Origin of the sequence: Pseudomonas sp. AM4(2022) (genome assembly GCF_036346515.1) — a bacterium.
Lineage (GTDB): Bacteria > Pseudomonadota > Gammaproteobacteria > Pseudomonadales > Pseudomonadaceae > Aquipseudomonas > Aquipseudomonas paracarnis.
This window is the reverse complement of record NZ_JAOTNW010000006.1, coordinates 1-56,397: the sequence shown is the minus strand read 5'-3', so window position 1 is coordinate 56,397 and position 56,397 is coordinate 1. Positions and strand designations below refer to the sequence as shown.

General features: G+C 61.1%; 51 protein-coding genes and 2 pseudogenes (1 of these 53 only partly in view). 25 read left to right on the top strand and 28 right to left on the bottom strand.

Annotated elements, in window-relative coordinates; all coding sequences use genetic code 11:
- The 19 genes and pseudogenes from ODQ19_RS10045 to ODQ19_RS09950 all read left to right on the top strand — a co-directional run.
- On the top strand, positions 1 to 1,394 hold the 3' portion of the coding sequence (locus ODQ19_RS10045) for a purine-cytosine permease family protein (RefSeq protein WP_330209941.1). The gene continues 52 nt to the left of window position 1, outside the view; only the last 1,394 of its 1,446 coding nucleotides appear in the window; its start codon lies beyond the left edge, outside the window; it ends in the stop codon at positions 1,392 to 1,394.
- A gap of 69 nt (positions 1,395 to 1,463) precedes the next feature.
- Entirely contained in the window at positions 1,464 to 2,429 is a 966-nt protein-coding gene (locus tag ODQ19_RS10040) for an ABC transporter substrate-binding protein (RefSeq protein WP_330209940.1), read from the top strand.
- A gap of 71 nt (positions 2,430 to 2,500) precedes the next feature.
- Positions 2,501 to 3,352, top strand: coding sequence for an ABC transporter permease (locus ODQ19_RS10035; protein ID WP_003187838.1), 852 nt, complete (start codon positions 2,501 to 2,503; stop codon positions 3,350 to 3,352).
- Positions 3,349 to 4,173, top strand: coding sequence for a quaternary amine ABC transporter ATP-binding protein (locus tag ODQ19_RS10030; RefSeq protein WP_014716537.1), 825 nt, complete (start codon positions 3,349 to 3,351; stop codon positions 4,171 to 4,173). The genes ODQ19_RS10035 and ODQ19_RS10030 overlap by 4 nt, the downstream gene beginning before the upstream one ends.
- Before the next feature lie 137 nt (positions 4,174 to 4,310).
- Complete coding sequence (hutH, locus tag ODQ19_RS10025; RefSeq protein ID WP_330209939.1) at positions 4,311 to 5,819, top strand: histidine ammonia-lyase; 1,509 nt, start codon at positions 4,311 to 4,313, stop codon at positions 5,817 to 5,819.
- 26 nt (positions 5,820 to 5,845) lie between these two features.
- Positions 5,846 to 7,384: a histidine ammonia-lyase gene (gene hutH / locus ODQ19_RS10020; protein ID WP_330209938.1), complete on the top strand. Its 1,539-nt coding sequence runs from the start codon at positions 5,846 to 5,848 to the stop codon at positions 7,382 to 7,384.
- 162 nt (positions 7,385 to 7,546) lie between these two features.
- On the top strand, positions 7,547 to 8,956 hold the full coding sequence (locus ODQ19_RS10010) for an amino acid permease (protein ID WP_330209937.1): 1,410 nt from the start codon (positions 7,547 to 7,549) through the stop codon (positions 8,954 to 8,956).
- A gap of 15 nt (positions 8,957 to 8,971) precedes the next feature.
- Positions 8,972 to 10,177 carry an imidazolonepropionase gene (gene hutI / locus ODQ19_RS10005; protein ID WP_330209936.1) on the top strand — a complete coding sequence of 402 codons (1,206 nt, stop codon included), beginning with the start codon at positions 8,972 to 8,974 and terminating at the stop codon, positions 10,175 to 10,177.
- A gap of 12 nt (positions 10,178 to 10,189) precedes the next feature.
- Positions 10,190 to 10,990: an N-formylglutamate deformylase gene (gene hutG / locus ODQ19_RS10000; protein WP_330209935.1), complete on the top strand. Its 801-nt coding sequence runs from the start codon at positions 10,190 to 10,192 to the stop codon at positions 10,988 to 10,990.
- Positions 10,991 to 11,206: 216 nt separating this feature from the next.
- Positions 11,207 to 12,142 (top strand): choline ABC transporter substrate-binding protein, encoded by a 936-nt coding sequence (choX, locus tag ODQ19_RS09995; RefSeq protein WP_330209934.1) that lies wholly within the window; start codon positions 11,207 to 11,209, stop codon positions 12,140 to 12,142.
- Between the two features lie 35 nt (positions 12,143 to 12,177).
- Entirely contained in the window at positions 12,178 to 13,107 is a 930-nt protein-coding gene (locus ODQ19_RS09990) for an alpha/beta hydrolase (RefSeq protein ID WP_005783968.1), read from the top strand.
- A gap of 103 nt (positions 13,108 to 13,210) precedes the next feature.
- A complete protein-coding gene (gene pip, locus ODQ19_RS09985) occupies positions 13,211 to 14,182 on the top strand; it encodes a prolyl aminopeptidase (RefSeq protein ID WP_034125552.1) in 972 nt (323 codons plus the stop codon).
- Positions 14,179 to 14,616: a D-aminoacyl-tRNA deacylase gene (dtd, locus tag ODQ19_RS09980; RefSeq protein ID WP_060764872.1), complete on the top strand. Its 438-nt coding sequence runs from the start codon at positions 14,179 to 14,181 to the stop codon at positions 14,614 to 14,616. The genes pip and dtd overlap by 4 nt, the downstream gene beginning before the upstream one ends.
- A 267-nt stretch (positions 14,617 to 14,883) precedes the next feature.
- On the top strand, positions 14,884 to 16,620 hold the full coding sequence (locus tag ODQ19_RS09975; protein WP_003187856.1) for a glucan biosynthesis protein G: 1,737 nt from the start codon (positions 14,884 to 14,886) through the stop codon (positions 16,618 to 16,620).
- Positions 16,613 to 19,191, top strand: a pseudogene (gene mdoH, locus ODQ19_RS09970) (glucans biosynthesis glucosyltransferase MdoH); the annotation flags it as partial. The gene ODQ19_RS09975 and the pseudogene mdoH, both read left to right, overlap by 8 nt.
- A 178-nt stretch (positions 19,192 to 19,369) precedes the next feature.
- Positions 19,370 to 20,170, top strand: a complete 801-nt coding sequence (locus ODQ19_RS09965) for a transporter substrate-binding domain-containing protein (RefSeq protein ID WP_330209933.1) — start codon at positions 19,370 to 19,372, stop codon at positions 20,168 to 20,170.
- Positions 20,171 to 20,389: 219 nt separating this feature from the next.
- Positions 20,390 to 21,187 carry a transporter substrate-binding domain-containing protein gene (locus ODQ19_RS09960; protein ID WP_116666254.1) on the top strand — a complete coding sequence of 266 codons (798 nt, stop codon included), beginning with the start codon at positions 20,390 to 20,392 and terminating at the stop codon, positions 21,185 to 21,187.
- Positions 21,188 to 21,333: 146 nt separating this feature from the next.
- A complete protein-coding gene (locus tag ODQ19_RS09955; RefSeq protein ID WP_032893984.1) occupies positions 21,334 to 22,293 on the top strand; it encodes an amino acid ABC transporter permease in 960 nt (319 codons plus the stop codon).
- Complete coding sequence (locus ODQ19_RS09950; protein WP_330209932.1) at positions 22,286 to 23,020, top strand: amino acid ABC transporter ATP-binding protein; 735 nt, start codon at positions 22,286 to 22,288, stop codon at positions 23,018 to 23,020. Before ODQ19_RS09955 ends, ODQ19_RS09950 begins: the two co-directional genes overlap by 8 nt.
- 113 nt (positions 23,021 to 23,133) lie before the next feature.
- On the opposite strand, the gene ODQ19_RS09945 is transcribed toward ODQ19_RS09950, so the two are convergent.
- The 12 genes and pseudogenes from ODQ19_RS09945 to ubiE form a co-directional block, all read right to left on the bottom strand.
- Positions 23,134 to 25,041: a HAMP domain-containing methyl-accepting chemotaxis protein gene (locus ODQ19_RS09945; RefSeq protein WP_330209931.1), complete on the bottom strand. Its 1,908-nt coding sequence runs from the start codon at positions 25,039 to 25,041 to the stop codon at positions 23,134 to 23,136.
- Between the two features lie 135 nt (positions 25,042 to 25,176).
- A complete protein-coding gene (locus ODQ19_RS28170) occupies positions 25,177 to 25,890 on the bottom strand; it encodes a methyl-accepting chemotaxis protein (RefSeq protein WP_370712509.1) in 714 nt (237 codons plus the stop codon).
- Between the two features lie 144 nt (positions 25,891 to 26,034).
- Positions 26,035 to 27,093 (bottom strand): annotated as a pseudogene (locus ODQ19_RS28165) (methyl-accepting chemotaxis protein); the annotation flags it as partial.
- Positions 27,094 to 27,319: 226 nt separating this feature from the next.
- The gene (locus tag ODQ19_RS09935; RefSeq protein ID WP_330209929.1) at positions 27,320 to 28,027 is read right to left on the bottom strand and encodes a 16S rRNA (uracil(1498)-N(3))-methyltransferase; all 708 of its coding nucleotides are present in this window, start codon (positions 28,025 to 28,027) and stop codon (positions 27,320 to 27,322) included.
- Positions 28,024 to 28,815 carry a twin-arginine translocase subunit TatC gene (gene tatC, locus ODQ19_RS09930; RefSeq protein ID WP_116666173.1) on the bottom strand — a complete coding sequence of 264 codons (792 nt, stop codon included), beginning with the start codon at positions 28,813 to 28,815 and terminating at the stop codon, positions 28,024 to 28,026. The genes ODQ19_RS09935 and tatC overlap by 4 nt, the downstream gene beginning before the upstream one ends.
- A complete protein-coding gene (tatB, locus tag ODQ19_RS09925) occupies positions 28,812 to 29,219 on the bottom strand; it encodes a Sec-independent protein translocase protein TatB (RefSeq protein ID WP_003187876.1) in 408 nt (135 codons plus the stop codon). The genes tatC and tatB overlap by 4 nt, the downstream gene beginning before the upstream one ends.
- Before the next feature lie 10 nt (positions 29,220 to 29,229).
- A complete protein-coding gene (locus ODQ19_RS09920; RefSeq protein ID WP_003187877.1) occupies positions 29,230 to 29,508 on the bottom strand; it encodes a twin-arginine translocase TatA/TatE family subunit in 279 nt (92 codons plus the stop codon).
- A gap of 26 nt (positions 29,509 to 29,534) precedes the next feature.
- Positions 29,535 to 29,867 carry a phosphoribosyl-ATP diphosphatase gene (locus ODQ19_RS09915; RefSeq protein WP_003187881.1) on the bottom strand — a complete coding sequence of 111 codons (333 nt, stop codon included), beginning with the start codon at positions 29,865 to 29,867 and terminating at the stop codon, positions 29,535 to 29,537.
- 2 nt (positions 29,868 to 29,869) lie between these two features.
- Positions 29,870 to 30,262, bottom strand: coding sequence for a phosphoribosyl-AMP cyclohydrolase (gene hisI, locus ODQ19_RS09910; RefSeq protein ID WP_330209928.1), 393 nt, complete (start codon positions 30,260 to 30,262; stop codon positions 29,870 to 29,872).
- A 41-nt stretch (positions 30,263 to 30,303) separates the two neighbouring features.
- Positions 30,304 to 31,908 carry a ubiquinone biosynthesis regulatory protein kinase UbiB gene (gene ubiB / locus ODQ19_RS09905; RefSeq protein WP_019820016.1) on the bottom strand — a complete coding sequence of 535 codons (1,605 nt, stop codon included), beginning with the start codon at positions 31,906 to 31,908 and terminating at the stop codon, positions 30,304 to 30,306.
- Positions 31,905 to 32,528, bottom strand: coding sequence for a ubiquinone biosynthesis accessory factor UbiJ (locus tag ODQ19_RS09900; protein ID WP_034125561.1), 624 nt, complete (start codon positions 32,526 to 32,528; stop codon positions 31,905 to 31,907). Before ODQ19_RS09900 ends, ubiB begins: the two co-directional genes overlap by 4 nt.
- Complete coding sequence (ubiE, locus tag ODQ19_RS09895; protein ID WP_003171186.1) at positions 32,528 to 33,298, bottom strand: bifunctional demethylmenaquinone methyltransferase/2-methoxy-6-polyprenyl-1,4-benzoquinol methylase UbiE; 771 nt, start codon at positions 33,296 to 33,298, stop codon at positions 32,528 to 32,530. Before ubiE ends, ODQ19_RS09900 begins: the two co-directional genes overlap by 1 nt.
- 145 nt (positions 33,299 to 33,443) lie before the next feature.
- Between ubiE and ODQ19_RS09890 the strand changes: the two genes are divergently transcribed.
- The 3 genes from ODQ19_RS09890 (at position 33,444) to ODQ19_RS09880 (ending at position 35,184) form a co-directional block, all read left to right on the top strand.
- Positions 33,444 to 33,719 (top strand): polyhydroxyalkanoic acid system family protein, encoded by a 276-nt coding sequence (locus tag ODQ19_RS09890; protein WP_034125562.1) that lies wholly within the window; start codon positions 33,444 to 33,446, stop codon positions 33,717 to 33,719.
- A 103-nt stretch (positions 33,720 to 33,822) separates the two neighbouring features.
- A complete protein-coding gene (locus tag ODQ19_RS09885) occupies positions 33,823 to 34,245 on the top strand; it encodes a phasin family protein (protein WP_073524680.1) in 423 nt (140 codons plus the stop codon).
- A 12-nt stretch (positions 34,246 to 34,257) separates the two neighbouring features.
- On the top strand, positions 34,258 to 35,184 hold the full coding sequence (locus ODQ19_RS09880) for a phasin family protein (protein WP_330209927.1): 927 nt from the start codon (positions 34,258 to 34,260) through the stop codon (positions 35,182 to 35,184).
- A gap of 94 nt (positions 35,185 to 35,278) precedes the next feature.
- On the opposite strand, the gene ODQ19_RS09875 is transcribed toward ODQ19_RS09880, so the two are convergent.
- From ODQ19_RS09875 to ODQ19_RS09850, 6 genes are all read right to left on the bottom strand, one after another.
- Complete coding sequence (locus ODQ19_RS09875; RefSeq protein WP_330209926.1) at positions 35,279 to 35,794, bottom strand: fimbrial protein; 516 nt, start codon at positions 35,792 to 35,794, stop codon at positions 35,279 to 35,281.
- A 17-nt stretch (positions 35,795 to 35,811) separates the two neighbouring features.
- Positions 35,812 to 36,765, bottom strand: coding sequence for a fimbrial protein (locus ODQ19_RS09870; protein WP_330210053.1), 954 nt, complete (start codon positions 36,763 to 36,765; stop codon positions 35,812 to 35,814).
- Positions 36,765 to 39,347, bottom strand: coding sequence for a fimbria/pilus outer membrane usher protein (locus tag ODQ19_RS09865; RefSeq protein ID WP_330209925.1), 2,583 nt, complete (start codon positions 39,345 to 39,347; stop codon positions 36,765 to 36,767). Before ODQ19_RS09865 ends, ODQ19_RS09870 begins: the two co-directional genes overlap by 1 nt.
- Positions 39,348 to 39,492: 145 nt before the next feature.
- Complete coding sequence (locus tag ODQ19_RS09860) at positions 39,493 to 40,251, bottom strand: fimbrial biogenesis chaperone (RefSeq protein WP_330209924.1); 759 nt, start codon at positions 40,249 to 40,251, stop codon at positions 39,493 to 39,495.
- A 6-nt stretch (positions 40,252 to 40,257) separates the two neighbouring features.
- Positions 40,258 to 41,031: a fimbrial biogenesis chaperone gene (locus ODQ19_RS09855; RefSeq protein ID WP_330209923.1), complete on the bottom strand. Its 774-nt coding sequence runs from the start codon at positions 41,029 to 41,031 to the stop codon at positions 40,258 to 40,260.
- 54 nt (positions 41,032 to 41,085) lie between these two features.
- The gene (locus ODQ19_RS09850; RefSeq protein ID WP_330209922.1) at positions 41,086 to 41,664 is read right to left on the bottom strand and encodes a fimbrial protein; all 579 of its coding nucleotides are present in this window, start codon (positions 41,662 to 41,664) and stop codon (positions 41,086 to 41,088) included.
- Positions 41,665 to 42,003: 339 nt separating this feature from the next.
- Between ODQ19_RS09850 and ODQ19_RS09845 the strand changes: the two genes are divergently transcribed.
- A complete protein-coding gene (locus tag ODQ19_RS09845) occupies positions 42,004 to 42,699 on the top strand; it encodes a response regulator (protein ID WP_442962734.1) in 696 nt (231 codons plus the stop codon).
- Between the two features lie 7 nt (positions 42,700 to 42,706).
- On the opposite strand, the gene ODQ19_RS09840 is transcribed toward ODQ19_RS09845, so the two are convergent.
- The 9 genes from ODQ19_RS09840 to argS form a co-directional block, all read right to left on the bottom strand.
- A complete protein-coding gene (locus ODQ19_RS09840; protein ID WP_330209921.1) occupies positions 42,707 to 43,327 on the bottom strand; it encodes a TetR/AcrR family transcriptional regulator in 621 nt (206 codons plus the stop codon).
- Between the two features lie 27 nt (positions 43,328 to 43,354).
- Positions 43,355 to 45,037, bottom strand: coding sequence for a class II poly(R)-hydroxyalkanoic acid synthase (gene phaC / locus ODQ19_RS09835; RefSeq protein WP_116666185.1), 1,683 nt, complete (start codon positions 45,035 to 45,037; stop codon positions 43,355 to 43,357).
- 90 nt (positions 45,038 to 45,127) lie between these two features.
- The gene (gene phaZ, locus ODQ19_RS09830; RefSeq protein ID WP_330209920.1) at positions 45,128 to 45,973 is read right to left on the bottom strand and encodes a poly(3-hydroxyalkanoate) depolymerase; all 846 of its coding nucleotides are present in this window, start codon (positions 45,971 to 45,973) and stop codon (positions 45,128 to 45,130) included.
- Positions 45,974 to 46,134: 161 nt separating this feature from the next.
- Entirely contained in the window at positions 46,135 to 47,814 is a 1,680-nt protein-coding gene (gene phaC / locus ODQ19_RS09825) for a class II poly(R)-hydroxyalkanoic acid synthase (protein ID WP_330209919.1), read from the bottom strand.
- A gap of 249 nt (positions 47,815 to 48,063) precedes the next feature.
- Positions 48,064 to 48,441 (bottom strand): DUF971 domain-containing protein, encoded by a 378-nt coding sequence (locus tag ODQ19_RS09820; protein ID WP_330209918.1) that lies wholly within the window; start codon positions 48,439 to 48,441, stop codon positions 48,064 to 48,066.
- 160 nt (positions 48,442 to 48,601) lie between these two features.
- Positions 48,602 to 49,939, bottom strand: coding sequence for an ATP-dependent protease ATPase subunit HslU (gene hslU / locus ODQ19_RS09815; protein ID WP_330209917.1), 1,338 nt, complete (start codon positions 49,937 to 49,939; stop codon positions 48,602 to 48,604).
- Positions 49,940 to 49,976: 37 nt separating this feature from the next.
- Complete coding sequence (gene hslV / locus ODQ19_RS09810; RefSeq protein WP_003171209.1) at positions 49,977 to 50,507, bottom strand: ATP-dependent protease subunit HslV; 531 nt, start codon at positions 50,505 to 50,507, stop codon at positions 49,977 to 49,979.
- A gap of 255 nt (positions 50,508 to 50,762) precedes the next feature.
- Complete coding sequence (locus ODQ19_RS09805) at positions 50,763 to 51,464, bottom strand: SPOR domain-containing protein (protein WP_003187899.1); 702 nt, start codon at positions 51,462 to 51,464, stop codon at positions 50,763 to 50,765.
- A 1-nt stretch (position 51,465) separates the two neighbouring features.
- Positions 51,466 to 53,202, bottom strand: coding sequence for an arginine--tRNA ligase (argS, locus tag ODQ19_RS09800; RefSeq protein ID WP_330209916.1), 1,737 nt, complete (start codon positions 53,200 to 53,202; stop codon positions 51,466 to 51,468).
- On the opposite strand from argS, the gene ODQ19_RS09795 reads away from it, so the two are divergent.
- Positions 53,170 to 53,370 (top strand): hypothetical protein, encoded by a 201-nt coding sequence (locus ODQ19_RS09795; protein ID WP_133298323.1) that lies wholly within the window; start codon positions 53,170 to 53,172, stop codon positions 53,368 to 53,370. The genes argS and ODQ19_RS09795 overlap by 33 nt on opposite strands.
- A gap of 54 nt (positions 53,371 to 53,424) precedes the next feature.
- On the opposite strand, the gene ODQ19_RS09790 is transcribed toward ODQ19_RS09795, so the two are convergent.
- Positions 53,425 to 55,644, bottom strand: a complete 2,220-nt coding sequence (locus ODQ19_RS09790; RefSeq protein ID WP_330209915.1) for a primosomal protein N' — start codon at positions 55,642 to 55,644, stop codon at positions 53,425 to 53,427.
- 449 nt (positions 55,645 to 56,093) lie between these two features.
- Between ODQ19_RS09790 and rpmE the strand changes: the two genes are divergently transcribed.
- Positions 56,094 to 56,324, top strand: coding sequence for a 50S ribosomal protein L31 (gene rpmE, locus ODQ19_RS09785; RefSeq protein WP_014716575.1), 231 nt, complete (start codon positions 56,094 to 56,096; stop codon positions 56,322 to 56,324).
- The last annotated feature ends 73 nt before the right edge of the window (positions 56,325 to 56,397 follow it).

The following is a 56,397-nucleotide window of genomic DNA, read 5'->3' as shown; positions in this document are numbered from 1 at the left end:
TCCCGGAAGCGGAAAGACATGGTCGTCTATTCAGTCAATTCACCCTGTGGATGGGTGCCAACCTGCAGATCACTGCGATTGTCACCGGGGCGTTGGCCGTGGTGCTGGGCGGTGATGTGTTCTGGTCGTTGATCGGTTTGCTGGTCGGTCAACTGATCGGCGGTGGCGTCATGGCGCTGCATGCGGCGCAAGGGCCCAAGCTTGGCCTGCCGCAGATGATTTCCAGCCGGGTGCAGTTCGGCGTGTATGGCGCGGCCATTCCGATTGTGCTGGTGTGCTTGATGTACCTGGGTTTCACCGCCACCGGTACCGTGTTGTCGGGCCAGGCGCTGGGCCAGTTGTTCGGGGTCAGCGACAGCGTCGGCATCCTGATCTTCGCCAGTGTCATCGTGCTGGTCACGGTGCTGGGTTACCGGGTGATCCACTTCATCGGCCGGGTTGCCAGCCTGATTGGTGTGGTTGCCTTTGTGTATCTGTTCAGCCGTCTGATGAGCCAGACCGACGTCGGTGCGCTCTTGCAGATCCGCCACTTCAGCTGGAGCAGCTTCCTGCTGGCCGTGTCGCTGGCGGCCTCCTGGCAGATTGCGTTCGGCCCTTACGTGGCGGATTACTCGCGTTACCTGCCGAGCAAGACCTCATCGGTAAAAACCTTCCTCGCTGCTGGCGCAGGTTCGGTCATCGGTGCCCAGGTAGCGATGGTCCTCGGCGTGTTTGCTGCGGCCATGTCCAACGGGCAGTTTGCCGGCCACGAGGTGGCGTACATCGTTGGCTTGAGCGGCACGGGCGCCACCGCTGCGTTGCTGTATTTCAGCATCGCGTTCGGCAAGGTCACCATCTCGACGCTCAATTCCTACGGCAGCTTTATGTGCATCGCCACTATCGTCAGCGGCTTTCGTGGGCGTCTGGAGGTCACGCGCCTGCAGCGTCTGGTGTTCGTGCTGATGATCGTCGGCACGGCCACGCTGATCGCGTTGCTCGGCCAGCATTCGTTCCTCGGTGCATTTAAGTCGTTCATCTTGTTCCTGCTGGCGTTCTTTACGCCCTGGAGTGCGATCAACCTGGTGGATTACTACTGCATCACCCGCGAGCGTTATGACGTGCCAGCGCTGGCCGATCCGAACGGTCGCTACGGCCGCTGGAACCTGCTGGGCATCAGCGTCTATGTGTTTGGCGTGCTGGTGCAGTTGCCGTTCATCTCCACCAAGTTCTACACCGGCCCCCTGGTGGCCGCGCTGGGGGATGTGGATATCTCCTGGATCATCGGCCTGGTACTGCCGGCGGCCCTGTATTACGTGTGTGCGAAAAAATGGCACGGCACGGTACCCGATCACCTGATCCTGCCGACAGAGCAGGGCGCTTTACCCACAACAAACGGGCTGGCTGCACAAGCCTGATGGGACGTGGACAGGGCAGGACGCCTACTGACTGCCGTAATCCATTTCATGATTGGGAGCGTCACAACAATGACTATGAATAAGACCTTGCTGGCTACCTTGTTCTCAGCGGGCTTGCTGGCAAGCGCCGGCGCCCAGGCGGCCGGTTGGTGCGAATCCGGCAAACCGGTGAAATTCGCCGGACTGAATTGGGAAAGCGGCATGTTGCTCACCGACATCCTGCAAACCGTCTTGGAAAAAGGCTACGACTGCAAAACCGACAGCTTGCCGGGTAACTCCATCACCATGGAAAACGCCCTGGGCAGTAACGACATCCAAGTGTTCGCCGAGGAGTGGGTAGGTCGCAGCGAGGTCTGGAACAAGGCCGAGAAGGCCGGCAAAGTCGTGGGCGTCGGGGCTCCGGTAGTCGGCGCGGTTGAAGGCTGGTACGTGCCGCGCTATGTGATCGAAGGCGACGCCAAGCGCAAACTCGAACCCAAGGCGCCGGACCTGAAAAGCATCGCCGACCTGGCCAAATACGCCTCGGTGTTCAAGGACCAGGAAGAGCCCTCCAAGGGCCGTTTCTACAACTGCCCGGCCGGCTGGACCTGCGAGCTGGACAACAGCGAAATGCTCAAGAGCTACGGCCTGGAAAGCACCTACACCAACTTCCGTCCGGGCACCGGCCCGGCGCTGGATGCGGCGGTGCTGTCGAGCTACAAGCGTGGCGAGCCGATTCTGTTCTACTACTGGTCACCGACGCCGCTGATGGGCCAGGTCGACCTGGTCAAGCTGGAAGAAAAGCCCGGCGTGGATAAAAGCGTGAGCATCAAGGTCGGCCTGTCCAAAACCTTCCACGAGCAAGCCCCGGAACTGGTGGCCGTGCTGGAAAAGGTCAACCTGCCCATCGACCTGCTGAACCAGAACCTGGGCCGCATGGCCAAGGAGCGGATCGAGTCGCCGAAACTGGCGAAAATTTTCCTCAAGGAACATCCTGAAGTCTGGCACGCCTGGGTGAGCGACGACGCAGCCAAGAAAATCGACGCGGCCTTGTAGGTCAAGTGTGCACGGCTACCCTCAAGGGTGGCCGGGCGGCTGGCCACAACCCACTGGATCGAGAGCACGATATGTTCCCTGAGAGTTTTACCTTTTCCATCGCCGACTGGGTCAACGGTTGGGTGGACGCACTGGTCACCAACTACGGCGATGTGTTCCGGCACATCTCCGATACGCTGCTGTGGGCCATCGTCAACCTGGAAGGCCTGCTGCGCGCAGCGCCCTGGTGGCTGATGCTGGCCATCGTTGGCGGTATTGCCTGGCACGCCACCCGCAAGGTGGTGACCACCGCGGTGATTGTCGGTCTGCTGTTCCTGGTGGGCGCGGTTGGCCTGTGGGACAAGCTGATGCAAACCCTGGCATTGATGATGGTGGCCACGGTGATCTCGGTGTTGATCGGCATCCCCCTAGGCATCCTGTCGGCGCGCAGTAATCGCCTGCGTTCGGTGCTGATGCCGCTGCTGGACATCATGCAAACCATGCCTAGCTTCGTGTACCTGATCCCGGTGCTGATGCTGTTCGGCCTGGGCAAGGTCCCGGCGATTTTCGCCACGGTGATCTACGCCGCGCCGCCACTGATTCGCCTGACAGACCTGGGCATTCGCCAGGTCGATGGCGAAGTCATGGAAGCCATCAACGCCTTCGGCGCCAACCGCTGGCAGCAACTGTTCGGCGTGCAATTGCCGCTGGCGCTGCCGAGCATCATGGCCGGGATCAATCAGACCACCATGATGGCGCTGTCGATGGTGGTGATCGCTTCGATGATCGGTGCCCGTGGCTTGGGTGAAGACGTGCTCGTCGGCATCCAGACCCTCAACGTTGGCCGTGGCCTTGAAGCCGGGCTGGCGATTGTGATTCTTGCAGTGGTCATCGACCGCATTACCCAGGCTTATGGCCGCCCACGGCATGAGGCGAGCAAATGACGACTGTCAGCAAAATCGAAGTCAAAAACGTCTTCAAGATTTTCGGCGCACGCGCCAAGGATGCGCTGGCCATGGTCGGCCAGGGCAAGACCAAGGACCAGGTTCTGGCCGAGACCGGTTGCGTGGTCGGCGTCAATGACCTGTCCCTGAGCATCGGCACCGGTGAGATCTTTGTGATCATGGGCTTGTCGGGTTCGGGCAAATCTACCCTGGTGCGCCACTTCAACCGCCTGATCGACCCCACCAGCGGCGCGATCCTGGTGGACGGTGAAGACATCCTGCAACTGGACATGGAAGCCCTGCGCCAATTCCGTCGGCACAAGATCAGCATGGTGTTCCAGAGCTTCGGCCTGCTGCCGCACAAGAGCGTGCTCGACAACGTTGCCTACGGCCTGAAAGTGCGTGGCGAAACCAAGCAGGTCTGCGCCGAACGTGCGTTGCACTGGATCGAAACCGTGGGTCTCAAAGGCTACGAAAACAAATACCCGCACCAGCTTTCTGGCGGCATGCGCCAGCGCGTGGGCCTGGCCCGCGCCTTGGCGGCCGACACCGACATCATCCTGATGGACGAAGCCTTCAGCGCCCTCGACCCGTTGATCCGCGCCGAGATGCAAGACCAATTGCTCGAGCTGCAAAAGACCCTGCACAAGACCATCGTGTTCATCACCCACGACCTCGACGAGGCCGTGCGCATCGGTAACCGCATTGCGATCCTCAAGGACGGCAAGCTGATCCAGGTCGGCACGCCCAGGGAGATTTTGCATTCACCGGCGGACGAGTATGTGGACCGGTTTGTTCAGCGGCGAGCGGCGGTGGTCTGATCCGGGCTGTGTGGTGAGGCTGCTGGCGCTTTCGCGAGCAAGCCCGCTCCCACATTTGGAATACTTTCCCCCTGTGGGAGCGGGCTTGCTCGCGAAGAGGCCGGCAATGCTGCCTAAGAATTGAAGAAGGTATAAAGATGTCCCAGGCAACCAAAATCATCATCGCCGACACCCCACTGCGTTGGCAGGACGTCACCGCCGTCGCCCGCCACGGCGCCATGCTCGAACTGTCGGGCCACGCCTGGGCGCGCATCGACAATGCCCAGGCCATCGTGCAGCGCATCGTCACCAGCGGCGAGCGCGCCTATGGCGTCAACACCGGCCTGGGCGCGCTGTGCAACGTCTCGCTCAAGACCGAGCAACTGAGCCAACTGTCGCGCAACACACTGCTGAGCCACGCCTGTGGTGTCGGCCCGGTGCTCAGCGATGAGCAAACCCGCGCGATTATCTGCGCGGCGATCATCAACTACAGCCATGGCAAGTCCGGCCTGCATCCGCAGGTGGTACACGCGCTGCTGGCGCTGCTCAACCACGGCATCACTCCGCAGGTGCCGTCCCAAGGCTCGGTGGGGTACCTGACTCACATGGCCCATATCGGCGTGGCCCTGCTGGGTGTTGGCAATGTGAGCTACCGTGGCCGTATCGTCCCGGCGCAACAAGCCTTCAGCGAAGAAGGCTTGCAGCCGGTGGTGCTCGGCGCCAAGGACGGCCTGTGCCTGGTCAATGGCACGCCGTGCATGACCGGCCTGAGCTGCCTGGCCCTGGCCGATGCGCATCACTTGCTGCAATGGGCCGACGTGATCGGTGCCATGAGCTTTGAAGCCCAGCGCGGCCAGATCGACGCCTTTGACGAAGAAATCATTGCTCTCAAGCCGCATCCTGGCATGCAGCAAGTGGGTATCAACCTGCGTGCCTTGCTCGACGGCAGCGAGGTGATTGCCAGCAGCAAAGGTATTCGCACCCAGGACGCCTTGAGCATTCGCTCGATCCCGCAGATTCACGGCGCGGCCCGCGATCAGGTGGAACACGCCACGCGCCAGATCGAGACCGAACTCAACAGCGCCACCGACAACCCGCTGGTGCTGGGCACCCCAGACAGCTACCGCGTGGTGTCCCAGGCCAACCCCCACGGGCAGTCCGTCGCGATGGCGGCCGACATGCTCGCCATCGCCATGGCCGAGATCGGTTCGGTGGCCGAGCGTCGCCTGGACCGTCTGGTCAACCCGCATGTCAGCGGCCTGCCAGCCTTCCTGGTGAGCAACCCGGGTGTCAACTCCGGGATGATGATCGTGCAGTACGTCGCCGCGTCCTTGTGCGGGCAGAACCGCCAGTTGGCGCAACCCGCGGTGCTCGACAATTTCGTCACCTCGGGCCTGCAGGAAGACCACTTGAGCATGGGCACCAACGCCGCGCTCAAGCTGCACCAGGTGCTCGCCAACGTTACCCAGATTCTTGCTATCGAGTACCTGCTGGCGGCCCAGGCTTTCGAGTTTCTGAAGGACCAGCGTTTCGGCGCCGGTACCGACCGCGCCTGGCGTTTGCTGCGCGAAGTGGTCCCCGCCTATGAGCAGGACCGTTGGCTGGCGCCGGATATTGCCACCGCTGCCCAGCTGCTTAAAGACACTGCATTACCGAATTTGCACTGAACACCTAAGAACAATTCACAAGGAGTATGAATGTGACTGCGCTAAACCTGATTCCAGGCCAACTGAGCCTCGCCCAACTGCGTGCCATCTACCAGCAGCCAGTAACCCTCAGCCTGGATGACAGCGCCTCGGCCCAGATCGAAGCCAGCGTTGCCTGCGTGGAGCAGATTCTCGCCGAGAACCGCACCGCCTATGGCATCAACACCGGTTTTGGCCTGTTGGCCTCGACTCGCATCGCCAGCGAAGACCTGGAAAACCTCCAGCGCTCCCTGGTGCTGTCCCATGCTGCCGGCGTCGGTGAGCCGATCAGCGATGCGCTGGTGCGACTGGTCATGGTGCTCAAGGTCAACAGCCTGAGCCGTGGTTTCTCCGGGATTCGTCGCCAGGTGATCGACGCGCTGATCGCGCTGATCAACGCCCAGGTGTATCCACACATTCCGCTCAAGGGCTCGGTGGGTGCATCCGGTGACTTGGCGCCGTTGGCGCATATGTCCCTGGTACTGCTTGGCGAAGGCAAGGCGCGCTATAAAGGCGAATGGCTGGACGCGACCGCGGCGCTGAAAGTCGCCGGCCTCACGCCGCTGACCCTGGCTGCCAAAGAAGGCTTGGCGCTGCTCAACGGCACCCAGGTATCCACCGCTTACGCATTGCGCGGCCTGTTCGAAGGTGAAGATCTGTTCGCTGGCGCGCTCACGTGCGGCGGCCTCACCGTAGAAGCCGTACTGGGTTCGCGCTCGCCGTTCGATGCGCGTATTCATGCCGCGCGTGGCCAGCGCGGGCAGATCGATGCGGCTGCGGCCTATCGTGACCTGCTGGGCGAAAGCAGCCAGGTCTCGCAGTCGCACCAGAACTGCGACAAGGTGCAAGACCCATACTCCCTGCGTTGCCAACCACAAGTCATGGGCGCCTGCCTGACCCAGTTCCGCCAGGCCGCCGAGGTGCTGGTGGTCGAAGCCAACGCGGTGTCGGATAACCCATTGGTATTTGCCGCCGAAGGCGACGTGATTTCCGGTGGCAACTTTCACGCCGAGCCAGTGGCCATGGCCGCCGACAACATGGCGCTGGCCATTGCCGAAATCGGCTCCCTGAGCGAGCGCCGGATTTCGTTGATGATGGACAAGCACATGTCGCAACTGCCGCCGTTTTTGGTGGGCAATGGCGGGGTGAACTCCGGCTTCATGATCGCCCAGGTGACCGCTGCCGCGCTCGCCAGCGAGAACAAGGCGCTGGCCCATCCCCATAGCGTCGACAGCTTGCCAACCTCGGCCAACCAGGAAGACCACGTGTCCATGGCCCCGGCTGCGGGCAAGCGTTTGTGGGAAATGGCCGAGAACACCCGGGGCATCCTCGCGGTGGAATGGCTCGCGGCGTGCCAAGGCCTGGACTTGCGCGACGGCCTGAAGACCTCGCCCAAGCTGGAAAAAGCCCGTGGCATCCTGCGTGACAAGGTTGCGTTCTATGACAAGGACCGCTTCTTCGCACCGGACATCAACGCCGCCAGCGAACTGCTCGCCAGCCGCTGCCTGAATGAGCTGGTGCCGGCCAAGTTGCTGCCAAGTCTCTAACATACCGCCGCCTTCACTGTAGGAGCGAGCTTGCTCGCGAAAATCGCCAACGATTACGCGGTAAACCTGACATTCATCAGCGCTCTCAGGTTTTTCGCGAGCAAGCTCGCTCCTACAGGTGAGGTCGCGTTTTTCTCAGGATAAGAATAATAGGGAAGAGAAATGCACCAGCAAGAGAAGGGTTTGAAACGCGGGCTCAACGCCCGACATATTCGCTTCATGGCACTCGGTTCCGCGATAGGCACCGGGCTGTTTTATGGCTCTGCCTCCGCCATCCAAATGGCTGGCCCCGCCGTGCTGCTGGCTTACCTGATCGGCGGCGCCGCGGTGTTCATGGTGATGCGCGCGCTCGGTGAGATGGCCGTGCACAACCCAGTGTCCGGCTCCTTCGGCCACTATGCCAGCACCTACCTGGGGCCCATGGCCGGGTTTATCCTCGGCTGGACCTACGCCTTTGAAATGATCATCGTCTGCCTCGCCGACGTCACCGCATTCGGCATCTACATGGGCTTCTGGTTTCCCGAAGTGGCCCGTTGGGTCTGGGTGCTGGGTATCGTGTTCCTGATCGGCGGCCTGAACCTGTGCAACGTCAAAGTCTTTGGCGAGATGGAGTTCTGGCTGTCGTTGCTCAAGGTCGGTGCCATTGTGGCGATGATCCTCGGCGGTTTTGGCATCATGTTGTTCGGCATTCACTCGGCGGGCGAAACCCAGGCCAGCGGCCTGAGCAACCTGTGGGCCCACGGCGGCTTCATGCCCAACGGCATCGGTGGGCTGATCGCCTCGTTTGCAGTGGTGATGTTCGCCTTTGGCGGCATCGAAATCATCGGCATCACCGCCGGTGAAGCCAAGGACCCGCAGCGGGTGATCCCCAAGGCGATCAACGCGGTGCCGCTGCGTATACTGCTGTTCTACGTGCTGACCCTGTTCGTGTTGATGGCGATCTACCCTTGGCCGCAGATCGGCAGCCAGGGCAGTCCGTTCGTGCAGATCTTCAGCAACCTGGGGATTGGCTCGGCGGCGACCATCCTCAACATCGTGGTGATCTCCGCGGCGGTGTCGGCGATCAACAGCGACATCTTCGGCGCCGGGCGCATGATGTACGGCCTGGCTCAACAAGGGCAGGCGCCCAAGGGCTTCGCGCAATTGTCCAAACAAGGCGTGCCATGGATGACCGTGGTGGTCATGGGCGCCGCCTTGCTCGGCGGTGTGGTACTCAACTACCTGATCCCGGAAAACGTGTTCCTGCTGATCGCCTCGATTGCCACCTTCGCCACCGTGTGGGTATGGCTGATGATCCTGTTTACCCAGGTCGCCATGCGCCGCTCGATGACCAAGGCGCAGGTCGCCGAACTGAAATTCCCGGTGCCGTTCTGGCCCTATGCGCCGGCAGCGGCCATTGTGTTCATGCTGTTTGTGTTTGGTGTGCTCGGTTACTTCCCGGATACCCAGGCGGCGTTGATGGTGGGCGCGGTGTGGATCGTGCTGCTGATCATCGCCTACTGGCTGTGGGTCAAGCCTGCCGCCGGGCAAACGGCCAAGGTCGATTACGACCCGGTTTTGTCTCATCGATAACTTAGGGAGGCGTTGATGAAAACGCTTTGGCAACACTGCCACGTCGCAACCATGGCCAATGGCAAGTACTCGATCATCGAGGATGCCGCCATGGTGACTGCCGGCTCGCTCATCGAGTGGGTCGGCCCCCGCAGCCAGGCGCCGACGGCGGATTACGCCCAGGTGCATGACCTGCAAGGCGCGTGGGTCACCCCCGGGCTGATCGATTGCCACACCCATACGGTATTTGGCGGCAACCGCAGCGGCGAGTTCGAGCAGCGCCTCGAAGGTGTCAGCTACGCCGAGATCGCGGCCAAGGGCGGCGGCATTGCCAGCACTGTGCGCGCAACCCGTGCGGCGAGCGAAGATGAGCTGTTCTTGAGCGCCAAAAAGCGCCTGCGCAGTTTGCTGCGTGACGGCGTGACCACGGTGGAGATCAAGTCCGGCTACGGCTTGGACCTGGCCAACGAACGCAAGATGTTGCGCGTGGCCCGGCGCTTGGGTGAAGCGCTGCCGGTCAGCGTGCGCGCCACCTGCCTGGCCGCCCACGCGTTGCCGCCAGAGTACAAGGACCGTGCCGACGACTACATCGAGCACATCTGCAGCCAGATGCTGCCGGCCCTGGCCGCCGAGGGGTTGGTGGATGCGGTCGACGCCTTCTGTGAATACCTGGCGTTTTCCCCGGAGCAGGTTGAGCGGGTATTCAAGGTCGCCCAGCAACTTGGCTTGCCGGTGAAGCTGCACGCCGAGCAACTCTCGTCGTTGCATGGCTCAAGCTTGGCGGCGCGCTACCACGCGTTGTCGGCCGACCACCTGGAATTCATGACCGAAGAAGACGCCATTGCCATGGCCGCTGCCGGCACCGTCTCCGTATTGCTGCCGGGCGCTTTTTACTTCCTGCGTGAAACCCAGTTGCCGCCGATGGAGGCCCTGCGCAAGCACGGCGTGAAGATTGCCATCGCCAGCGATCTCAACCCCGGCACCTCACCGGCGCTGTCGGTGCGGCTGATGCTGAACATGGCCTGCACCCTGTTCCGCATGACCCCGGAAGAAGCCCTGGCCGGCGCCACGCAACACGCGGCCACCGCGTTGGGCCTGGGCGATACCCATGGTTCCCTGGAAGTGGGCAAGGTCGCGGATTTTGTCGCCTGGCAGATCGACCGCCCCGCCGACCTGGCCTACTGGCTGGGTGGCGAACTGGATAAACGCGTCGTGCGCCACGGCGTCGACGTCACTGTTTGAGAGGATGCAGTTGTGGATAAGGTTCTGACATTCAAACAAGGCCGCGTACCGCTGCTGATCAGCATGCCCCACGCCGGCCTGCGCCTCACCCCTGCGGTGGAGGCTGGGTTGATCCCCGAGGCGCAAAGCCTGCCGGATACCGACTGGCATATCCCCCTGTTGTATGACTTTGCTGAAGAACTGGGCGCCAGCACCCTGGCTGCGGAGTACTCGCGGTTTGTCATCGACCTCAACCGGCCCTCCGACAACACGCCGCTGTATGCCGGAGCTACCACTGGCCTGTACCCCGAGACGCTGTTCGATGGCGTGCCGTTGTTCCGTGAAGGGCAAACGCCCTCCGAGGAGGAGCGGGCCAACTACCTGCAAAAAATCTGGGGGCCGTACCACCGCCAATTGCAAGAAGAACTGGCACGCCTCAAGGCCGAGTTCGGCTATGCGTTGCTGTTCGATGCGCACTCGATCCGCTCGGTAATCGCGCACCTGTTCGACGGCAAATTGCCGGACTTCAACCTGGGTACTTTCAACGGCGCTGCATGCGACCCGCAGCTGGCCAGCCAACTGGAAGCGATTTGCGCCCAGCACCCGCAGTACACCCATGTGTTGAATGGGCGCTTCAAAGGCGGCCATATCACCCGTCACTATGGCAACCCGGCGCAGGATATCCACGCGGTGCAGCTGGAGTTGTGCCAGAGCACCTATATGGAGGAGTTCGAACCGTTCCGTTATCGCCAGGATTTGGCCGAGCCGACTCGGGTGGTGTTGAGGCAGTTGCTGGACGGGCTGTTGGCCTGGGGACAAAAGCGCTACGGCTGAAGTCGCTATCGCAGGCAAGCCAGCTCCCACACTTGAATGGGTTCACAGATCAACATGTGGGAGCTGGCTTGCCTGCGATGACGGCCCAACAGTCGCCCCTGTGCAACTGCCGGTCGCCACAGGTCGAGTTCATCAGGGTTTTGCTGGGTAAGGTTGTGAGTAGGGCGCATCAGACGCCATCCCCACAATAAAAAACTGCCGAGTGAGACCACTTCCATGAAACGACTGTTGTTGACCCTCATGCTCAGTGGCTATGTGAGCAGCCATGCCATGGCCGCCGAACCGGCCTCCTGCAAAACCATCCGCATGGGCGTGGTCAGTTGGACCGATGTGGTTGCCACCTCTGGCATGGCGGACGTGCTGCTCAGTGGCCTGGGCTACGACAGCAAACAGACCAGCGCCGTGCAGCAGATCATCTTTGCCGGTATCCGTGACAAGCGCCTGGATATCTTCCTCGGTTACTGGAAACCGGCGATGGACAACAACATCGCCCCGTTCCTGGCGGCCGGGCAGGTCAAGGTGCTCGACACGCCGAGCCTGGCCGATGCCCAGGCCACCCTGGCGGTGCCGCAATACGTGGCCGATGCCGGCTTGAAGACCTTTGCCGACATTGCCCGCTTCAAGGACAAACTCGGCGGCAAGATCTACGGCATCGAGCCGGGCAGCGGTGCCAATACCGATATCCAGAAGATGATCGACACCCACCGCTTTGGCCTGGACGGCTTCAAGCTGGTCGCGTCCGGTGAAGCGGGGATGCTCGCTGCGGTGCAACGTGCGGTGAATCGCAAAGAGTTCGTGGTGTTCGTCGGCTGGACTCCGCACCCGATGAACCTGAACATGCAAATGGCCTACCTCACCGGCAGTGAAGATGTGTTCGGCCCCAACGAAGGTCGCGCCACGGTGTCTACGGTGACAGCGCCGGATTTTGCCGAGCGCTGCCCGAACGCCAACCGGCTGCTCACCAACCTGACCTTCACCGCCGCCCAGGAAAGCCAGTGGATGGTGCCGATCATGGCGCGCCAGTCGCCCCAGGAAGTGGCGAAAAAATGGCTGCGCGAGCATCCCGAGGATCTACAGCGCTGGTTGGCCGGGGTGGCAGCCTTTGATGGCAGCGATGGTGTTGCTGCCGTCCAGGCCAGCCTTAAACCCTAGAGACACCATCGGACCAGTGTGAATAAGGTGTGCACATGTACCCTATTTCTTCGCAGATGCGCGCCTTTGTTGCCAAGACCGAAGCTTTTACCAGCGATGACTCATCGCTGGCTGGCCTGCGCCAAACCTACAACCGCATGTGCCAGGCATTTACCCCGCCCGTACCCGCAGGGCTGCACATCGCAGATTTTTCTGTAGGAAGTGTCAGCGTGCGCAGCTATCGGCCCGAGGCGCCTGATCCAGCAGAAGGCTGGCCTTGCCTCCTCTATATGCACGGTGGCGGTTGGGTCGTCGGCGGGCTGGACTCCCACGATTTCATCTGCTTTGAACTGGCCGCCACGCTGCAAGTGTTGGTGATCGCCATCGACTACCGCTTGGCCCCTGAGCATCCTTACCCCGCGGCCTACAACGATTGCCGGGCGGTATGGCAGGCGATCCAGGCAGGCGAGGGGCTGCCTGCCATCAACCTCGAACGGCTGGTGGTGATGGGCGACAGCGCCGGTGGCAACCTGGCGGCGGCGTTGTGCCTGGGGCTGCGCGATGACCGGCAAGCAATGCCCCGCGCCCAGGTGCTGGTTTACCCAGGCTTGGGTGGCCCCGCCGACTTGCCCTCGCGGGCTGATTGCTGGGATGCACCGTTGCTCAGCCGTGCCGACACTGAGGATTACTTGGCGTTGTACCTGGGTGACACGCGCATACCCTCGCCCTACGCCATGCCATTGCTGGCCGAGGCGTTCGACGGGCTACCCAAGGCGCTGATCGCCGTAGCCCAGTTCGACCCGCTGCGCGATGACGGCCGGCTGTACGCCGAGCGCCTGCAAGCTGCAGGCGTGGAAACCGTGCTGTATCCCGGCAAAGGGCTGGTCCACGGTTGTTTGCGTGCACGCGGCCAGGTGCCGGAGGTGGATCGGCTGTATGACTATCTGCTCGGTTACCTGAGGCGCGAACTGCTGACACAGGTCTAAGTGCTCAAGGACATGCTCATTGCACAATTCGGGTTTATGATGCCAGACGGCAAAATAATAGACGTCCCCCCAGGGATGAACCCGACACCCTACGGAGCACGCAATGCAGACTTGGTACCCGCAGATCAAACCCTACGCCCGGCACGATCTGGCTGTCGATGACACCCACACCCTGTATGTCGATGAAAGTGGCTCCCCCGAAGGCTTGCCTGTCGTGTTCATCCATGGAGGCCCCGGCTCCGGTTGCGACGCCCAGAGCCGCTGCTACTTCGACCCGAACCTCTACCATATTGTCACCTTCGACCAGCGTGGCTGCGGCCGCTCCACGCCAAGGGCGAGCCTTGAGAACAACACCACCTGGGATCTGGTCGCAGACCTTGAGCGCATCCGCGAGCACCTGGGCATCGACAAGTGGGTGCTGTTCGGCGGCTCCTGGGGCTCGACCCTGGCCCTGGCCTACGCGCAAACCCACCCCGAGCGCGTGCATGGCCTGATCGTGCGCGGCATCTTCCTCGCACGCCCCCAGGATATTCGCTGGTTCTACCAGGAGGGCGCGAGCCGCCTGTTCCCGGATTACTGGCAGGACTACGTGGCACCGATCCCGGTGGAAGAGCGCCACGACATGATCGCCGCCTACCACAAGCGCCTGACCGGCAACGACCAGATCGCCCAGATGCACGCGGCCAAAGCCTGGTCGGGCTGGGAAGGCCGTATGTTGGGCCTGTGCCCGAGCCCGCAGCATGTGGAGCGTTTTTCCGAGCCGCAGCGCGCATTGTCTATCGCACGTATCGAGTGCCATTACTTCACCAACAACTCTTTCCTGGAACCCAACCAGCTGATTCGCGATATGCACAAGATCGCCCATCTGCCTGGCGTCATCATCCATGGGCGCTACGATATGATCTGCACGCTGGATAACGCCTGGGAGCTGCACCAGGCCTGGCCCAACAGTGAATTGCAGGTGATCCGCGAAGCAGGGCATGCGGCATCTGAACCCGGTATCACCGACGCGCTGGTGCGTGCGACCGGCGAAATGGCCCGGCGCCTGCTCGACCTGCCGCCTGAAGAAGCATGAAGGGCCTGTTGCAGCGGGTGCGTGGCGCCCGGGTTGAGGTAGCAGGGGAGGTGGTAGGCTCGATTGACCAGGGTTTGCTGGTGCTGGTCGCCGTCGAGCCTTCAGATACGCCCGAGAGCGCCGACAAACTGTTGCACAAGCTGCTTAACTATCGGGTGTTCAGTGACGAGGAGGGCAAGATGAACCTGTCCCTCAAGGACATCGGCGGCGGTTTGCTGCTGGTGTCGCAGTTCACCCTGGCCGCGGATACCAAAAGCGGGCTGCGGCCCAGTTTCTCCACGGCGGCTCCTCCGGCTCTGGGAGCGGCGCTTTTTGAGCACTTGTTGTTACAAGCGCAACAATTGCATGGCAAGGTGGCGTCAGGGCGTTTTGGCGCCGATATGCAGGTGCACTTGGTCAATGATGGCCCTGTGACCTTCCTCTTACAGACATGAATGTATGAAAAGCGACGTTAATGCCTAAAAACGCAGGGTTTCGCTACAAATACTTCACTGTCCCTGATGCGTTGTCTCGCGGGCTACTAGATAATCGCGCGCTACGGGGATCAGCGTTGTTTGGTCCATTTTTGACTTAGGTAGAGCCTTGTCCGACAACCACGTGGGGAATCATTTTGCCCCAGAGGAGTCGGAACATTGCTCGCCAACCTGGCATATAGATAGCTGGCCGTTGGTTTTTTGATCTGTTTTCGGCGAGGGTTGCTCGTGATTGTTAGTCCCTGTAATGCACCAAAATTGTCTGCCAAACGGTTGCGAAACGCACTGGTGACGGGCTCTGCCCTGTTTTGCTTGTTCGGCGCGGGTCAACTGTGGGCGTTCAGTCTGGATGATGTGTCGGCCAAGGCGAAAGAGCTGGCCGGGCAGAAATACGAAGCTCCGCGCAGCAATTTGCCGAACGAATTCCGCGAAATGAAATTCGCTGACTACCAGAAGATTCGTTTCCGCAATGAAAAAGCCGAGTGGGCCGATCAGAACACCCCGTTCAAGCTGTCCTTCTATCATCAGGGGATGCATTTCGACACCCCGGTGAAAATCAACGAAGTCACCGCCGACAGCGTGCACGAAATCAAGTACGACCCGACGCGTTTCGATTTCGGCGACGTGAAATTTGATCCTAAAGCCACCGAACAGCTGGGTTACGCCGGTTTCCGTGTACTTTTCCCGATCAACAAAGCCGACAAGCAAGACGAAATCATGACCATGCTCGGCGCCAGCTATTTCCGCGTCGTGGGCAAGGACCAGGTGTATGGCTTGTCTGCCCGTGGCATGGCGATCGACACCGCGTTGCCGTCTGGCGAAGAATTCCCGCGTTTCACCGAGTTCTGGATCGAGCGACCAAAGCCGGGTGACAAGCACCTGGTGATTTTTGCGCTGCTGGATTCGCCGCGCGCGACCGGCGCCTACCGCCTGATCCTGCGTCCTGGCACCGACACCGTAGTGGACGTCAAATCCCAGATGTTCCTGCGTGACAAGGTCAGCAAGCTGGGCGTTGCGCCGTTGACCTCGATGTTCCTGTTCGGCGCCAACCAGCCGTCCAAGGTCCTCAACTACCGTCGCGAGCTCCACGATTCCAGCGGCCTGTCGATTCACGCCGGCAATGGGGAGTGGATCTGGCGTCCGCTGAACAACCCTAAACACCTGTCGGTCAGCAACTTCAGCGTCGAGAACCCGCGTGGGTTCGGCCTGCTGCAGCGTGGTCGCAACTTCAGCCACTACGAAGACCTGGACGACAACTACGACAAGCGCCCAAGCGCCTGGATCGAACCTGAGGGCGATTGGGGCAAAGGCTCTGTCGACCTGGTCGAGATCCCGACCGCCGATGAGACCAACGACAACATCGTGGCCTTCTGGAGCCCGGCCGAGCTGCCGGAAGTCGGCAAGCCGCTGGACGTGGCCTACCGTCTGCACTGGACATTGGACGACGCGGCCTTCCATTCGCCGGACAGTGCCTGGGTCAAGCAGACCCTGCGCTCCACTGGTGACGTGAAGCAATCGAACCTGATCCGTCAGCCGGATGGCAGCGTGGCCTATCTAGTGGACTTCGAGGGCCCGTCCCTGAAGAAACTGCTGCCGGACGCTCCGGTACGTAGCCAGGTGAGCGTGGGTGATAATGCTGAACTGGTTGAAAACAGCGTGCGCTACAACGAACACACCAAAGGCTGGCGCCTGACCCTGCGTATGAAGATCAAGGACGCAAGCAAGCCGACCGAAATGCGTGCGGCGCTGGTGCAGGATATCGTGCAGCCTGAGCCTGAGTCGGTTTCCAACCATGTGCTCAAGGCCGATAAAGTCTTGGCCAAGCAGCATGAGAAGCAGGCCAAGAAAGACGCCAAGGACAAGGAAGCCAAACAGCCTGAGGCTGCCCCAGCCACACCGGAGCCGATCAAGACCGAGCAAGTCCTGACCGAAACCTGGAGCTATCAGTTGCCTGCCGATGAGTAATTCTCAAGTCAAGCCAGAGACTCTGTCCGAGTACCTGGCGCATCTACCCATGACGGCTGAGCAGCGCGCCGAGCTGGCGGGCTGCAAGTCTTTCAGCGAGTTGCACGAACGTCTGTCGTCCAAGACCTTCGACGCACCGACCGACGCTGCCCAAGCGTCGGTTGGCCGCCGCTTGACTCTCAACAGCGCCGAAGAGCTGCAAGACGCCGAGATGCTTGCGCTCGATGCCAGCGGTCGTGTGTGCCTCAAGGCCACGCCGCCGATCCGCCGGACCAAAGTGGTGCCCGAGCCTTGGCGTACCAACATCCTGGTGCGCGGCTGGCGCCGGATGACCGGTCGCACCAACCCGCCCAAGCCACCGAAAGACGAGCGGGTACTGCCGGCTGCGCGCTGGCGTACCGTGGGCTCGATCCGTCGTTACATCCTGCTGGTGCTGATGCTGGGCCAGACCATCGTGGCCGGCTGGTACATGAAAGGCATCATGCCGTACCAGGGCTGGTCGCTGGTGGACTTCGACGAGATCCGCAACCAGACCCTGCTGCAAACCGCTACCCAGGTACTGCCTTATGCGCTGCAAACCAGCATCCTGATTATGTTCGGGATTCTGTTCTGCTGGGTGTCGGCCGGTTTCTGGACTGCGCTCATGGGCTTCCTGGAGCTGCTGACCGGTCACGATAAATACCGTATCTCCGGCAAAAGTGCCGGTGACGAGCCGATTCCGAAAGATGCGCGCACCGCCCTGGTGATGCCGATCTGTAACGAAGACGTGCCGCGTGTATTCGCCGGTTTGCGTGCGACGTTCGAATCGGTGGCCGCGACCGGCGACCTGGATCGCTTCGATTTCTTCGTGCTCAGCGACAGTAACGACGCCGACATCTGCATCGCCGAACAGCAAGCCTGGCTCGACGTATGCCGCGAAGCCGGTGGCTTCGGCAAGATCTTCTATCGCCGTCGTCGCCGTCGCGTGAAGCGCAAGAGCGGCAACCTCGACGACTTCTGCCGTCGTTGGGGGGGTGACTACAAGTACATGGTCGTTCTCGACGCCGACAGTGTGATGAGCGGCGAGTGCCTGACCAGCCTTGTGCGCCTGATGGAGGCCACGCCGGATGCCGGGATTATCCAGACCGCGCCACGTGCGTCGGGCATGGACACCCTGTATGCGCGCATGCAGCAGTTCGCCACCCGCGTCTACGGCCCACTGTTTACCGCCGGCCTGCACTTCTGGCAGTTGGGTGAATCCCACTACTGGGGCCACAACGCCATTATCCGTATGAAGCCGTTTATCGAGCACTGCGCCCTGGCGCCGTTGCCAGGTAAAGGCGCGTTTGCCGGTGCGATTCTTTCCCACGACTTCGTTGAAGCCGCGCTGATGCGCCGTGCCGGCTGGGGCGTGTGGATTGCCTACGACCTGCCGGGCAGCTACGAAGAACTGCCGCCCAACCTGCTGGATGAACTCAAGCGTGACCGACGCTGGTGCCACGGTAACCTGATGAACTTCCGCCTGTTCCTGGTTAAAGGCATGCACCCGGTGCACCGTGCGGTGTTCCTCACCGGCGTGATGTCCTACCTGTCGGCGCCGTTGTGGTTCTTCTTCCTGGTGCTGTCCACGGCGTTGCTGGCGGTGAACACGCTGATGGAGCCGCAGTACTTCATGGCCCCGCGCCAGTTGTACCCGCTGTGGCCACAATGGCACCCGGACAAGGCGGTGGCGCTGTTCTCCACCACCATCGTGCTGCTGTTCCTGCCTAAACTGCTCAGCATCATCTTGATCTGGGCCAAGGGCGCCAAAGAGTTCGGTGGCAAGTTCAAGGTCACCCTGTCGATGCTGTTGGAGATGTTGTTCTCCATGCTGTTGGCGCCGGTGCGGATGATCTTCCACACCCGCTTCGTGCTCGCCGCGTTCCTTGGCTGGGCCGCTACCTGGAACTCGCCGCAACGTGACGACGACTCCACACCATGGAGCGAAGCGGTCAAGCGCCACGGTCCGCAAACCGTGCTGGGCTTCCTGTGGGCGCTGCTGGTGGTGTGGCTGAACCCAAGCTTCCTGTGGTGGCTGGTGCCGATTGTCGGCTCGCTGATGCTGTCGATCCCGGTGTCGGTGATTTCCAGCCGGGTCAAGCTGGGCCTCAAGTCTCGCGACGAGAGCCTGTTCCTGATCCCTGAGGAATACAACCCGCCGCAAGCCCTGCTGTCGACTGAGAAGTACACCCACGAAAACCGTTGGCACGCCCTCAACGACGGCTTTGTGCGTTCGGTGGTCGACCCGCAGCAGAACGCCCTGGCCTGCGCCTTGGCGACCTCGCGGCACCGTGAGGCCGAGCCCATCGAGTACCTGCGCATGGAGCGTGTTCGCCACGCGTTGAAAGTCGGCCCGGCCGGCCTCAATAACAGCGAACGCCTGGCCTTGCTCAGCGACCCGGTGGCCCTGGCTCGTCTGCATGAGCAGGTGTGGAGCGAAGGTCATGCCGAGTGGCTCGGCGCTTGGCGTGCCTCGATCAAGGCAGATCCGCACGCGCCATTGCTGCCTCTGCAACCACAGTCGCCCCAGGCCCAGCCGGCCTGATTCAGGCACCCCCGAAGGCTCACTTCGGGGGTGTTTCAAACGTTGGTCCTACAGCGTTTTTAGCACCTTCCTTTTATCGCTAACTCCTTGTTATTTCGAAACAAAAGACCTTTGTTCGAAGCGTATTGCCGTGCCTGCGGCTGGGTTAGGATCGCCCCCCAAATTGGACTCGCTACGGGGGCATTCATGATCAAAAGGTATTGTTTGGCATTGCTGATGGGCTTTTTCCTGGGGGGACAGGCAGGCCTGCTTTACGCCGGCGCGCTGGACAATGCTGCGCGCCGTGGCGTGCTTAAGGTCGGCACCACCCCCAATAACGTGCCCTTCGAAATGCTCGATAAGCAGGGGCGCATCGTCGGCTTTGAAATTGACTTGCTCCACGCCATGAGCCGCGCACTGGGTGTAGAACTTGAATTGGTGGCGGTGCCCTACACGGAGTTGCTGCCGGGGCTGATGGCGAACAAGTTTGATCTGATTGGCAGCGGCATGACGGTCACTCAGGAGCGCAACCTCAAGCTCAACTTCAGTGACTCGTTTATCGTGGTGGGCCAGACGGTGCTGCTGCATCCGCGCCTGGGCGGGAGAGTGTCCAGTATTGAAGAACTGGACGATCCCAGTTACCGCGTCGTTGCAACCCAAGGCACCACCGGCGAAGCCGCGGCACAGCGCTTTCTCCTATCAGCGCGGCTCAACAGTGTGGCCAACCCGGAAGAAGGCGTGCGGCAGGTCGTTGAAGGCAAGGCCGATGCTTTTATCCATGATGCGCCCTACAACCTGATCGCGATGAGTCGGCCGCAGAACAGTGCATTGTTGGTACTGGAGCAACCCTTCACCTTTGAGCCTTTGGCGTTCGGCCTGAAAAAAGGCGATTACGACAGCCTCAATTGGATCAACCATTTTCTCAACCAGATCGCCCAGGACGGCACCTACGATCGTCTGCATGACAAGTGGTTCAGGGATACGGCGTGGATAGCCGAGATCGACTGATCGTCATAACTGCTTACACATCAATCCCTAATCGAGAGGCCGCGCGCAAGCGTCTGCGCCTGTGCTTGGCAGGGTCGCTGTCAGTGTTTTCCGACACACGCCGATAACATTTACCGGTGAAACCTTTGTGGCGGACAACGAGTGGGTTAGGATCGCACCCCGAAATGGCGCAGCCCTCTTGTGCGCCCACCTTATAAGAATCGTTCAGGGGTCTTGATGATGAAAAAGTATCTTTCGATGCTGATGCTCGGCGTCACCGCGCTGGTCGCCGCCACCGCGGCCCAGGCCGGCGCCATTGATGAGGCAGTCAAGCGTGGCACGTTGAAGGTCGGCATGGACCCCACCTACATGCCGTTCGAAATGACCGACAAGCGCGGTGAAATCATCGGTTTCGAAGTGGACATCCTCAAGGCTATGGCCAAGTCCATGGGCGTCAAGCTGGAACTGGTGTCCACCGGGTACGACGGCATCATCCCGGCCTTCCTGACCGGCAAGTTCGACATGATTGGCAGCGGCATGACCCTGACCCAGGAACGCAACCTGCGCCTGAACTTCAGCGAACCCTTCATCGTGGTCGGCCAGACGCTGTTGATCCGCAAGGATCTGGAAGGCACCATCAAGTCCTACAAAGACCTGAACGACGAGAAGTACCGCCTGACCTCCAAGCTCGGCACCACCGGTGAGATGGTTGCCAAGAAGCTGATCTCCAAGGCCAAGTACCACGGCTACGACAACGAGCAGGAAGGCGTGCTCGACGTAGTCAACGGCAAGGCTGACGCGTTCGTCTACGACGCACCGTACAACGTGGTGGCCGAGAAGAAAGTCGGGAACGGCAAGCTGGTGTTCCTGGAAGAACCCTTCACCTTTGAACCCCTGGCGTTCGGTTTGAAGAAAGGCGATTACGACAGCATCAACTTCATCAACAACTTCCTGCACCAGATCCGTAACGACGGCACCTACGATCGCATCCATGACAAGTGGTTCAAGAGCTCCGAGTGGCTCAAGGACATGGAATAAGGCCTGACTGGGCACCGCGTCGCGCCCTTCGCGAGCAAGCCCGCTCCCACATTTTGACCGCATTTTCATGTTACAACTCGGTCAAGTGTGGGAGCGGGCTTGCTCGCGAAGGCGGCATGACAGGCGACAAAAAACTGGAAAGTGAAATGAAACAGAAAAAAGCCCAATGGCCCTGGCACCTGCTGACGGTGGTCGTGCTGGTCGGCCTGGCGGGTGCCTTGTATTACGCCACGTCGTTGATGTCTTACGAATGGCGCTGGAACCGCGTCCCCCAATACTTCGCCTATCAAGCCGAGACCTCCCAGCGCGCCGCGGATATTTCCACCGTGGTCGAGTTGGTGCGCAAAGGCGATACGGCCGAAGTCACCCTGCGCAACGACGCCGGAGTGGAGCAAAAGCTCACCGTCGCCGATAACAGCCTGCAAGTGGCGCGCGGCGACGATGTGGCTGAAGGCGATGTGGTCGGCGTGACCCGGCAATGGGCATTGGGGCCGTTGATGTGGGGCTTGTGGACCACGCTGTGGCTGTCGGTGGTGTCCGGCATCCTGGGTTTGGCGATTGGCTTGGCGACCGGGCTGTGCCGGCTGTCGAAAAACCCCACCTTGCGCGATCTGTCGACAATCTACGTCGAGCTGGTGCGGGGCACGCCGCTGCTGGTGCAGATCTTCATTTTCTATTTCTTCATCGGCACGGTGCTCAACCTGTCCCGGGAGTTTGCCGGGATTGCCGCGCTGTCGTTGTTCACGGGTGCCTACGTGGCAGAAATCGTGCGCGCCGGCGTGCAGTCCATCACCCGCGGCCAGGACGAAGCGGCGCGCTCCCTGGGCTTGAGTGCCAGCCAGTCGATGCGTCACGTGGTACTGCCTCAGGCCTTCAAGCGCGTGCTGCCGCCCCTGGCCGGGCAATTTATCAGCCTGGTCAAGGACACCTCACTGGTGTCGGTGATTGCGATTACCGAGTTGCTCAAGAGCGGCCGCGAAGTGATCACCACCTCGTTCTCGCCGTTTGAAATTCTGTTTTGTGTGGCGGGCTTGTACCTGCTGATCAACCTGCCGCTGTCGAAGATGGCCAGCCGGCTTGAGCGGAGGCTCGCCCAAAGTGATTGAAGTGCGCGATCTGGTAAAAGTCTTCGATACCCGTGGGCAGCTGGTGCGCGCGGTGGATCATGTCACCACCCAAGTGGCCAAGGGCGAGGTGCTGGTGGTGATCGGCCCCTCGGGTTCCGGCAAGTCCACCTTCCTGCGCTGCCTTAACGGCTTGGAGGAGTTCGACTCGGGTTCGGTGAGCATCGACGGCCTGCAACTGGCCGACCCTAAAACCGATGTGAATGCCTACCGCCGTGAAGTCGGCATGGTGTTCCAGCACTTCAACCTGTTCCCCCACATGACCGTGCTGGAAAACCTGTGCCTGGCGCAAAAGGTCGTGCGCAAGCGTGGCAAGCAAGAGCGCGAGGCCAAGGCCCTGGCGCTGCTGGAAAAGGTCGGTATTGCGCAGAAGGCCCACGAGTTTCCATCGCGCCTGTCTGGCGGCCAGCAGCAGCGGGTCGCCATTGCCCGAGCCCTGGCCATGGAGCCCAAGGTGATGCTGTTTGACGAGCCCACCTCGGCCCTCGACCCGGAAATGGTCGGTGAAGTGCTCGACGTGATGAAGACCCTGGCCCTGGAAGGCATGACCATGGTTTGCGTCACCCACGAGATGGGCTTTGCGCGGGAAGTGGCAGACCGGGTGTTGTTTTTCGATCACGGCAAACTGCTGGAAGACGCCGCCCCGGCCGAGTTCTTCAATGCGCCAAAAGACCCGCGTGCCCAGGCCTTCCTGCGCCAGGTGCTATGACTGTAGGAGCGAGCTTGCTCGCGAAAAACGTCAACGATAACGCCGCGCACCCTGAATGAACGCGGCGGCCTTGGGTCTTTCGCGAGCAAGCTCGCTCCTACAGTGGTGGTGTTTCAGAGCTTGAACTTGTCGACCAGCGTCTGCAAATCCAGGCTCAACCGCGTCAACTGAACACTCGCCGCTGCCGTTTCTTCACTGGCGGCGGCGGTCTGTTCCGACACGTCCCGCACCTTCAACACACTGCGATTGATCTCCTCGGCCACAGCGCTTTGCTGTTCCGCTGCGGCGGCGATCTGCGGGTTCATTTCCTGGATGATCGACACCGTGCGGGCAATGGCGATCAGGGCGTCGCCGGCGTCGCGGGTCAGGGCGACGCTGTTGTCGGTCAGGTTACGGCTGCTGTCCATGATGTCCGCCACCTGTTGGGTGCCGTTATGCAGGCCGAGGATCAGCCCTTCGATCTCCTCGGCCGATTCCTGAGTGCGTTGGGCCAGGCTGCGCACTTCGTCGGCGACCACCGCAAAGCCTTGGCCGGCAGTGCCCGCACGTGCCGCTTCGATGGCGGCGTTCAGGGCCAGCAGGTTGGTCTGCTGAGAAACAGACTTGATCACGTCCAGCACACTGGCGATCTTCTGGCTCTCCTGTTGCAGCGCGAGCATCGCACGGCCCGACAGCGCCATTTCACTGGCCAGGTTGCCAATCTGCTCCACCGCCTGGGTGACCACCTGCTCACCGGCGCCGGCCTGCTGGTCGGCCTCATTGGCCGCTACCGAGGCGCGTTCGGCGTGGCGCGCCACTTCCTGGGCAGTGGCGAGCATTTCATTCATTGCCGTCGCCACCTGGTCGGTTTCATCTTTCTGCTCGTTGAGCCCGCTGCGGGTCTGCTCGGTGACGGTGGATAACTGCGTGGCCGCTCCGGCGATCTGCCGGGCGCTGTCACCGATACTGCTGATCAGGCTACGCAGGCTGCGAGTCATTTGCCCGATGCTTTGCTGCAATTGGCCGAGTTCGTCGCGACGGTCTACCGGCATGTCATGGCTGAGGTCGCCCTCGGCAACGCGATGGGCGGCGCCAAGGATTTCCCGCAGTGGCACCGCAATCTGTCGGGCGATCCACCAGGCGGCCAGCGCGCCCAATGCCAGGGCTGCCACCGTCACGCTGATCAGCAACGTACGGGTGTGGTCCGCCTCGCTGTTTCGCTTAGTGTTCTGGCTGTGGCTCAGCAGGTTACTGTTCTCGCGCAGGTCATTGAGTTCTTGTTCGAAGCGGTTTTGCACAGTCTCCACGTTGAGCTGGGCTTCCTTGAGCTTGATCAACTGCTCGCGATAGGTGGCCAGGTCGGCCTTGAGCAGGGCTGAATCCACTGGCAGCGCTGTGACAGCGCCTTGCGCGATCTCCAGAGCGTCAAGCGCCTTGCCGATGGCCTCTGCATACATTGCCAGCGATTGCGCGGCCCAGGCGGGGCTCTGGGCGCGATCTTCGGCCAACTCCATGGCCTGACGCAGTTGCTCGATGGCATCGAGGGCCTTTTCGTCGTTCTGGTCAGGCAGGTCACTGGAAAATTGGGCGAGGGTATCGCTGGCTTGCAGGGCGATTTTTTTCAGCACCGAGCGGATGCGCTCGCGCTGTTCGATCAAGGGTGGAAGTTGCGCCAGCGCGGCTTTGAAGTTGCTTGCAAGACGTTTGGCTTCTTCAAGTCGCTGCAGGTCAGCCGGGTCTTTCAGGCGGTTTGAAAGGTCGGCCAGGTGCTGGTCGATCCGCTCAATGTTCGCGGCCATTTTGCCTAGGCTACCGTTGTCTGTCAGGGTGCGGTACACGATGCGGTTGGCGCGCATGGTCTCGGCGTCGACGGCCAATTGACCCAGGGTCGTCAGGCTATTGGATCGGTAAAGCACGGCGTTCAAGGCTTGCCAGCCCGTAGCGGCGATCAGGAAACTGAGGATCAGCACTTGGCCAAAACCCAGGGCGAGCTTGAGGCGGACGCTGGCATTGACCAGCACGCGGGTCAGCCGAGAAAACATGGTGAACCTCCGAATCAGAGAAAGCATTTCGCAACACCTGAAACGCTAATTCGATTCGGGGCCGTGGAGGGCTGATAACTGCGTAGGAAATTTCACAAGTTGCGGCGGCTTTGGTAAGCCGCCGCGTAGGGTAATTCAGACCCGGAAGCGCCCCACCAGGGTCTGCAAGTAGATCCCCAGGCGCGCCAGTTCGGCACTGGATGATGCGGTTTCTTCGCTGGCCGACGAGGTTTGTTCAGAGATGTCGCGCACATTCAACACGCTGCGGTTGATCTCTTCAGCCACGGCGCTTTGTTGCTCGGCGGCGGTGGCGATCTGCGAGTTCATCGCCTGGATGGTCGAGACGGTGCGGGTGATATTGCCCAGCGCGTGGCCGGCGCGGCGCGTCAGCTCAACACTGCTCTCGGTCAGCCCGCGGCTGTTGTCCATGATGGTTGCCACCTGCTGGGTACCACTTTGCAGGCCGACGATCAGTTCTTCGATCTCTTCAGTGGACTTCTGTGTGCGTTGGGCCAGGCTGCGCACCTCGTCGGCCACCACGGCAAAGCCGCGCCCTGCCTCACCAGCACGCGCCGCCTCGATGGCGGCGTTAAGGGCCAGCAGGTTGGTTTGCTGGGCCACGGATTTGATCACGTCGAGCACACTGCCGATCTTGTCGCTTTCGCGCTTGAGTTCACCCATGGCCACCGTGGAATTACCCACCTCGGTGGCCAGGCGCTCGATCTGGGCGATGGCTTCACCCACCACCTGGTCGCCTTCACGGGCTTGCTGGTCGGCAGCCACGGCGGCTTCCGAGGCCTCTTCGGCATTGCGCGCCACTTCTTGCACCGTGGCCGCCATCTCGTTCATGGCGGTGGCGACCTGGTCGGTCTCGACCTTCTGGCTGTTGACCCCGGCGCTGGTTTGTTCGGTCACGGCCGACAACTGCTCGGCGGCGCTGGCGATCTGGGTGACGCCGTCGCTGATCCCGCCGATCAACTCGCGCAGACCTACGGTCATGCTTTGCATGGCACGCTGCAATTGGCCCAGTTCGTCCTGGCGGCCCGATTCCAGGTTGTGGCTCAGGTCGCCGGAGGCCACGCGCTCGGCGACTTTGAGGGTCTGGTTCAGGGGGATGACGATCTGGCGGGTGATGGCCCAGGCTGCGAACAGGCCGAACGCCACCGCCAGTACAGTGGCAAGTAGCAATAAGTACTTGGCCTGGGCCACATCATGGTCGCGCACTGCGGTTTGCGAGGTGGTGAGCTTCTCGCTATGGCCCAACAGGATATCGCCCTGGGCACTTATGATTTTGAGGGCTGCGGCACTGGCCACCTGAGAGTCTCGGTATTGACTGACGGCGGCGCGATAGGCTTGCAGTGAGACACCGGCCTCTTGCAGGTTGGCCTGGTATTGCGCCGGCAGTTGGCCTTGCAGTTCGGTGATTTTCTTCAGGCCATTGTCGATAGCGTCGAGGGCGGGTTGCTCGGCTTCGACCTTGCCGCTGTAGGTGTAACCGCGTACCTGGAAGCGTGCTTGCTGGATCAGCTTGCTCAGGTCAACCACGCTGTTGAACTGGGTGACGCTGTCGCCTTGCAGCAGGCTTTTTTCAATCTCGTTGGTTTTGGCCACGGCATTGTCGGCGGTGTCGCCGAGCTTGCTGCGAGCCCCCTCACGCTTGAGGCCCGCCTGGACCATGGCAGCAAAGGCTTTTTTGTATTGGCTCAACGCTTCCTGTTGCTGTTCGACGAGAGCCTTGTCATTGGGTTGTTCGATTAACTGCGCGGCAGTTTTAAGGCCGTCGTCCAGCTGAGTGATCAGGCTGGTGACTGCGTCGGTGCCTTGCTCGCCACGGCGCATATCGAAGTCCAGGCGGGCCAGGCGCAGGTCTTTGGTCAGGCCATTGAGGCTGGAAATGAAGCCCAGCTTGTCGCCGCGACTGATCACATCCCCCAGGCCGGTCCAGCCGGTAAAGGTGATCAACAGCGTCAGGAGCAACACCAGGCCAAAGCCGACGCTCAGCTTGCGGTTGACGCTTACATTCCCCAACTTCTCGGCTAACCAACGATACATGCTGCGAACTCCCCTGGAACAAGGCTTGGACTTATTCAAAGGCTATCGGCACGGGCGCGGGATTCTGTAGCTATGCACATCTAAACGCCGATGCTGTAGGAGCGAGCTTGCTCGCGAAAAACGCCCACGATAACGCGTGCTTCCTGAGTAAACGCGGCGCCTGTGAGTTTTTCGCGAGCAAGCTCGCTCCTACAGAAGGCGAGATGATCGCTTGATCTGCGGGGGGTTAGAACAGGCGGGCGAGCAGGGCCGTTACGGCGGTTTCGACGCGCAGGATGCGTGCACCCAACTGCACCGGCTGCAAACCAGCCTTGGCCAGCAAGTCCACTTCATAGGGAATCCAGCCGCCTTCCGGGCCGATCGCCAGGGTCACCGGTTCCTCGAGGGCTCGAGGGCAGGCCGGGTAATCGCCCGGATGGCCGATCAGGCCCAAGGTGCCAGCCGCCATGGCCGGCAGACGATCTTCTACAAACGGTTTGAAGCGTTTCTCAATCATGATCTCGGGCAGCACCGTGTCCCGCGCTTGTTCCAGGCCGAGGATCAGTTGCTCGCGCACCGCTTCAGGCTCCAGGAACGGGGTTTGCCAGAAGCTTTTTTCCACCCGGTAGCTGTTGACCAGCACTACCTTGGGCACGCCCATGGCCGCCACCGTTTGCAGCACCCGGCGCAGCATCTTCGGGCGGGGCAGGGCCAGCAGCAAGGTCAGGGGTAGTTTGCTCGGTGGCGGTTGGTCGAAGCTCACTTGCAATTCGGCTTCAGCGGCCTCCAGGCGCAGCAGTTGGGCATTGCCCATCAGCCCGCCAATGCGGCCCACGCGCAGGGTGTCACCGACGGCGACGCGGTGAACTTCCTGCATATGCACCAGGCGCCGATCACGCAGCACTACGCGGTCGGCCGCGATAAAGTCGGCCTCTTCGAGCAACAACAGGTTCACGACTGGGTCGCTGGCGGCTGGTCGTCGTCGGCAGGTGCGTCATCCGGGTGTTCGCCGCGCTTGCTGATCAAGCCGCTGAACAGGATGCCCACTTCGAACAGCATCCACATCGGCACCGCCAGCAAGGTCTGGGAGAAGATGTCCGGCGGCGTGAGGATCATGCCGACCACGAAGCAGCCGATGATCACGTACGGGCGGATCTTCTTCAGGTACTTGACGTCGACCACGCCGATCCACACCAGCAACACCACCGCCACCGGAATTTCGAACGCCACGCCGAAGGCGAAGAACAGCGTCATCACGAAATCGAGGTAGCTGGTGATATCGGTCATCATTTCCACGCCCGCCGGAGTAGCGGCGGCGAAGAACTTGAAGATCAGCGGGAACACCAGGAAGTAGGCGAAGGCCATGCCGGTGTAGAACAGCAGGATGCTCGACACCAGCAACGGCACGGCGATGCGCTTCTCGTGCTTGTACAGGCCCGGCGCGATAAAACCCCAGATCTGATGCAGGATCACCGGGATCGCCAGGAACAGCGAGACCATCATGGTCAGCTTCAAGGGCGTCAGGAACGGCGACGACACATCGGTGGCGATCATCGTCGCGCCCGCCGGCAGGTACTGGCGCAGGGGCGTCGAGACGAAGGTGTAGATCTGCTGGGTAAAGGCGAACAGCCCGGCAAAGATGATGAAGATCGCCGCCACGCAACGCAGCAGGCGGGTACGCAGCTCGGTGAGGTGCGAGACCAGCGGCATGTGCTGGTCGTTTTCCGGTTTATCAGCGCTCATGGGGCTCGCGGCGGCAATGTAGGGTCATGGGGTGCGGGCGACGCAACGGGCGTCGGCGCGGGCGTCGTTGGGGCGGGCGCTGCCGGTGCGGCGTCGGCCACAGGGGCTGGCGCGATGCTGTGCTCGGCCACCGGCGTTACCGGCTTGGCCGGCTCTTGCACCGGGGAAAGAATCTTGCGGGCTTCCTGCTCCAACGAGAGGATGTGCTCGTTGTGCAATTGCCGGCGGATTTCGTCGGCACCGATTTCCCGTTCAACTTCCTGTTTGATCGCGTTAAAACTGCGCTTGAGGCGCCCGATCCACAAGCCGGCGGTGCGTGCGGCACCGGGTAGGCGTTCCGGCCCCAGTACCAGCAGGGCCACCAGGCCGACGAGGAGCAGTTCAGAGAAGCTGATACCAAACATTAGTCAGTGCTCACGAGTCTTTGCGGGTCGGCTCTTGGACCTTTTCAGCCTGCACATCGAAGGTACGGCGCTCGGTGATCGGCTGGGTGGCCTGCGGGTGAACAGGCTGGGCCGGTGGCACCGGGTTGGCGCTTGGCTCGGCTGGCTTTTCATCATCGTTCATGGCTTTGCGAAAGCCCTTGATGGACTCGCCCACATCGGTGCCCAGGTTCTTGAGTTTCTTGGTGCCGAACACCAATACCACCACCACCAGAATGACGATCCAGTGTTTCCAGTCAAAAATGCCCATGCTTCAAATCCTCAAGTCTTAGTTATTCAGGCGGACGGGCGCGACGCCTTCTCGGCGTGTCCGGACAAGCCGAAGCGACGGTCCAGTTCATCCAGCACGGCCTGTGGGTGCTGCCCCAGTTGGGCGAGCATCACCAGGCTATGGAACCACAAGTCTGCGGTCTCATAGATTACATCGCTGTAATCACCGCTGATTTGCGCGTCCTTGGCCGCAATGATGGTCTCGACGGATTCTTCGCCGAGTTTTTCCAGAATCTTGTTCAGACCTTTGTGGTACAGGCTGGCGACGTAGGAGCTGTCGGCATCCGCGCCTTTGCGGTCTTCCAGCACCTGGGCCACACGGTTCAGGGTATCGCTCATGTTCAGTGTCCTGCTGGGTAGATAGCGTGCGGGTCTTTGAGCACCGGCTCCACAACCTTCCACTCGCCATTCTCGAACACGCGATAGAAGCAACTGTGGCGGCCAGTGTGGCAGGCAATGCCGCCGATCTGTTCGACCTTGAGGATCACCACGTCGGCATCGCAGTCCAGGCGCAGCTCATGCAGGATCTGCACGTGCCCCGATTCTTCGCCCTTGCGCCACAGTTTGCCACGCGAACGTGACCAGTAGATGGCGCGCTGCTCAGCGGCGGTGAGGCTCAGGGCCTCGCGGTTCATCCAGGCCATCATCAGCACGCGCCCGGTCTTGTAGTCCTGGGCAATGGCCGGCACCAGGCCGTCACTGTCCCACTTGATCTCATCCAGCCAGTCTTTCATGTTCGGCTCCGGCAATTTGCGACAGTGTATAACCGGATGGGCTATCGACGCACGATCAGATAAACACCCACGGCGACCATGATGCCCGCTGGCCAATGGCCCAGCTGGTTCAATGGCCCACCAATCGCCAGCATCACGCCGCCCACCAGGTGCGCCGCGCCGAGCAGGCGCAGGAACCAGTCGTCCTTGCGCTTGCGCCACGGTGGCTCAGGGTCCTTGGCGTGGGGCTGGGACATGCGCTCCAGCAGGTCGCGGGTCATGTTAGCCAGGTGCGGCAGCTGTTCGAACTGGCTGTGCAGGTTGCCCAGCATGGTTTTGGGGCTCATGCGCTCGCGCATCCAGCGTTCCAGGAAGGGTTGCGCGGTGTTCCACAAGTCGAGGTCCGGGTACAGCTGGCGGCCCAGGCCTTCGATGTTCAGCAGGGTCTTCTGCAACAACACCAACTGCGGTTGTACTTCCATATTGAAGCGCCGCGCGGTCTGGAACAGACGCATCAGTACCTGACCGAAGGAAATATCTTTTAACGGTTTTTCAAAGATCGGCTCGCAGACGGTACGGATAGCCGCCTCGAATTCGTTGAGCTTGGTTTCCGCCGGCACCCAACCCGAATCAATGTGCAACTGCGCCACTCGACGATAGTCGCGCTTGAAGAAGGCAAACAGGTTGCGCGCCAGGTAATCCTGGTCTTCGGGCGTGAGGCTGCCGACGATGCCGCAGTCGATGGCGATGTACTGCGGGCTCCACGGGTTGACGGTGCTGACGAAGATGTTGCCCGGGTGCATGTCGGCGTGGAAGAAACTGTCGCGGAACACTTGGGTGAAGAAGATTTCCACACCGCGCTCGGCCAGCATCTTCATGTCGGTGCGCTGGTCGGCCAGGGTCGCAAGGTCGGTGACCTGCACGCCGTAGATGCGCTCCATCACCAGCACTTTGGGCCGGCACCAGTCCCAATACACCTGCGGCACGTACAGCAGTTGCGAGCCTTCGAAGTTGCGTCGCAATTGGCTGGCATTGGCCGCTTCGCGCAGCAGGTCGAGTTCGTCGTAGATGGTTTTTTCGTAGTCGGCGACCACATCCACCGGGTGCAGCAGGCGCGCGTCGGCGGAAAAGCGTTCGGCCGCGCGGGCCAGGATGAACAGCCACGCCAGGTCTTGGCCGATGATCGGCTTGAGGCCTGGGCGAATGACTTTCACCACCACTTCTTCGCCGGTCTTGAGTTGCGCGGCGTGCACTTGCGCCACTGACGCCGAGGCCAGGGGCTCGACGTCGAAGCGGCTGAACACCTCGCTGATCTTCTGGCCCAGCTGTTCTTCGATCAGCGCCATCGACTGCTGTGAATCGAACGGCGGCACGCGGTCTTGCAGTAGCATCAGTTCGTCGGCGATGTCTTCGGGCAACAGGTCGCGGCGGGTGGAGAGGATTTGCCCGAACTTGATGAAGATAGGCCCCAAATCCTGCAACGCCAGGCGCAGGCTGGCGCCACGGCTCAACGGCGACGGTTTGCGCGGCAACCAGCGCCACGGCAGCACGTAACGCACTGCCAGCAGGAACCATGGTAAAGGCAGGGCAAACAGCAGGTCATCGAGACGGTAGCGGATTACGACGCGCTGGATACGAAACAAACGGCGGACGGCGAGCAGCTTCATGCGTTATCGCTTGGATCAAGGGAACGGCTCAAGCGCTCGAAGCGGGCCTCGAGGCGTTCCAGGTCGATTTTGGCCTTGTCGAGCTCGCGAAAGCGCGCTTGCGCTTCCCGTTGCCCGACCAGGGTGCGCGATTCTTCGCTCAGGTATTCGGCAAGGTTCTGGTTGAGGCTGGCGAACCCTTGCTGGTACCAGCGCGAGCGGCTGCGCAGGTGCCCGCTGATCAACTGGGTGGCGACGGGGCCAATCCAGCGCGACAGTTCGTATTCCCAGTCCAGCTCCAGGTCTTGCAGCACGGCGGCCAGGTCCATCAGCACCGCGCTGTCGCCTTCCAGCTCCACCTCGGGGCTGTGGAGGATGGCGGTTTTGTTGCGGCTCAGTGCCAGGTGCAGCAGGCTTGAGGCTGGTGCACGCAGGGTGCAATCGGCCTCAGCGGCCCATTGAGTGGCGAGCAGCAGGCCTTCATCGCTGGGCAGGATAAACAGCTGCACGGCGGGGCTGCGGCAGTCGACGGCAATGACTTTGCCGGTCAGGTGCGCGAGCCGCGCTAGGGCGGTGCTGTCCAGGCGCAGTACACGGTTGAGGCCGTGCTCGACGCTGGCGAGAAGACCTTGCAGCAGCATCAGGGCTTGATGCCGCGGTGCAGGGCGACGATGCCGGACGTCATGTTGTGGTAGGTCACGCGGTCGAAACCGGCCTCCACCATCATCGACTTCAGGGTTTCCTGGTCCGGGTGCATGCGGATCGATTCGGCCAGGTAGCGGTAGCTTTCGGCGTCATTGGTGATCAGCTTGCCCATCAGAGGCATGAAGGCGAACGAGTAAGTGTCGTAGACCTTGGACATCAGCGCGTTGGTCGGCTTGGAGAATTCCAGCACCAGCAGACGGCCCCCCGGCTTGAGGACGCGCAGCATCGAGCGGATCGCGTCCTCCTTGTGAGTGACGTTGCGCAGACCGAAGGCGATGGTCACGCAGTCGAAATGGTTGTCGGGGAACGGCAGCTTCTCGGCGTCGGCCTGGACGAACTCGATATTGCCGGCCACACCTTTGTCGAGCAGGCGATCGCGGCCGACCTTGAGCATCGAACCGTTGATATCGGCCAAAACCACCTGACCGGTGGGGCCGACCAGTTTGGAGAACTTGGCGGCCAGGTCGCCCGTGCCCCCGGCGATGTCCAGCACCCGGTTGCCGGTGCGTACGCCCGACAACTCGATGGTGAAGCGCTTCCACAGGCGGTGCATGCCGCCGGAGAGCACGTCGTTCATCAGGTCGTACTTGGCCGCCACGGAGTGGAACACCTCAGCGACTTTTTCCGCTTTCTGGCTTTCCGGGACGTTCTTGAAGCCGAAGTGAGTGGTGGGTTCGGCATCGCTGCCTTTGCGCTGATCAGTCATATCGCTGTCACCAAAAGAGAATGCGGGACATGATAATCCCCAAGGCCTACTTTGTCTTGGCAAGGCTGCAGGTAAGATAGGCGCTCATCGAGACCTTTTGCCGCATGGCGGGTGTTCTGAGTCGTTATAAAGAGGAGTCATTGCAATGGCCCGTATTACCGTTGAGCGTGAACATACCCTGGGAAAAGAACAGGCGCGGGCCAAGGCTGAGCAATTGGCGCGCAAACTCGAGGATAAATATGGCGTGGAGTCTTCATGGGCTGGCGACACCCTGAAGCTCAAGCGCTCCGGGGTTAAAGGCACGGTGTTGGTGGCCGATGATTCGCTGCGCATTGATGTGGAACTTGGCCTGTTGATGTCGGCCATGAGTGGCACGATCAAGTCCGAAATCGAAAAAGCCCTGGATAAGGCCCTTGCCTGATACGGCTGGCTTAGGGTGCCGATTCTAATTTTAAACCCTACTTTGTGCCCCAGCCCTCAACTCTTGCGGGCCGTCCGCCACCCAATTCTGTGTGAGGTGCACCATGGCCAAAGTTATTTTGAAGAAAAAAATCGACGTTCAGACCACCCCCTTGAGTGAGGTTAAAAGCTATGCCCGCAAGATCTGGCTGGCGGGTCTTGGCGCCTACGCCAAGGTCGGCAGCGAGGGCGGCGAGTACTTCAAGGAACTCGTTAGAAGCGGCCAACGTGTTGAAAGTAAAGGTAAAAAAGTTGTAGTTGAACAACTTGATGCCGCCAACAGTCAGATTGATCAAGTAAAGAGTAACGTCTCCGGCGTCAGGGGCTTGGTTGAAGTTCAGCTGGATAAAGTTGAAAAAGCTTTTGACACGCGTGTTGCAAGTGCCTTGAATCGAATCGGCATTGCGTCTAAACATGACGTGGAGACACTCTCTGCTAAGCTCGAAGAGCTGACGGCATTGCTCGAACGTGTCGCGCGTAAACACTAAGGAGACATCGGGATGGCTGTTAAAAAGACTACTCAGAAAGAAGGCAGCTCGTGGGTCGGGGAAGTTGAAAAATATTCCCGCAAAATCTGGCTTGCTGGTTTAGGCGTGTACTCGAAGGTTAGCAGTGACGGCGGTAAATACTTCGAGACTCTGGTCAAGGACGGCGAGAAGGCCGAGAAGTTGACCAAGAGCACAGTCGGTAAAAAAGTGGACGCGGCCAAGGCAACTGCCGGTTCCGCCAAGTCGAGCATTTCTGACACCTGGAGCAAGTTGGAAGAAACCTTCGACAAGCGCCTCAATAGTGCTATTTCACGACTGGGCGTACCCAGCAAGGCTGAATTGAAGACGCTGCACAGCAAGGTCGATACCTTGACCAGGCAAATTGAAAAACTGACCGGCGCCAAAGCGGTTCCCGCCAAGACCGCCGCGGCCAAGCCTGCGGCTAAAACAGCCGCTGCAAAACCCGCCGCGAAAACTGCCGCCAAGCCTCTGGTTAAAGCCGCCGCCAAGCCGGCTGCAAAACCCGCTGCCAAAGCGCCAGCCAAAGCCGCTGCGAAACCTGCGGCCAAGCCAGCGGCTAAAACCGCTGCCGCCAAGCCGGCCAGCAAGCCTGCTGCCAAGCCAGTAGCCGCGAAAGTAGCAGCGAAACCTGCGGCTAAACCGGCTGCTGCCAAGTCCGCTGCAAAACCTGCCGCAAAACCTGCCGCCAAACCCGCTGCGGCAAAATCCGCCGCCAAACCAGCAGCAGCGAAACCTGCGGCAAAACCTGCGGTGGCCAAAAAGCCTGCGGCGGCGAAAAAGCCAGCAGCGCCAAAGCCTGCCGTGGCGGCCAAGCCGGCTCCGACTGCTTCTGCAGCCAATTCGGTGTCCGCGCCGCCGCCCACCGCTGCTACCCCCACGGCAACGCCGGTAACCCCGACGCCATCCAGTCAGTCCTGATTTTTGCGGGACAGAAAAATGCCCGGCCTATGAAGGTCGGGCATTTTTTATGGTCCGCAACAATCAGGCGTCGCGAGGCGCTACACCCAGCCCATCAGTTATAAGTGATCGAAACGGTGACGGCACTGGCCAGCGTGCCGTGGGAAATCGCCTCGCCGGTTTTGTGGTAAGCCGCTTTGAGTGGAAGTACCGCCTTGCTGCTGCTCGTGGCAACCGTACGGCTACGCTGGGCCTCAGTACCGTTGGCGGGGATGATGCCTGCGCTGGCCAGCCAAAGAGCGGTGCCGCCCGAAGTTCCCGTATTGGCAAAGAGCTCTGCGTTGCCTGCGGAGGGTGTGCCAGCGAATTGGAAGATCACGTTCTTGACGTCAGAGTCGCAGTCGGCGGCAAGCTCGAAATCGTGTTCTCCTGCTGAGTCGGCACTGTCGAAGTCCGCTACTTTGACCGGTGGCAAGGTAATCGTGCGGTTCACATCGCCAGCGTTGAGATTGCAGGTGCCGGCATTGACCACGCCTTGGAATGTCAGGGTGCCCGTAGCGGCAGCGAGTGCGGCGGGGGCACCCATGCTTGCGGTGATTGCCAATAGCAGGGGCAGTGTAGGTAGACGCATCATGAGTCCTCAGGGTTTCAGTTGTAGGTGATGTTGACCGTGGCGGTGCTGGTTAGCGTGCCTTGGCCGACAGTGCCGTTTTTGTGATACGCAGCGCTGAGCGGCAGCACCGCCCGGTTACCGGAAACAACCAGCGTGCGTTCGTTGTCGCTGCCATTGGCAGGGAGGGGGCGGGTCACGCCGTCAATGCGTGAAGCCAGCCACAGTGCGACGCCGCGTGCCGTGCCGGTATTGGCAAAAAGCAGGGTGTTGCCGGGCGCCGGCGAGCCTGAAAAGCGAAACGTGACGGCGGTGGCGTCATTGCAATTGGCGGTCAGCTCGAAGTCACGTGCGCCGGCCAGAGGGGCATTGTTGAATGCGCTGACCGGCACGGGGTCGAGCGTGATAGTGCGGTTTATGTCACCGGCTGCGAGGTCGCAGGTGGCGACAGGGCTGACAAAGGTGACCGAGTTGTTGAGCAGCAGTTGAAAGTTGCCCAGGCGTTGCCCGATGCGCGTCATCATTCGGTAGTTGTAGATGTTTCCCGCCGGTATGTAGCCATTTTTTATTGGCCCGATTTTGTAGAAGGTTGCCTCGGCGCTGGTGAAAATGGGTTGTTTTCCGCTGGGAAGGTGCCCAACGAAGCTGCTTATGGCGTAAAAGCTGGTCCATGGGCGCGCGTCGGTAATACTTATGCGGATGCCGACACCGGGTGCTTCGGTCGGATAGATGAAGCTTTCTTGCGTTCGTGTGTAGCGCCCGGTGACCTGTAGCAGGGTCAAGCTGGTGCAATTCATGAACCGCCCGGGAGCGACGCCGCTGAAAGGCTGCTGGGTAATGACGCCCCCCACGGGCAGGTCGGCCGGTACTGTAATGGTGGTCGGCAGGGACAGGCCGTGTTCAGAGTTCATGTAGCTATCACACTCCGCTTGGGCAATGATCGGCAGGCCAAGTATCAGCAGTGCGCAGAAGGGGCTAAGCGAGGGCATCATCATGAACTCCGTACAGTCATCGAGCGTTTATCGACAGGGCGTGCGGTACTGGGCACGTTGTCCTGGCATTTACCTGCATTCAGATGGCGCAAGCGCTGAGTGCTGAGGGCACCGGGTTGCGTGCCGCTGTCGTAGTGGAGCCGGCATGAAGCCTCGTCATTGGGCCCCCACTTGACGGTCAGTTGCCCGCTGGCGCGCGACACGCGCACGAACGCTTTTGCTCCCTGCCCGACAATGCCGACGCTCGCGCCGTCCTCATCGAATACATCCGCCCCGAACGGCAGTGGGCTACCATCCTCACGCTCTGCGCTGATCAACAGGGCCTGGCCGCTGATAGTCTCGAACTGCAACCGCACCACCGAGCCCGCCCGGGGGGCCACGTTCTGCGCGGCGCTCTTGAGCTCTACATCGACGGACAGTTCCTTGGGGTCCAACTCGACCACGTTCTGGCGGTAAGGTGTGAGATGGGGCACCACGGCATAACCGCTTTTGCCGATCTGGGCGCTGTGGTTACCGTTGATCCGTGCGCCCAAGGCGTCGGGTGCCTGGACGAGGCCGATGGTGTCGCCCAGTTCCGGCGCAAAGGTGACGCCGCCACGATGGGCGACCACGCCGCCGGTCATGCCCACGGAGGTCGACTGGTAGGCGTTGCTCTGCCCGTAGCTTGCCGATAGCACGCCCTGTGATGTCTGGTATTTCATATCGGCGCTGGTGGCGTAGCCGCTGCCTTGGGCGCGGCTGCTGCTGACGCCGTAACTCAACTCATTGCGCTCGCCGAGCGTGCCGCCCAGGCTTATACGCTCGCCGCCGCTCCGATCGCCTCGGTAGGCAGTGGTGGTCAAGGTCGGCGTACGTGCACCGCTGCCCAGGGGCAAGCTCACGGTGAAATCCAACTGCTTGTCGACGCGCTCACTCAGCAAGTCACGGGTGCGCTGTGCACTGACGGTGTAGTGCAGCCCCTTCCATGCACCGCTGTAGCCGGCGGTGAATGTCAGGTTGCCATGGTTGCGGTTCCAATAGTTTTGCGAGGAACCGGTGAGGTATACCGAGCCGTCGCCCACGCTTTGATTGAGGCTGATGTCCATCCGGTCGCGCAGGCGCGACACACGGTCAAGCTTGAGCCCGTCCAGGGCGAGGTCGCGGATGTGCGCCGCATCGCTCACGCTCAAGAAGCCTTCGGTGGAATAGCGGTAGGCGCCCAGGGCGAAATGAGTACCGGTGGTGGCGAAATTCTTGCTGTAGCGCAGCTGTGCGCTTTGCCCATCGCGTGAGCCATGCCCAGGCAGATGGGCGTTGGACTGGGTCACGTCCAGCGACAGTGCACCGAACGGCGTGTTGAACGCAGCACCCAGTAACTGCGAGCGGTAGTCCTCGCCTATCACGGCGCCGGTATAACCGGTCAGCAAATTGCTCAGGCCGTGTTGGTAGGTGGCCTGCATCACTCTGGGCGGATGGTGCAGGCCGATTTCATCGAGCAGCCCGGCACTCAACGAGTAACGGCTGTAGCCGGGGCGCAGCAGGTGGGCGTTGGCGGCAAAGGGGACGATGAACTCGCGGGTACGGCCATCGGCTTCGGTCACAGTGACGTTCAGGTCGCCGCCGTAACCGGTGGGGAACAGGTCCTTGAGCACGAACGGGCCGGGCGCCACCGAAACTTCATCCAGCAGCACGCCGCGCTGGCGCACAGTGACCCGTGCGTTGGTCTCGGCAACGCCGCGCACCACCGGAGCAAAGCCGGTCAGCGAGTCGGGCAACATCCGGTCATCGCTGGACAGGCTGGCGCCGCGCAGGCGCACGCTGTCGAACAGTTCGCCGGGGGTATAGATTTCGCCAAGCATCAACTGGGACTTCAAGGCGCTCAAATCCCGCTGCACATACGTGGCGCTGCTTTGATAGTCCGACGCGGTATGGGTACGGCTGTAGCTGCCATTGTGGCGCCAGTGCCAGTCGCCCAGGTTGAGCCCGGTATTGAGGCCCAGGTAGCTGGAGCCCAGGGTGCGCCCGTTGGTCCGCGTGGTGAAGGTGTTGGCGTTGTAACGCACAAACGCGGCAGTCACGCCGCCATCCCAATGTTGCGGGTCAACATAGCCGCGTGGCTGGCGGGCCAGATAAATCTGCGGAATTTGCAGGTCCAGGCGACTTTCGCCCGAGTCGAACTGGCTGCTGGCGCCGGGCAGGTAGCTGGCGATGTCGGCACAGTTGGAAAGGGTGGCGGCCTCGATGCTATCGACGGTGATGCCAAACCTGAGCAATGCCTGGCGCTCCAGGCACAATTGCGCGGTGTCCTGGCCTGCGATTTTGGAGAAGGACAGGGTTTCACGGCCGATCCACTGGCCGTTCAGATGTACATCGGCGCGGTAACTGCCGGGCAGGATGATGTTGCCCTGGTTGAACTTGGTGATATCGACCTGCAGGCCCGTCTTGGCACCGGGAAAAAAGGCCGGGTTGAACTCCACTTGCTCGGCACTGTGGGCGCAGAGAGTATGAGTGCCGCAGATCAGCAGCAGGCTGTGCACGGTCAGCTTGAAGCGATGACGTGCCGGGGGGCCATATTTTACGCCGGCTGGCGTGTTGAAACTCATGTTCAGCGTTCTCGAAAAGCAGGTGTCAGCCAACTCTCGGCGTAGGGAATCCCTACCCGAATCCATGGGCATCGACATAAAGAAAGGGGAGCGTGGAAGGCGCCGCTCAGGGCGCGCTACGCTGGAAGGTCGGGTACCTTGGCGGTCATGGCGGGACCTTGGCGCTGTGGGCGACCTTCACGCCAAAGTCATCAAGCGTCTGGAACTCCACGGTGGCGGCGGCATTGGCCGCAGACTTGAGCGTGGGCAGCTCAAAGCGAATGCGGCCACCGGGCAGTACCATGTTCTCGCTGCCTGAAGACGCGGGTTTGCGTGCGTGCCGTTGCCCGGAATCCAGCACATCGACGGCTTCGAAGGTCACGTGATAGGGCGTTGGGTTGAACACTTCCAGGCCCTGGCCCTGGGCGCTCGACACGCGTCGCCATTGCAGTTTTCCGGGCGCGGCTTCGACCCCGTACGCAAGGTTTTGCGGGCGGTAGAACAGCTTGATCCGCGAGCGGAATGCCAACTGCAGTTGATTGCCCTGTTGCGCGCCCGGGGACTGTGAGGGCACCTCCAGCAGGTTGAACCAGAACAGGCTTTCCTGTGCCGTTGGCAAGGGTTCGCCGGTATAGGCCACGCGCACCACCTGTTGCTTGCCTGGTTCCATGCGAAAGATCGGCGGGGTCACCACAAAAGGAATGCCGCTCACGTCCGGCGTCGACTGTTCATCGCCATTGTCCAGCCAGGTCTGGACCAGTACCGGTGCCTGGTTCTTGCTTTCCAGCCTGACCGTGACCTCTTTGTCGTTTTGCGGATAAACCACACGCGTGCTGTTGATGACCACGCTCGCCTGTAGCGCCGTTGCGCCCAGCAGCGTGAAGGCCAGCAACGTGGTCTGCGCCACAACCGAAAGTGCATTCATGATGGTTTACCCCGTGCACGCGGGCAGCGCCGCCGAGTGCCGCACGCGGGCACCGAAGTCGCTGACACTGGTGAACTCAACCTTGGCCGGCGCACGCGGGCACTCACGCAGTAGTGGCAACGCAAAGCGTTTTACGTCACCGGCCGGCAGCAACAGGCTGTCGTTGGCGTTCTGATTCGGCGCTTTGGCAAAGCGCTGGCCGGCGCTGAGCAATTCGATGGAAGCGAGCGAGATGTGGTAAGGCGTCGGGTTGGTGGCTTGCAGGGCATAGCCGTGGTCCTGGGAGACCAGTTGCCATTGCAGTTTGGATGCTGCGCTTGCCACCGGATAGGGCAACGCTTGTGGGCGCACGAATACGCGCAAACGGGTGCGGAACGCCAATTCGATCTGGTTGTTTTCTTCACCTTTTGTGGCACTCGGCGGCACTTCCAGTACATTCAGCCAGAACAGGCTTTCGCGATCGGCAGGCAAAGGCTCACGCGAGTAGCGCAGACGTAGCGCCTGTTGCTGGTGCGGCTCAATACGAAAGATCGGAGGGGACGTACTCAGCGGCGCTTTTGCGGTGGCAGCTGTCGAGTACCGGTCGCCATCGTCCAGCCAGGTTTGTACCAATGCCGGGCGGGTCCCTTTGTTTTCAAGGCGCACGATCACCTCCTGCCGTTCGGCAGGGTAGATCACCCGTGTGCCGTGGATAATGACGCCTGCGTCGGCGGTCAGCGTGCACAGCAGCATCGCACCAGACACACAGGCGGCAAATGTAAGACGGGCCTTGATGTTCATCGTCTGGTCTCTTCTTCTCAGGGAGAAGCCTGCTTGCGCAGGCCCGCTCGCGCTTTACTCGGCGTACTCGATCATGAATCCGACGCGGGTATTGACCTTGCCTTCGGTAGCCGGGCCGCTGGCGTACAGCTGTGCAGCCAATGGGATGGTGGCCTGGTTATCGGCGATCACCACGCCTTCGGATTTCTCCGTGTACACATTGATGGGCGTGCCGCTACGACTAGTGACTTCTACCTGTACGTTCTTGGCATTGGTGGTGTCGGACGGATCGTCATAGCCATCGATGTTCAAGCGGCCTGTGGCCACGTCGATAGCCGGGCTGGTCGGGTCGAAGGCAACCATGGCGGTACGCCCGTTGGTGCAACTGCCCTCACCCGGTGCGCCGATGCGAATGGTGAAACCGGTCAGGTTGGCGCGGCTGCCCGCCGTAGCCAAGCGTGCAGCGGAGACGCCACCCAGGTTCACGTCCTTGACCACGGCGCCCGTGCCCGGTGCCGCGCCTTCGACGGTGCAGGTCACATCGGTCACCAGGCCACTGAAATTGATCACACCATCGGCAGCGTACGCCGAGGGCGACACAGCGGCGCTCAAGGCCAGCGCGGTTGCAACGGAAGATAGAAAGTTGGCGTTCATTATGTTCCCGATCTTGGATTATTGAAGTTGCCCACCGCAGCTTCAGGCGCAATGCCCGTGGTTCTAGTCGAATTTCTTCGGCATGGCGGGTAGGCATAATTTGTATCTAAAAGTGAATTGACTCTATAGAGAAGGATCGAATCTAAGTTCGTGATTGTTCGAAATCGTATTGTTTTATTTAATTTTTTTTAGAGGCTTATTTTTCTTGAGAAGTATCCCTCAGCTGTTTCTGTCGGAAGTTTCTGTAAGTTAATGTAGTCCTGTTATGTCCGCTTATTGAATCCTGCATCAGGCTGGGTTATAGCGAGCAGTACTGCATTGATTCATGCGGGGGCCGTTATGCCAATTTCATCAGCCGCGATCTTTACCGTCATGCTGCTCGATGACCATGAAATGGTTCGCCAAGGTATCGAGTTAAGTTTGAAAGCCGAAGCCGACATTGAAGTCGTCGGCTCCTATGGCACGGGCCGGCAACTACTGGAGGCGCTGGCCCTGAGGCCGGTAGACGTGGTGGTCATGGACTTTGTGCTGGCGCCCTCGGACATCGATGGCCTCAGCCTGCTCCAGTCGCTGGTCAGGCGTTTCCGGCAATGCCGGGCGTTAATCGTGTCTTCGGACTATTCGCCCGCCACTGTCTCGCTGGCGCTCAAGGCCGGGTGTTGGGGAATTCTGGGCAAGACTCAGAACCTGACCGAGCTGGTCACGGCTATCCGAACCGTCGCTCAGGGACGGCTTTATGTGCAATCTTGTATGGTGGCGACATTGCAGGGTAGGCAGTCGGCATTCGATATCGGTACCCTGAAGTCGACAATCGATGTTTCAACAGCGCTGTCACTGAATACCGGCCTAACACCTAAAGAGCGGGAAGTATTACGTTGTTTTCTCGATGGCATGTCGGTCAATTCGATTGCGGCAAAGTTTTCCCGCAGTGCAAGTACTATCAGTACGCAGAAACAATCGGCTTATCGGAAGTTGGGCGTGCGCAATGACAGTGAACTTTTCAAATTCATTCAGCAGTTCGGCGGGCCTGAGTAAGCACCGGTTAAAGCGGATCATCCAGGTAGCGCAAGGCCCAGCGTTCGGTGGCCTGGCGTGCGGGTGACGCCAGATGTGGCGCGACCAGCATCATGACTTGGTACACCACCACTCGCACTTCGCCTTCACGGTCCAGTACGCGCTGGTAATCCAGGGAAAACAGCAGAGTCATGGTGATCTGTTCCACCAACTGTCCCAGTGCCTGGGTGTCACTGACCAGTTGCCCCGCGGCTTTCAACCGCGCTAACAATGAGGCCAGGGTGCGCTTGAGCGCCGTGAGCAGGTTGCGAATCCCCTTGGCCAGCTTCGGCAGGCGCCCGGCCAGGTTCGACAGGTCCTGGAACAGGAACCGGTAGTGGGCCATGCGCTCGACAATCAGGTGCAGGAACAGCCAGTAATCCTCGGCCTCCAGTTGCGCATCGGCGGGAGGATCGAGCAGTGGCGCCAACTCGCATTGAAAGCGCTCGAACAGCCCCAGCACCAAAGGCTCCTTGCCATGGAAGTGGTAGTAGAGGTTGCCGGGGCTGATCCCCATTTCATTGGCCACCTCCATGGTCGATACGTTCGGTTCGCCCTTGTGGTTGAACAACTGCAAGGCACACTCAAGGATACGGTCGCGGGTCTTCATCCAGTCTTCTTAATGTGATCGTTGAGCTCAACGCACCCGCACATAAGTGCCTGGCGCTGCTTCCATCGGTGGGTAGTTCTGGTTGCCCAGTGCGGTAAGTGTTTCGCGTTGTACCCCGGAGCGTTGTTGTACCCATTCCAGCCACTGCGGCCACCAGCTGCCTTCGACATGCCGGGCGTCGTAGTACCAGGCACGCGGGTCACTGCTCAGCTTGAGGTTCTCGACGTAGTTGGCCTTGGGGTTGCCCGGCGGGTTGAGGATGCTCTGGATATGCCCGCTGTTGGACAGCACAAAGCGCCGCTCGCCACCCAGCAGTTGAGTGGAGCGGTACACCGCGTCCCACGGCGTGATGTGGTCGTTGATGCCGGCCACGCTGAAGCTGTCCACCGAGACCTTGCGCAAGTCGATGGGCGTGCCGCATACCTCCAGCCCACCGGGATGGCTCAGGGGGTTGTGCTTGAAGAAATCCAGCAGGTCGCCGTGCAAGGCGGCGGGCAGGCGCGTGTTGTCGTTGTTCCAGTACAGGATGTCGAACGCCGGCGGTTCCTTGCCTAGCAGGTAATTGTTGATCCAGTAATTCCAGATCAGGTCGTTGGGGCGCATCCAGGCAAACACCTTGGCCATGTCGCGGCCATCCAGCACACCTTGCTGGTAGGAGCGGCGCTTGGCGGCTTCCAGGGTTTGTTCATCGGCGAACAACGTCGCGGGGCTGTCGATCTGGCTGTCCAGCAGGCTCACCAGGTAACTGGCGCTGGAGATGCGCCGCAGCTGGCGCTTGGCTTGCAGGTGGCCTTGCAGGGCGGCGATGGTCAGGCCACCGGCGCAGGCGCCCATCAGGTTGACCTCGCGGGCGCCGGTGATGGCCCGGCAGACATTCAGTGCCTCCTCCAACGCCGCCACGTAGGTGGACAGGCCCCATTCCCGATGGCGCACGTCCGGGTTGCGCCAACTGATCATGAAGGTTTGCAGGCCATTTTTAAGGGCATATTGCACAAAGCTGTTGGCCGGGCTGAGGTCGAAGATGTAGTACTTGTTGATTTGCGGCGGCACCACCAGCAGCGGCTTGGCGTACTGTTTTTCGCTCATGGGCTTGTACTGGATCAGCTCCAGCAGTTCGTTGCGAAACACTACCGAACCGGGCGTGGTCGCCACCGTCTTGCCGACTTCGAAGGCGTGCTTGCTGACCTGGCGCGGCAAACCGTTGTTGTGCAGGAGGTCTTCGAACAGGTTACTCACGCCGCGCACCACGCTGTTGCCGCCGGAGTTGAGCAACTCCTTGATCGCCAGCGGGTTGAGCAGGGTGTTGGAAGGGGAGACGGCGTCGTTGAGCAGGGCGAAGGCGAACTGCGCGCGGGCGCGATCATCATCACTGAGGGTGCTGTCGTCGATCCACTGCCGTGTCTGTTTTTGCCAGCTCAGATAGGCTTGCAAGCTGCGCCGGTACAGCGGGTTGAGCTTCCAGGTGGGGTCGCTGAAGCGATGGTCCCTGGGGTTGGGTTCGTGCACGCTCTCACCCAGCAGCACGCGGCCCAGTTGGCCGCCCAGGGCCAGGGCGTGGCGGGCGGTGTGCACCGGGTTGCGCAGGCCGTGCGCGGCGACGGTACGCAGGGTCGACAGCAAGTCCCGGCCGCGCAGGCCGGTGATCGCATTTTGCGCGTTGATGAACGCAGCGGGGGTGGGCGCCGGGTTCGTCACGGGTCTTTCTCGCATGAGCCAACACTCCTTCGTCAAGTCATCAAGCAGGCACGCCAATCCAGAACCATAGTCGGTTCCTGGCAAGTTGCGCGGTGGTGTGGTCCTTCACACCGCCGGTCGCGGATGTATCACGGCGCGCAGGCGCTCCTCCTCCAGAAACTTCATGATGATCGGCGCTACGGCTTCGGCCCGGGTGATCAGGAACAGGTGGCCGTCATCGATGATGTGCAACTGTGCATTGGGGATGCGCCAGGCGAGCATGCGCATGTTGACCAGCGGGATCAGCGGGTCATCGTCCCCGGCCAGCACCAGGGTGGGCTGGCGGATCTTGTGCAGCCAATGAATGCTGGTCCAGCCAAGCCCCGCGAACAGCTGCCAGTAGTAGCCCAGCTTGCCGGCCGAGCGCACTTTGCTGGCGTGCTCGGCGGCCAGTTTGGAATCACGGCGGAACGAGCCGCCATAAATCATGGGCGCAATGCGCACCACGTGGGACGGCTGGATATAACGCCTGGGGCTTGCCATCAGCCACAAGACCTTCGGTTTGCCCGGCACCATGAAGGCCCCGGCTGCGGTGGCCGCCAGGATCAATTTCTTGCAGCGCTCGGGGTAGTCATAGGCAAATTGCTGGGCCAGCGCTCCGCCCCAGGACACACCCACGGCGTTCACTTGGCCGTAGTCCAGGTAATCGAGCATGCGGGCGGTCAGCTTGGCCAGGCCGGGGAAACGATAGGGCCGGTTCGGCGTCGAGGAACCGCCCACGCCGGGCACGTCGAAGGCGATCACTTCCAGGTCCGGGTCCAGGGCCTGGACGAACGGAAACACCAGCTCAAGGTTGGCGCCGATGCCGTTGAAGATCAGCAGCGGGGTCAAGTGCGGCTTGCCCGGGCGTACCGCCGTGCGGATGGCCTGGCCATCCAGGTCGATGGTACGGAAGATGAACGGTTGCGCCATGCTCAAGCCCTGTGAAGTGTTACAGCCGGAATGCGATCAAAAATGTGGGAGCGGGCTTGCTCGCGAATGCGGTATTTCAGTTGGCACATCTGATACTGATACACCGCATTCGCGAGCAAGCCCGCTCCCACATCTGAACTCATTTCAATTACAAAAAATGCCTAGCGTTCATGTACATAGGTACCCGGCGCCGCTTCGGCGGCGGCATAGGTTTTATTACCTAATGTCGTCGGGGCTTTTTTCAGTTTCCCCGCCCGCTCCGCCTGCCACACCTGCCAATGCAGCCACCACGAGTCGGTGTGCTTGGTCGCATTTTCCTGCCATTCCAGCGCGTTGCCGGCCAAGCCCTCGCTGGTCTGGTAGCGCGCCTTGGGGTTGCCCGGCGGGTTGAGGATGCTCTGGATATGCCCACTGCTGGACAGCACAAACTCGACCTTGCCACCGAACAACTGCGCTGACTTGTAGCAGGACTGCCACGGCGTGATGTGGTCGTTGGTGCCGGCCAGGGAGTAGATATCAGCGGTGACCTGCTTGAGGTCGATGGGCGTGCCGCACACTTCCAGGGCGTTGGCGCGTACCAGTGGGTTGTTCTTGAACAGTTCGATCAGGTCGCCATGGAACGCGGCCGGCAAGCGTGTGGTGTCGTTGTTCCAGAACAGGATATCGAACACTGGCGGTTCGTTGCCCAGCAGGTAGTTGTTGACCCAATAGTTCCAGATCAGGTCGTTGGGGCGCATCCAGGCAAAGACCTTGGCCATGTCGCGGCCTTCCAGCACGCCGGCCTGATAGGAGTGCCGCTTGGCTGCTTCCAGGGTCTGCTCATCGACAAACAGCGCCACCTGGGTGTCCAGGGTGGTGTCCAGCACGCTCACCAGCAGGGTCAGGGCGTTGACCTTCTTCTCGCCCAGCGCCGCGTAGTGGCCCAGCAGTGCGGTGCAGGTGATGCCACCGGAGCAGGCGCCGAGCATATTCACGTCCTTGCTGCCGGTAATTGCCGTGACCACATCGACCGCTTCCTTCAGCGCCTCAATATAAGTGGACAGCCCCCACTCGCGCTGGGCCTTGGTGGGGTTGCGCCAACTGACGATAAACGTCTGCTGGCCATTGCGCAGGCAGAACCGTGCCAGGCTCTTTTCCGGGCACAGGTCGAATACGTAGAATTTGTTGATCTGCGGCGGCACCACCAGCAGTGGGCGCTCGTGCACTTGCTCGGTGATGGGCTTGTACTGGATCAGCTCCAGCACATCGTTGCGAAACACCACCGCGCCTTCGCTGGTGCCCAGGGTCTTGCCGACCTCAAAAGCGCCCATGTTGACCTGGCTCGGCATACCGCCGTTGTGCACCATGTCCTTGGCCAGGTGGGACAAACCGTCGAGCAGGCTTTTACCGCCGGTTTCAAAGAAGCGTTTGACCGCCGCCGGGTTGGCCGCGCTGTTGGTGGGGGCCATGGCTTCGGTCATCAGGTTGATCACGAAGTGGCCGCGGCTGATGTCTTGTGCCGACAGGTTGCTGTCGTCGATCCAGTCGTGAAGTTCCTTGCGCCACGCCAGGTAAGTCTGCAAATAACGTTTGTAGAGCGGGTTCTGGCTCCAGGCCGGGTCGTTGAAGCGACGGTCGTCGCCCTCGGGCACCAGTGCGGATTTGCCGAACATCACGTTCTTCAACTCAACGCCAAAGTGGGCGACGTGCTTGACGCTGTGCAACGGTTGCTTGATGGCTTGGGTCAGCACCATCTTGGCCGAGGCCAGTAAATCCTTTTTGCGTAACGCGATGATCGGGTTCAGCCCCAGGGTGTTTTCCGAGGCCTGGCGTTTCAAGTCATCGTTATTCTTGTTACTCATCTACGACGCTCCATTGTCCGAAAGACGAGTACCGGCGATTGCTGCGCACCCAATTTCGATACACGACACCAGCCTGGTACTGCGACCCGGGTGACCGTTGATACCGCATCGTCAAATGCAGGGAACTTGCCAGCTCCATTGGTTACCCGAGTTTATTTTTTTTCGCAAGCGGGCCGATCATTGGCCGCGCGACAGGGCATTCAAGCAGATGAAATTAGAAAATGCGCTCTAAAGAGCTAGAGGCCTGTGCTAGAGCATCAGCCGCACGACCGACTCACTCGGGTCGCGGGTTTTTCCGGCCGCTTTGAGATCGGCCAGGTAGTCGGCCCATAGCGCGTCCTGACGTACGGCCAACTGGTAGAGGTAGTCCCAGGTGAACAGTCCGCTGTCATGGCCGTCATCGAAGGTCAATTTCAGTGCGTACTGGCCGGCCGGTTCCAGCTTGATCAACCGGACGTTGAGCTTGCCGAATTGCAGGATGGGTTTGCCGTGGCCCTGGACCTCGGCGGAAGGCGAGTGCACCCGCAGGAATTCGGCGGGCAACTGGTAGGTTTCGTCCGGCCCGTAGGTCAGGCCGAGGGTGTTGGAGGTTTTGTGCAGGTTTACTGCGGTAGGAAATTTCGACATTGGAGATAACCCTGAAGGAGCCGGCCCAAACTGTGGGAGGGACCAATGTGGGAGCCGGGCTTGCCCGCGATGCAGGCACCTCGATGTTCCAGCAACACTGAGGTGATGCTATCGCAGGCAAGCCAGCTCCCACACAAGCCACTCTCACATTGAGTGAGGCTTACAGGATATAACGAGACAGATCTTCGTTCTGTGCCAATTCGCCCAAGTGGCTGTTCACATACTCGGCATCGATCTTGATCGCTTCGCCATTCTGCGCACCGGCCATGTCGCCGGCGCTGAAGGATACTTCCTCAAGCAGGCGCTCAAGCAAGGTATGCAGGCGACGGGCACCGATATTTTCAGTCTTCTCGTTGACCTGCCAGGCAATCTCCGCCAGGCGCTTGATTCCGTCTGCCTGGAATTCGATACCCAGCCCTTCGGTTTTCAACAGCTCGCGGTACTGTTCGGTGAGCGAGGCATGCGGCTCGCTGAGGATGCGCTCGAAGTCGCCCGGCGTCAGCGCCTTGAGTTCCACCCGGATCGGCAAGCGGCCTTGCAGCTCGGGCACCAGGTCGCTGGGCTTGCTCAGGTGGAAGGCACCGGAGGTGATAAACAGGATGTGGTCAGTCTTGACCATGCCCAGCTTGGTGTTGACCGTGCAACCTTCGATCAGCGGCAGCAAATCGCGCTGCACGCCTTCGCGGGAGACATCCACGCCGCCGGAATTACCGCGCTTGGCGACCTTGTCGATCTCATCGATAAACACAATGCCATGTTGCTCGACCGCTTCCAGGGCCTTGGCCTTGAGTTCTTCCTCATTGACCAGGCGCCCGGCTTCTTCGTCGCGCACCAGCTTGAGGGCTTCTTTCACCTTGAGCTTGCGGCTTTTCTTCTTGCCCTTGCCCATGTTGGCGAACAGGTTCTGCAACTGGCTGGTCATTTCTTCCATGCCAGGCGGGGCAGAGATATCCACGCCGGACACTTCGGCCACTTCGATCTCGATTTCCTTGTCATCCAACTGGCCTTCACGCAGGCGCTTGCGGAACAGCTGGCGGGTGTTGGAATCAGTAGCCGGAGCCGCGTCTTCGTTGAAACCCATGCGTGCCGGTGGCAGCAGGGCGTCGAGGATGCGCTCTTCAGCGGCGTCTTCGGCGCGATGGCTGACCTTGGTTACTTCCTGTTCGCGCAGCATCTTCAAGGCGGCGTCAGCCAGGTCACGAATGATCGACTCGACATCGCGGCCCACATAGCCAACTTCGGTGAACTTGGTCGCTTCGACTTTGATGAACGGTGCGTTCGCCAATTTGGCCAGGCGCCGGGCGATCTCGGTTTTACCGACACCGGTCGGGCCGATCATCAGGATGTTCTTGGGCGTTACTTCAACGCGCAGTTCTTCCGGCAGTTGCATCCGGCGCCAGCGGTTACGCAGCGCAATGGCAACGGCGCGCTTGGCATCGTCCTGGCCGATGATATGGCGGTTGAGTTCATGGACGATTTCGCGGGGAGTCATGGACATAGTGTTTGGCGGCCTCAAGCCTGAATAAGCCCAGGGCTTACTCGGCGAGGTCCTGCTCCTCAATGGTCTGGTTATGGTTGGTGAACACGCAGATATCGCCAGCGATACCCAGGGCGGTCTCGACGATTTCCCGGGCCGACAGGTCGGTTTTCTTCAACAGCGCGCTGGCCGCAGCCTGGGCGTAGCCGCCACCGGAACCCATGGCGATCAGGCCATGCTCGGGCTCAACCACGTCGCCGTTGCCGGTGATGATCAGCGAAGCGTCTTTGTTCGCAACGGCGAGCATGGCCTCCAGGCGGCTGAGGGAGCGGTCGGTGCGCCATTCTTTGGCAAGTTCGACAGCGGCGCGCACCAGGTGGCCCTGGTGTTTCTCAAGCTGGCCTTCGAAACGCTCGAACAGGGTAAAGGCGTCGGCGGTTGCGCCTGCGAAGCCGGCAAGCACCTGGCCGTGGTACAGGCGGCGCACTTTCTTGGCGTTGCCTTTCATCACGGTGTTGCCCAGGGAAACCTGGCCGTCGCCGCCCATGACAACTTTGCCGTGGCGACGTACTGAAACGATGGTGGTCAAGGGGAGAGTCTCCACGCAGCGGGGCGAAAATGCCCTGATGAGAACTCATATGGGGGTGGCGGGGGGGATTTCAACCGTAGGACGGGTGCGCGGACGAGTGGTGTCTATGGGTTCAACACCCACTTGAGCACACTGTAAACCAAAGTGGGAGCCGGCTTGCCTGCGATAGCGGTGTGTCAGTCACTGAAACATGGACTGTTACACCGCTATCGCAGGCAAGCCAGCTCCCACATTGATACCGTGTTGGCTGCTGAGTCAGCGGCTCTGGCGTTGTTGTAACAACAGGTTGCTAAACCCGGCGCCGGCCAATTGCTTTTGCGCCACGGTCAGCTGTTCGCGGTTGCTGAACGGCCCCACCAATACGCGATACCAGGTCGCGTCCTTCACCGTGCCGGACTCAACCGATACCGATTGGCCCAACAGAATGATCTGTGCGCGTACACGGTCCGCATCCGCCTGTTTCGGGAACGAGCCCGCTTGCAGGAAGAACTTGGTCACCGGCGCGGCCTTGGTGGCTGCCACTGGCGGTGCTGGCGGCGGCGTGATGCCGGCCAGCGCGGCCTGGGCGCGCGCGGTGTCGATTTTCGCCGCTTCCGCTGGGGTTACCGGCGTGGTTGGCACCTGAGGCGTCGGCAAGGTTTTTTCCGGCACGGCGTCAGGCGGCACGATCACTTCCGATTCCGGCAGCAGCGTGTAGAAGTCGTACTTGGGCTTTACCGGTGCAGTTGGGCTCGGTGCGGTCTTGTTGGCTTCGGCGATTTTAGTGGCCTTTTGCTGCTCCTGTTTGACGCGCTTGACGTCATCGCCCTGGCCGGGCTCCAGCTTCATCAGAAACACGATAAATGCGCCGACCGTAAGGCCGATGGCCATCCACAACCAACCCGGAATCGGTTGCTTCGCCGGGGCCTGGTAGCGGCTGGCGCCGCGCTTGGGTGCAGGTTTTTTCTTGGCAGCCAACTTACATACGCTCCAGAGTTTCCAGGCCCAAGAGTTCCAGGCCTTGCTTGAGGGTGCGTCCAGCCAATGCGGCAAGGCGCAGGCGACTTTGTTTCTGGGCTTCGTCGTCGGCGGTCAGGATCGGGCAGTTCTCGTAGAAACTGGAGAACAGGCCGGCCACTTCGTACAAATAGGTGCACAGGATGTGCGGTGTGCCTTTTTCGCCAACGCTGTTGAGCACTTCGCCAAATTGCGCGAGCTTGGCCGCCAGCTCCTGTTCGTGGGCGGCGTCCAACGCGATCTGGCCTTCGACTTCGCTGAAGTCCTTGCCCAGCTTGCGGAATACCCCGGCCACGCGGGTGTAGGCGTACAGCAGGTACGGCGCGGTGTTGCCTTCGAAGTTGAGCATCAGGTCGAAGTTGAAGCTGTAGTCGCTGGTGCGGTGCTTGGACAGGTCGGCATATTTCACCGCGCCAATGCCCACCACACGGGCGATATTACGCAGGTCGGCCTCGGCCAGCTCCGGGTTCTTTTCCTTCACCAGGTTGTAGGCACGTTCCTGGGCTTCGGTCAGCAGGTCGATCAGCTTCACGGTGCCGCCGTCACGGGTCTTGAACGGGCGGCCATCGGCGCCGTTCATGGTGCCGAAGCCCATGTGTTCCATGTGCATCGGGTGGGTGACAAAACCGGCGCGGCGCGCCACTTCGAACACCTGCTGGAAGTGCAGGGCCTGGCGCTGGTCGACGAAGTACAGCGCACGGTCAGCCTTGAGCACGCCACTGCGGTAACGCACGGCGGCCAGGTCAGTGGTGGCGTAGAGGTAGCCGCCATCGGCCTTGACGATGATCACCGGCAGCGGCTCGCCGTCGGCGGTCTTGAATTCTTCGAGGAACACGCACTGGGCGCCGTTGCTTTCGACCAGCAGGCCCTTGGCCTTGAGGTCGTTGACCACGTTGATCAGGTCGTCGTTGTAGGCGCTTTCGCCCATCACGTCGGCCATGGTCAGTTTCACGTTGAGCAGCTCGTAGATTTCCTGGCAGTGAGACAGGGAAATTTCACGGAAGCGGTTCCACAGCGCCAGGCACTCTTGGTCGCCGGCTTGCAGCTTGACCACCAGGCCCCGTGCGCGGTCGGCGAACTCTTCAGACTCGTCAAACCGCTTTTTGGCGGCGCGGTAGAAGTTTTCCAGGTCGGCCAGCTCGTTGCTGGTGATCGGGTTTTCCTGCAGATAGGCCATCAGCATGCCGAACTGGGTGCCCCAGTCGCCCACGTGGTTCTGGCGGATAACGGTGTCGCCGAGGAATTCCAGCACCCGTGCCACGCCGTCGCCAATGATGGTGGAGCGCAGGTGGCCCACGTGCATTTCCTTGGCCAGGTTCGGCGCCGACAGGTCAATGACCACGCGCTGGCTGTCGCCGGCCTTGCGTGCACCGATGCGGGCATCGGCCAGGGCGGCATCCAGGCGCGACGCCAGGGCCTGGGTGTTCTGGAAGAAGTTGATAAAGCCTGGCCCGGCGATTTCGGCCTTGGTGACACTGGCGTCAGCCGGCAGCGCGGCGATGATTTTTTCTGCCAGGTCACGTGGCTTCATGCCGGCTGGCTTGGACAGCATCATCGCGATGTTGCTGGCGAAGTCGCCATGGGTCTTGTCGCGGGTGTTCTCCACCTGGATCGCCGGCGACAGGCCTTCAGGCAACACACCTTCGTTGACGAGTTGGGTGAGGGCTTGTTGGATCAGCTGGCGAATGGTGTCTTTCATGGTGTTCTCTTTCGACCGCAAGCGGCGGCGCGCGATGCGCAGGTGGAAAAACTGGGCATTATCCGTGGCGAGGGCGGGCTTGCCAACCGTTCCGGACCTGTGGAGCATTTTGTAGGAGCGAGCTTGCTCGCGAAAATCGTCAACGATAACGCGGGCTTCCTGATTTAACGCGGTGTTCTTGAGTTTTTCGCGAGCAAGCTCGCTCCTACAGTGGTGGGTGGATCAATACAAATCTACCGGGTCTACATCCAACGACCATCGCACCTGCCGACCGCTGGGCAGTTGCTCCAGCTCAAGCATCCAGCGACTTAATAGCCGATGCAGTGGCGCGCGGGAAGTTGCCTGCAAGAGTAGCTGAGCCCGATAACGCCCGGCGCGCCGCTCCATGGGCGCAGGCACCGGGCCGAGTAACTCGATGCCACTGAGGGCCAGTTCGCCCAATAAACGCTCGGCGGTGCTGCAGGCTTCATCAAGAAAACCTTCGGCCTGCCCGGGCTTGTGGGCCTCGGCACGCAACAGCGCCAGGTGTGCAAAAGGCGGCAGGCCAGCGGCGCGGCGTTCGCTCAAGGCTTGCTCGGCAAAAGCAAAGTAGCCTTGCTCCGTCAGTTGAATCAGCAGCGGGTGGTCGGCCAGGTGCGTCTGGATAATCACCCGACCTGGCTCTTCGGCCCGCCCGGCGCGTCCTGCCACCTGCACGATCAACTGCGCCATGCGTTCGCTGGCGCGAAAATCCCCGGAGAACAGCCCGCCATCGGCGTCCAGGATCGACACCAGGGTCACCCGTGGGAAGTGGTGCCCTTTGGCGAGCATCTGCGTGCCGATCAGAATGCACGGTTGGCCTTTCTGAATGGTGGCAAACAACTGGTTCATTGCATCTTTGCGCGACGTGCTGTCGCGATCGACCCGCAGCACCGGGTAATCCGGGAACAGAATGCCCAGGCGCTCTTCGGCGCGCTCGGTGCCGGCGCCCACCGGCCGCAGGTCCACCTTGCCGCACTGCGGGCAATGGCGTGGCACCCGCTCTACATGGCCGCAGTGATGGCAACGCAATTCGCCGTAGCGCTGGTGCACGGTCATGCGCGCATCGCAGCGCTCGCATTCGGACATCCAGCCGCAGTCATGGCACAGCAGTGTCGGCGCAAAGCCGCGGCGGTTGAGGAACACCAATACTTGCTGGCCCGCGGCGAGGGTCTGGCCGATGGCCTGTTGCATCGGACCGGAAATGCCGCTGTCCAACGGGCGGCTTTTCACGTCCAGGCGCAGGAAGCGCGGTTGTTTGGCGCCGCCAGCACGCTCGTTCAGGCGCAGCAGCCCGTAACGGCCGGTGTAGGCGTTGTGCAGGCTTTCCAGGGAAGGCGTGGCCGAGCCCAGCACAATCGGGATGTCTTCCTGGCGTGCGCGCACCAGTGCCAGGTCGCGGGCGTGGTAACGCAGGCCTTCCTGCTGTTTATAGGAGCCGTCGTGCTCCTCGTCGATGATGATCAGCCCGGGGTTTTTCATCGGGGTGAACAGCGCCGAACGGGTGCCGATAATGATGTCGGCCTCGCCGTCCCGCGCTGCGAGCCACGACTCCAGGCGCTCACGGTCATTGACCGCGGAGTGCACCAGGGCGATGCGCGCGTTGAAGCGCTGCTCGAAACGCGCCAGAGTCTGCGGGCCCAGGTTGATCTCCGGAATCAGCACCAGTGCCTGCTTACCGGCCTGCAGGGTTTCGCGGATCAGTTGCAAATAGACTTCGGTCTTGCCGCTGCCGGTGACGCCGGCCAGCAGGAAGGCGTGGAAACTGTCGAAACCGGCGCGAATCGCCTCATACGCGGCGCGTTGCTCGGGGTTCAGCGGCAACTCCGGCTGGGCCAGCCAGTGTTCGTGGCGCGGGTCCGGGGCGTGCTTGCGGATTTCCACCTGCACCAGGCCCTTGGCCAGCAACAGGTCGAGGCTGTCTTTGCTCAGCATCAGTTTGCTTAATAGCTGATGGGCCACGCCGTGGGGGTGCTGTGCCAAGGTGGCCAGGGCCTCACGCTGACGTGGGGCGCGGGCGATGCGCGGGTCGTCAAGGCGTGCGCCGGGCACCATCGACCAGAAACGCTCCTGGCGAGCTTCGGCCAGTTCGCCCTGGCGCAGCAGCACCGGCAGCGCCCAGCTCAAGGTATCGCCCAGGCTGTGTTGGTAATACTGCGCGGTCCACAGGCACAGCTTGAACAGCGCGGGCGGCAGCGGCGGCGTGGCGTCGAGCAGGGCAATTGCCGGCTTGAGCTTTTCGGCGGGCACTTCGCTGTGGTCGGTAACTTCCACCAGAATGCCGATCATTTCCCGGCGCCCGAACGGCACGCGCACGCGCATGCCTGGCTGCAACTGCGCACGCGACACGCCGGGCGGGGCCCGGTAATCGAACAGGCGGCGCAGGGGCGAGGGCAGGGCTAGGCGCAAAATGGCGTCGGGCACGCGAGGAGTCTCATCGATAAAGGCAAGCGGTGGCGCAGGGGCGCGAGCCTAGCAGACCAGGGGTGTCCCGTCTCCAGTACTGGGATCGGATCTCCAGAACGGCTCAGCCTTCTGTGGGAGCTGGCTTGCCTTCATTCCAGGCAGTTAAGGATTTTTTTGTAGGAGCGAGCTTGCTCGCGATAAACTCACAGGCGCCGCGTTCATTCAGCAAGCACGCGTTTTCGTTGACGCTTTCGCGAGCAAGCTCGCTCCTACAGAAGGCGATGACCGCTTAACTGACTAAGCCCGGCTCCCACGACGGCGCAATGCCAGGAATTTCTGATGAAAGGGAGTTTTCGGCCATTACCGCCGCTTGCGCGATTAAAAAGGTCTGGTAGAATCCGCGGCCTAATTACGTGCGGTATTCGACAATAGTGTCGAGTGGCGGCACGCTAGCCTGAGGAAGTGCCATGAAAGCCGATATCCATCCAGCGTACGAAACCATCCAAGTCACCTGCAGCTGCGGCAACAAGTTCGAAACTCGTTCGAACCTGTGCAAGCCACTGGGTACTGACGTATGCAACGAGTGCCACCCGTTCTACACCGGTAAGCAGAAAACTCTGGACACCGGCGGCCGCGTACAGCGCTTCGCAGATCGCTTTGGTGCTTTCGGCAAGAAGCCTGCTACTCCAGCAGAGTAAGGTTCAAGAGCCTTATGGGCTTTTACCTGCTGTTGAAAAAGGCGTCCCTCGTGGGCGCCTTTTTTGTGCCTGG

What these genes read in the sequence shown, in the direction of transcription:
- ODQ19_RS10040 (WP_330209940.1), top strand. Translation starts at nt 1,464, where the DNA reads ATGACTATGAATAAGACCTTGCTGGCTACCTTGTTCTCAGCGGGCTTG.
- ODQ19_RS10035 (WP_003187838.1), top strand. Translation starts at nt 2,501, where the DNA reads ATGTTCCCTGAGAGTTTTACCTTTTCCATCGCCGACTGGGTCAACGGT.
- ODQ19_RS10030 (WP_014716537.1), top strand. Translation starts at nt 3,349, where the DNA reads ATGACGACTGTCAGCAAAATCGAAGTCAAAAACGTCTTCAAGATTTTC.
- hutH (WP_330209939.1), top strand. Translation starts at nt 4,311, where the DNA reads ATGTCCCAGGCAACCAAAATCATCATCGCCGACACCCCACTGCGTTGG.
- hutH (WP_330209938.1), top strand. Translation starts at nt 5,846, where the DNA reads ATGAATGTGACTGCGCTAAACCTGATTCCAGGCCAACTGAGCCTCGCC.
- ODQ19_RS10010 (WP_330209937.1), top strand. Translation starts at nt 7,547, where the DNA reads ATGCACCAGCAAGAGAAGGGTTTGAAACGCGGGCTCAACGCCCGACAT.
- hutI (WP_330209936.1), top strand. Translation starts at nt 8,972, where the DNA reads ATGAAAACGCTTTGGCAACACTGCCACGTCGCAACCATGGCCAATGGC.
- choX (WP_330209934.1), top strand. Translation starts at nt 11,207, where the DNA reads ATGAAACGACTGTTGTTGACCCTCATGCTCAGTGGCTATGTGAGCAGC.
- ODQ19_RS09990 (WP_005783968.1), top strand. Translation starts at nt 12,178, where the DNA reads ATGTACCCTATTTCTTCGCAGATGCGCGCCTTTGTTGCCAAGACCGAA.
- pip (WP_034125552.1), top strand. Translation starts at nt 13,211, where the DNA reads ATGCAGACTTGGTACCCGCAGATCAAACCCTACGCCCGGCACGATCTG.
- dtd (WP_060764872.1), top strand. Translation starts at nt 14,179, where the DNA reads ATGAAGGGCCTGTTGCAGCGGGTGCGTGGCGCCCGGGTTGAGGTAGCA.
- ODQ19_RS09965 (WP_330209933.1), top strand. Translation starts at nt 19,370, where the DNA reads ATGATCAAAAGGTATTGTTTGGCATTGCTGATGGGCTTTTTCCTGGGG.
- ODQ19_RS09960 (WP_116666254.1), top strand. Translation starts at nt 20,390, where the DNA reads ATGAAAAAGTATCTTTCGATGCTGATGCTCGGCGTCACCGCGCTGGTC.
- ODQ19_RS09955 (WP_032893984.1), top strand. Translation starts at nt 21,334, where the DNA reads ATGAAACAGAAAAAAGCCCAATGGCCCTGGCACCTGCTGACGGTGGTC.
- ODQ19_RS09945 (WP_330209931.1), bottom strand. Translation starts at nt 25,041, where the DNA reads ATGTTTTCTCGGCTGACCCGCGTGCTGGTCAATGCCAGCGTCCGCCTC.
- ODQ19_RS28170 (WP_370712509.1), bottom strand. Translation starts at nt 25,890, where the DNA reads ATGAACGAGATGGCGGCCACGGTGCAAGAAGTGGCGCGCAATGCCGAA.
- tatC (WP_116666173.1), bottom strand. Translation starts at nt 28,815, where the DNA reads ATGAGCGCTGATAAACCGGAAAACGACCAGCACATGCCGCTGGTCTCG.
- tatB (WP_003187876.1), bottom strand. Translation starts at nt 29,219, where the DNA reads ATGTTTGGTATCAGCTTCTCTGAACTGCTCCTCGTCGGCCTGGTGGCC.
- ODQ19_RS09920 (WP_003187877.1), bottom strand. Translation starts at nt 29,508, where the DNA reads ATGGGCATTTTTGACTGGAAACACTGGATCGTCATTCTGGTGGTGGTG.
- ODQ19_RS09915 (WP_003187881.1), bottom strand. Translation starts at nt 29,867, where the DNA reads ATGAGCGATACCCTGAACCGTGTGGCCCAGGTGCTGGAAGACCGCAAA.
- hisI (WP_330209928.1), bottom strand. Translation starts at nt 30,262, where the DNA reads ATGAAAGACTGGCTGGATGAGATCAAGTGGGACAGTGACGGCCTGGTG.
- ubiB (WP_019820016.1), bottom strand. Translation starts at nt 31,908, where the DNA reads ATGAAGCTGCTCGCCGTCCGCCGTTTGTTTCGTATCCAGCGCGTCGTA.
- ODQ19_RS09900 (WP_034125561.1), bottom strand. Translation starts at nt 32,528, where the DNA reads ATGCTGCTGCAAGGTCTTCTCGCCAGCGTCGAGCACGGCCTCAACCGT.
- ubiE (WP_003171186.1), bottom strand. Translation starts at nt 33,298, where the DNA reads ATGACTGATCAGCGCAAAGGCAGCGATGCCGAACCCACCACTCACTTC.
- ODQ19_RS09890 (WP_034125562.1), top strand. Translation starts at nt 33,444, where the DNA reads ATGGCCCGTATTACCGTTGAGCGTGAACATACCCTGGGAAAAGAACAG.
- ODQ19_RS09885 (WP_073524680.1), top strand. Translation starts at nt 33,823, where the DNA reads ATGGCCAAAGTTATTTTGAAGAAAAAAATCGACGTTCAGACCACCCCC.
- ODQ19_RS09880 (WP_330209927.1), top strand. Translation starts at nt 34,258, where the DNA reads ATGGCTGTTAAAAAGACTACTCAGAAAGAAGGCAGCTCGTGGGTCGGG.
- ODQ19_RS09875 (WP_330209926.1), bottom strand. Translation starts at nt 35,794, where the DNA reads ATGCGTCTACCTACACTGCCCCTGCTATTGGCAATCACCGCAAGCATG.
- ODQ19_RS09870 (WP_330210053.1), bottom strand. Translation starts at nt 36,765, where the DNA reads ATGATGCCCTCGCTTAGCCCCTTCTGCGCACTGCTGATACTTGGCCTG.
- ODQ19_RS09865 (WP_330209925.1), bottom strand. Translation starts at nt 39,347, where the DNA reads ATGAGTTTCAACACGCCAGCCGGCGTAAAATATGGCCCCCCGGCACGT.
- ODQ19_RS09860 (WP_330209924.1), bottom strand. Translation starts at nt 40,251, where the DNA reads ATGAATGCACTTTCGGTTGTGGCGCAGACCACGTTGCTGGCCTTCACG.
- ODQ19_RS09855 (WP_330209923.1), bottom strand. Translation starts at nt 41,031, where the DNA reads ATGAACATCAAGGCCCGTCTTACATTTGCCGCCTGTGTGTCTGGTGCG.
- ODQ19_RS09850 (WP_330209922.1), bottom strand. Translation starts at nt 41,664, where the DNA reads ATGAACGCCAACTTTCTATCTTCCGTTGCAACCGCGCTGGCCTTGAGC.
- ODQ19_RS09845 (WP_442962734.1), top strand. Translation starts at nt 42,004, where the DNA reads ATGCCAATTTCATCAGCCGCGATCTTTACCGTCATGCTGCTCGATGAC.
- ODQ19_RS09840 (WP_330209921.1), bottom strand. Translation starts at nt 43,327, where the DNA reads ATGAAGACCCGCGACCGTATCCTTGAGTGTGCCTTGCAGTTGTTCAAC.
- phaC (WP_116666185.1), bottom strand. Translation starts at nt 45,037, where the DNA reads ATGCGAGAAAGACCCGTGACGAACCCGGCGCCCACCCCCGCTGCGTTC.
- phaZ (WP_330209920.1), bottom strand. Translation starts at nt 45,973, where the DNA reads ATGGCGCAACCGTTCATCTTCCGTACCATCGACCTGGATGGCCAGGCC.
- phaC (WP_330209919.1), bottom strand. Translation starts at nt 47,814, where the DNA reads ATGAGTAACAAGAATAACGATGACTTGAAACGCCAGGCCTCGGAAAAC.
- ODQ19_RS09820 (WP_330209918.1), bottom strand. Translation starts at nt 48,441, where the DNA reads ATGTCGAAATTTCCTACCGCAGTAAACCTGCACAAAACCTCCAACACC.
- hslU (WP_330209917.1), bottom strand. Translation starts at nt 49,939, where the DNA reads ATGTCCATGACTCCCCGCGAAATCGTCCATGAACTCAACCGCCATATC.
- argS (WP_330209916.1), bottom strand. Translation starts at nt 53,202, where the DNA reads ATGAAAGACACCATTCGCCAGCTGATCCAACAAGCCCTCACCCAACTC.
- rpmE (WP_014716575.1), top strand. Translation starts at nt 56,094, where the DNA reads ATGAAAGCCGATATCCATCCAGCGTACGAAACCATCCAAGTCACCTGC.